Consider the following 56,765-nt stretch of genomic DNA (forward strand, 5'->3'; position numbering starts at 1 on the left):
TCACCTCCAAGTCACCAGTGCAGCCACCACAGCCGAACTGGTTGCGCTAACGCGCAACGCGCCATGCCTGGCGCACCGAAAAAAAGCCCCGAACCGGTCGGGGCTTGTTGTAACCACTCGGATTACTGGCGCACGCCTTCGAAGGTGAAGTACAGGCTCACCTCGTTGGATTGCGGGCCCAGGTCCATCTGCTTGCCGAAGTCCTGGCGGTTGATGCTGGTGGTGCCTTCGAAACCGGCACGGTAGCCGCCCCATGGGTCCTTGCCTTCGCCGAGGAAGGTGGCCTTGATCACGATCGGCTTGGTAACGCCGAGCAGGGTCAGGTTGCCGGTCACGTCGGCGGTTTCCTTGCCTGCGGCGTTCTTGCCGGTAGCCTTCACGCCAGTGGAAACGAAGGTCGCCTCGGGGAATTTGGAGACGTTGAGGAAATCCGAACCACTGACGTGCTTGTCACGCTCGGCATGGTTGGAGAACACACTGGCGGTCTTCAGCTTGACGTTGATCTTGGTCTCTTCCGGCTTGGCGGCATCGAAGCTGAAGGTGCCGTCGAAGTCCTTGAAGGTGCCGGTGATGTAGCTGTAGCCCAGGTGGCTGATCTTGAAGTCGACGAAAGCGTGCTGGCCTTCCTTGTCGATCACGTAGTCGGCGGCCATGGCCTGGCCAGCGAACAGGGCGGCGCCCAGGGACAGGGCAGCGAGGGATTTCTTGAGCATTTACAGTCTCCTTGTGGTTACTTGCCAGTGCGACCGAACATCCGTACGAGGGTCGGATCGCGATCGATGAAGTGATGCTTGAGCGCCGCCAGGCCGTGCAGCAAGGCGAAGATCACCAGAGCCCAGGCGGCATAGAGATGGAAGGCGCCGGCGCTTTCCGCCTGTTCGGGAATGCTGGTCACCGAGGCCGGAACCTGGAACAGGCCGAATACTTCGATACCACGCTCGTCGGCGGTGGAAATCAGGTAGCCGGAAATCATGATCGCGAACAGCCCCAGATACAGGGCCAGGTGACCGAGCTTGGCGGCCACGCGGGTGAAGGTGCCATGGTTGGCCGGAGCCGGTGGCGGCGGACTGATGAAGCGCCACAGCACGCGCAGCAGCATGACGGCGAACAGGGTCAGGCCGATGCTCTTGTGCAGTTCGGGCCCGGTATGCCGCCAACTGCTGTAGTAGTCGAGACCGACCATCCACAGGCCAAGGCCGAACAGACTGAAAACGGTGAGCGCCACCAGCCAGTGCAACAGGATGCTGGTCAGGCCATAACGGGAATTGGAGTTGCGCCACTGCATGCGAAATGCCCCTCAAGACGATGGCACAAGCCTAGCGGCAAACTCATCGAATTAAAGCGGAAAATTTCGCTTCGAAATATCAAGTAAACAGATGATTCGCGTTGAGCGGGACTGCCGTGCCTGCTTGCTGGCCTGGTTCGCGGCAATCGAACCAGGCTGTCTGACTATTCAGAACGAGCAACCGCTGGCGCGATTTACCACCAATGGAACAAACGGTAGAAAAAGCCTGTTTTCTTCTCGCCGTCTTTTTTCTCATCCTGGCTCTGCTGTGCCTTGGGCGTGGCATTCGCAGGCGCGGGCGGCTCGATGGACTTGCCGGCCTGCAGATCCTGAACCTGGCTGGCCGCACGCTGGCCGCTGCGCAGCGCGCCTTCCAGGGTGCCCGGGTACAACGCATCGGTGTGCTCGCCGGCGAAGATCACCCGGCCCAACGGCTGCTCCCACATGCGCCAGTACTGGCTGATCTCGCCCGGGCCATAGGCCAGGTAGGCGCCGCCCGCCAGCGGGTCCTTACCGTAGCGACGCACCTCGAAGCCCTGGAATTGCTCACGTGCGCCCGGATAAATCTGGTTGAAGCGAATCAGCACCTGGTCGACCATCTGCCGGTCGCCGAAGGCATTGAGCAGGCGCGCATTGTCGCCCGAGAGGTTGATCAGCAGGTTGGCGCCGCCCTTGAGTGCCGGCTCGACCCACAGAGTGCCGAGGCCCTTGTCGCTGAACACCTCGCCACTCATGCGCGCCTTGCCCCATACCGGCTTCTTGAACTTGAGCAGCATCTGGTCGCGCCAACCGTAGTTGATGTCCTTGATCGCGCGCAGTTGCAACGGCGTCAGCGCCGGAGTCTGGCTGATCTTTTCCAGGGCCGGCAGCGGCACCGCGAGCACCACATAGTCGGCGCTATAACCAGCGGCCCCCACTTTGACCGTGACCTTGTCCTTCTCCTGGACGATGGCCGAAACCCAGGCGTTGGTCTTGATCACCTTGATCTGCTTGGCGAAGGCCTGGGCCAGTGCCTGGCTACCGCCCGGCAGGCGTGCGGCACGGGTTTCCTCCTCAGGCAGGCCGCGATAGACGCGGGCCTGCTGGGCCAGGTACAGCAGCGACAGACGCGATGCTTCGTCATAACGCGAGCGAATGCGCTGATCGACCAAGGCACGGGCAGTCGGCTGCAGTTGCAGGGTATCCAGCCAGCGAGCGACCGTACTCGCGTCGTAGCCCTTGAGCGTGCCAGTCGCCAGGGGCTTGAGCGGATCGTCGATGGCGGCCGCCAGCTCATCGAGCGCCTTGTCGAAGCGGGCGATGTCTTCGGCGACCTTCGGTGCGGCCTTGGCCAGATCGGCCGCCGAGGAATAGTGCCCATCGATCAGGTAGCCCGGCGTACGCACATACTCGGGAGCCGGCTGCGCCTTGAGCTTGAACTGGTCGAGATAGGCATGGAGCACAGGCTGCTGCCTGGCGCTGCCAATCCACTCGATGGTCGACAGCCCCGAGCGCCCGCCAACGGTCGGCCTGGCTTCGAGCAGGGTGACCTGCCAGCCCTTGTTCTGCAGTTCATAGGCAGCCGTCAGACCCGACAGGCCTGCGCCAACCACGATGGCGCTGGGCGGCGCGCCCTTGTCCTGAGCCCATGCCGACGTGCTGCCGACCACCACCATTGCCACCAGCGCGGATACGCGCAACCAGACTGCAGACATGCGGAAAACCCCAGGACGAAAATGCCGCGCAGGATACGTCAGCCACGAAGCGGCAGCCAGACGAATCCGTCGGATGCCGCTGCGCATCGCTTGCGACGAAGCGTCAACAGCCCCTAGGCTTGCCCTCCCGCAACGAGGAGACTTCCCATGAGCCTGAATGCCGAGTGGATGCAACGCGACCTGGCCGTGCTCTGGCACCCCTGCACGCAGATGAAGGACCACGAGCGCCTGCCGGTGATCCCGATCAAGCGTGGCGACGGCGTGTGGCTGGAGGATTTCGACGGCAAGCGTTACCTCGACGCGGTCAGTTCCTGGTGGGTCAATGTGTTCGGCCACGGCAACCCACGCATCAACGCCCGTGTCAGGGATCAATTGGACAATCTCGAACACGTGATGCTCGCCGGCTTCACCCACGCGCCGGTGGTCGAGCTGTCCGAGCGCCTGGTGCGCATCACCCCGCCAGGCCTGGACCGGGTGTTCTACGCCGACAATGGCTCGTCGGGCATCGAGGTGGCGCTGAAGATGAGCCACCACTACTGGATCAACAGCGGCCATGCGCAGAAGAAGCGCTTCGTCACCCTGACCAACAGCTACCACGGCGAGACCGTTGCAGCGATGTCGGTGGGCGACGTGGCGCTGTTCACCGACACCTACAAGGCGCTGCTGCTGGACACCCTCAAGGTACCGTCGCCGGACTGCTACCTGCGCCCCCAAGGCGTGAGCTGGGAGGAACACTCGCGGACGATGTTCGCCCATATGGAGCAGACCCTGGCCGAGCATCATCACGAGGTCGCCGCGGTGATCGTCGAGCCGCTGATCCAGGGTGCCGGCGGCATGCGCATGTACCACCCGGTCTACCTCACCCTGCTGCGCGAGGCCTGTAACCGCTATGGCGTGCACCTGATCCATGACGAGATCGCCGTCGGTTTCGGTCGCACCGGGACGATGTTCGCCTGCGAGCAGGCCAGTATCACCCCGGATTTCCTGATCCTGTCCAAGGCCCTTACCGGCGGTTACCTGCCGATGGCCGCAGTGCTGACCACCGATACGGTCTACCAGGCGTTCTACGACGACTACGCGACCCTGCGCGCCTTCCTCCACTCGCACACCTACACCGGCAACCCGCTGGCCTGCGCCGCCGCCCTGGCGACCCTGGACATCTTCGAGCAGGACAACGTCATCCAGGCCAACAAGGCCCTGGCCGCGCGCATGGCCAGCGCCAGTGCTCACCTGGTGGAGCACCCGCACGTATCCGAGGTACGCCAGACCGGCATGGCCCTGGCCATCGAAATGGTCCAGGACAAAGCCAGCAAGACCGCCTACCCCTGGCAAGAACGGCGGGGCATGCGCGTCTATCAGCACGCCCTGCAACGCGGTGCGCTGCTGCGGCCGCTGGGCAGCGTGGTGTATTTCCTGCCGCCCTACGTGATCACGCCGGAGCAGATCGACTTCCTCGCCGAGGTGGCCAGCGAAGGCATCGACATCGCCACCCGCGAGTCGGTCAGCGTGGCGGTCAGTGGCCTGTATCCCGGTCATCGCGATCCGGGTTGAGCCCGCCAGGCGTGGGAAGCAGCGGCAAAACGTTTTAAGCTTGCCGCCCACCCTTGACTGCCCGTAGCTGCTCTATGCGCCTATCCCGCTTCTTCATCGACGCCCCGCTCACCCTCGGCCAACACGAGTTGCCCGAGGCCCAGGCCCACTACATCGGCCGCGTACTGCGCCATAGCGCTGGCGACGCCGTGCAACTGTTCGACGGCAGCGGCCAGGAATACCTCGGCGAGCTGATCGAGGTGGGCAAGAAGAGCGTACGGGTCGAGTTGCACGAATGGATCGCCGGCCAGCCGGAATCGTCGCTGCATGTGCACCTGGGCCAGGGCCTGTCGCGTGGAGAACGCATGGACTGGGCCATCCAGAAGGCCACGGAGCTCGGTGTCGCGGCGATCACGCCCATCGTCAGCGAACGCTGTGAAGTACGCCTGAAAGGCGAGCAGGCCGAGAAACGCCTCGGTCATTGGCGCCAGGTAGCGATCAGCGCCTGCGAACAGTGCGGCCGCTCGGTGCTGCCAACGATTGCGGCCCCGGTTCTACTGGCCGACTGGCTGGCCAGCGTGGAAGCGGACCTGAAGCTGGTCCTGCACCCGGAGGCCGAACCGCTGACCAGCCATGCCACGCCCCAACGCCTGGCCTTTCTGATCGGCCCTGAAGGTGGCCTGTCCGATGTCGAGGTTGAGCAGGCCAAGGCCAAGGGTTTTCACGCGGCACGCCTCGGGCCACGCGTGCTGCGCACGGAAACGGCGCCAGTCGTGGCATTGGCGGTGGCGCAGCAGCTTTGGGGGGATTTCTGAGAGCCTGCACGGCCATCGCCGGTGCCGTTGCTCTGCGAACAGTCTCGCAGGCCGCCTAGAACAGCCCGCGCAAGGCCAGGCCAGCCAGGATGAACAGCATCACCCCGCAGATCGCGTGGCTGACGCGATGCCAAGTGGGCGAGGCGGCACGGCGCAGGACATCGACCAAGCCCGCGCTGACGAAGCAACTGAGCAACGAGGCGACCATGAAACCGGCAAAGAACATCAGGGCCTGGGCCTGGCTCGGCACGCCATCGACGATACCCGCCAGGGCACTGCCCAGCGCGCCCCAATAGACCAGGTTCTTCGGGTTCGACAATGACAGCGCGGCGCCAGCGGCGAAGGCCCCGCTCGACGACGGCCGCTCGTGCAGATCGACAGCCGTGGCCTCGCTGGAAGCGTCACGCAGGCTCTGCCAGCCCAGCCAGGCGAGATAGGCGGCACAGAGCAGCGTCAGCGGAATACGCACACTCTCGTGGGCCAGCAGCGCCGCCAGCCCGGTCAGGCCAATCAGCGCCCACAGCGCATCGCCGATCAACGAACCGAACTGCACCAGCAAAGCCGGACGGAACCCGCCCTTGAGGCCACGCCGCAGGGTTTCGGCCAGTACCGCGCCGGGAGAGAGACAGAAGGCAAAACCGAACAACAGTGCAGCGATGAAGACAGCGGACATCAAGGCTCCCCGAAACAAGCGCCGAAAGCATGAAGTTGAACGACACGCGGCTCGTGCCGGCGCTTTCGCAAAGCATCCAGCCGTTGTCAGATCAACCCGGCATCCGCCAGCTTCTGCTCGAGGCCGGCAAGGTCGGGAATCTTGACCACGGCTTCGCCAATCTGCACCGCATCGAGCTCCAGCGGCGAAAGCGAAACGCTGACACGCGCCAGGGTCGCATCGACCTTCAGCGAACGCGGAATGTTCTGCACCAGCAAGGCGATGAACTTGACCTGGTCGCGACCGCCGAGGGCGTTGATAACCGCGACGCGGGCATTGCTGCCAATTTGCGCCTGGCCATCGGATGCCGCCTCGAACGACAGCAACGGCAGTTGCAGGTCGCGCCAGGCAACCTGGCCAAGAAACCAGGCCGGCATGCCGGCACTCACCTGCGGCGCGCGATACGGGATGAGTTCGGCGAGAGCCACGTTGGGCAGCAGCAATGTGCGGTCGGAGAGCGGCACCAGCAGCGCGGTCAGGGCACTCGGCGCATTGGGGGCGGTAACGGCTTGACTCATGAATCCTTCCTCATACGCACTGTTCGGCCAGATGGTTGACCAGGGCCGCGGCCAGCTCGCGCGGATCGCCGTTGAACTCGCTGTAGCCCGCCTCACGCAGGCTGTCCGGCATGCTCGGGCAGGCACAGCTATCGGCCCGCTGGGTCCATATCTGCCCACCCTGGCGCCTCACGTAGGCAGCAGCGGCACTGCCATCGCTGCCCATGCCACTGAAGGCGATGACGCCACAGCGATCGCCGAATTGCTGGGCCAGGTTGAGCATCATCTGGTCGATCGATGGGCTGTAGGGCTCCGGCCAGCCAAGCTCGGACACCCGCATGGCGCCGTCTTCGGTGAATTGCAGCTCGTTGCCGATCGGCACGACGATCACCTCGCCACAACGAACCGAGTCGCCATGGCGGACCTGATTGACGTGCCACTGGCTGTGACGGCCAACCGCCTGCGGCAACGCGCTCTCGAAGTTGGCAGCGATGTGCTGGGCGTAGACGAAACCGACCGGCAAGCCGCCGGGCAGCGCATCGAGGAACGCCTTCACCGCCTCGGGACCGCCAAGCGAGGCAGCCAACAGCCACACCCGCGTCGCGGACTCACCCGCCACCAGCGGCGTGCTGGCCAGGACACTGGGCAGTTCGAGTCGTGTCGGGCGCTGGGCCTCTGCCAGCAGTGCATCGAGACCGGGGCCGACCGCCTGCGCCGGATCGCCGACCAGACGCTTGAGCTTGCCGAACAGGCTGCGCTCCCAGCGTGGGTAGTTTTCCGAGTGACGCTCCGGTGCATGGCCCTCGCCGAACAGGATCGGCGCCTCGGTCTTTTCCAGCAGGTTGTCGACCAGGGGCGAGTCCTCGGACTGGGCCAGGTCGACCAGCCACAGATCAGGCTCGCAGTTGGCCAAGGCCTCTTCGTCGATGCGTGCCGGATCGCTGTTGAGCACCACCTGGTAGCCATTGCCGACCAGCGCCTGCTGCAGCACATGGCGCTGCAGCGAGGTGTCGGCGATCACCGCGATACGTGCCGGGGCTCTGTCACTCATGGCGATTCACCAGGGACTGGATGCTGGCGAGCAAATCGGATTCCTGGTAGGGCTTGCCCAGGTATTCGTTGACGCCGATGGCCATCGCCCGCTCGCGGTGTTTCTCCCCGGTACGCGAAGTGATCATGATGATCGGCAGCCCCTTGAGGCGCTCATCGTGGCGCACCAGGGTGGCGACTTCGAAACCGTCCATGCGCGGCATCTCGATGTCGAGCAGCATGATGTCGGGTCTGTGCTCCTGCAGTTGGGCGATGGCATCGACCCCGTCCTTGGCCGTCAGCACGTTCATGCCGTTGCGTTCGAGCAGGCGGCTGGTGACCTTGCGCACGGTGACCGAATCGTCGACCACCATGACCAGGGTCGGCCGCTCCACCTCGACCTCGATGGCCTGCGCCGCCTGCTCCAGGCGCGGTAGCACCTGATGCGCCAGAGCCAGGGCATGGCGCGCACGAATGGTCGCCAGCAGGTCGAGAATGACCACCACGCGACCGTCGCCGAGGATGGTGGCGCCGGAGATGCCATGCACGGCACTGAACTGCGGGCCGAGGCTCTTCACCACGATCTCGCGGGAACCGGCGAGGCTGTCCACCTGCACGGCCACGGCGTGTTCGCTGGAGCGCACCAGGATCACCGGCAACGGCAGGCTCTGGCCGATCAGCTTGGGCTGCTGGCCGTTATTCAGCAGGTCGCCCAGGTACTTGAGTTCGTAGGCCTGGCCGGCATATTCGAAACGCGGCGCATCCGGCGCGTAGTAGGCCTCCAGCTCGAACGGCGAGACCCGCACGATACCTTCGATGGTGTTCAACGGGATCGCGTACAGGTCCTCGCCAGACAGCACCATCAGCGCGCGGTTGACCGATACGGTGAACGGCAGGCGAATGAGGAAGCGCGTGCCTTCGCCCTCGCTCGACTCGATGCTCATCGAACCGCCGAGTTGCTTGACCTCGGAGTGGACCACGTCCATGCCGACCCCACGCCCGGAGATCTGCGTGACCTTCTCGGCCGTGGAGAACCCGGCCTCGAGAATGAACTGCAGGACTTCGTGGTCGCTGAGCTCCGATTGCCCGTCGATCAGGCCACGCTCGATGGCCTTGCGGCGCACGGCGTCGAGCTTGATGCCGCCGCCGTCGTCGCTCAGGGTCAGGAGGATGTCGCCCCCCTCGCGCCCCAGCGTCAGGCGAATCGCCCCGGTTTCCGGTTTGCCCAGGGTCCGGCGCACCTCGGCCGGTTCGATGCCGTGGTCGACAGCGTTGCGCAGCATGTGCTCCAGCGGGGCGACGATGCGCTCCAGCACGGTCCGGTCCATTTCGCCGTCGGCGTTGCCGACATGGAATTCGACCTGCTTGCCCAGTTCGCTCGCCACCTGGCGCACGATGCGCCGCAGGCGCGGCACCAGGCGGTCGAACGGCACCATGCGGGTGCGCATCAGGCCTTCCTGCAACTCGGTATTGACCCGGGCCTGTTGCAGCAACAGGGTTTCCGCATCGCGGTTACGCGCAGCGAGGGTTTCTTTCAGGTCGAGCAGGTCGGAAGCCGATTCGAACAGCGCACGCGAGAGCTGCTGCAGTTGCGAATGGCGGTCCATTTCCAGCGGGTCGAAATCTTCATAGCCGGAGCGCTCGGCCTCGGCCTGGTAATTACTGAGGATCTGCGCCTGGGTCTCGGTGTCGAGACGACGCAGTTGATCGCGCACCCGCTCGATGGTCGCCTCCATCTCGCCGAGCGTGAAGCTGAAGTCACTGACCTGCTGTTCGACCCGACCACGGAAGATCGAGGTTTCGCCGGCCAGGTTGACCAGGCCTTCCAGGAGGTCGGCGGGCACCTTGACCAGCTCCTGCGGCGCACGACGCGATGCCGCCTCGGCCGCGGCTTCGGCGGCACGCTGGACGAACGGCAAGACTTGCAGTTGTTGTTCCACCTGCTGAGCGGCGGCCGCGGCCACGATCGGCGAGCCCAGGCTGAGCGGCCTGGCCGGTGCGGTTTCGGCTGGCGGTGCCGCTTCTTCGACCTGGCTAGCCTCCAGGCGCTGGCGCAGCAGTTCGACTTCTTTCTGCAAGCCTTCATAACCGGACTGCACGTCGAGGAACAGGCTTTCCGGCCATGGCGCGCCCTGCTGCTGGGCGTCGCTCAGGTGCTGTTCGAGATCGTGGCTGAGGTTACCCAGGCGCTTCTGCCCGGACAGTCGCGCACCGCCCTTGAGGGTGTGCAGGATGCGCAACAGATCGTCGATGGCGGCGCCGTTCTCGCGATCAGCCTCCCAGCGCCCGATGCTGGTCTCCATGCTCTCCAGCAGTTCGTCCGCCTCTTCCAGGAAGATATCCAGGATATCGGCCTCAGGCACGCCGTCCTCGTCCTCGACCACCGGCTGCAACTGCACACTGCCGGGAATGCTCAGTTGCTCGTCCGGATTGGCACGGAAACGGCGGATGGCCTCGATCAGCGCCTCGCCGTCAGGCAGCCCGCGGCGGTCACGCACCGCCTCGAGCATTTCCGCGAGGCGGTCATGGCATGCCTGCAGCAAGCCGAACAGGCCTTCGCTAGCACGCAGACGCCCGTCACCGACGCCTTCGTAAAGGAATTCGAGCTCATGGGCCAGGTCGCCGATTTCACGGATCTCGGCCATCCGCGCACCACCCTTGAGGGTGTGCAAATCACGCTGCAGGGCTTCGACTTCCAGCGTGTTGTTGATGTCCTGCATCCAGCGCTGCAAGGCCGCGCCAGCACTTTCGATGATGTCGAAACCTTCTTCCAGGAAGATCTCTACCAGTTCCTGGTCACGCCCATCCTCGACCGGAGGGAGCGCTTGCGGCGGCACGGGCGCAGGCGGGGCAGCCAATGCGAGCGCTTCAGCGCCGGCCTCGCTGGCGACATCAAGCGGCGCGCTACCGGCTTGCGGTAACGCCCCCTGCAACGACCACTCCTCATCGCTCAGGGCGGGCAAATCATCGAGCCGTGGTTCTTCGAGGATCAGGCTCTCGTCAACACTCAACGCCCCGATCTCGCCGACGTCGGGCGCAACGAAGTCCACTGTGGACAATTCGGCCAGGTCCATTTCCGTGGACTCGCCCTCGAAAACGCCTTGCTGTTCGACCGGCTCGCTCTGCTCAAGGTCGGGCGACGCGTCAGAACCGGTCAGAACCGGCGCGCCGCCCTGGCGAAAACGGTGGATGGCGTCGATCAGGTCGGCGACCTCACTCAGTTGCTGACGCCCTTGCAGTTGTTCCAGCAGCACCGCCAGGCGGTCATGGCTCTGTTGCAACAGCCTGGCCAGTGCTGGCGAATGGCTGATGCGCCGATCGACCAGCCCTTCGTAAAGCGACTCCAGCTCATGGGCGAGGTCACCGATGCCTCGTAGCTCGGCCATCCGCGCACCGCCCTTGAGGGTGTGCAAATCACGTTGCAGGGCACTCAGGGCACGGTTGTTGTCTGGGTCGCCAAGCCAACGCTCCAGCGCCTGGCCGGCGCTGTCGAGAATGTCCACGGCTTCCTCGAGGAAGATGGCGACCATTTCGCCATCGAGCTCGTCGCCGTTCCAGGCAGCACTCGCCTGGGGCACGGGCTCATCCTGGGGCAGCTCGAATATGTCCAGCGACTGCAACCCCTCAGGGGTCAGCAGTGCGAGCTTGGCCGGATCGATGGCTTCATCGAGCAAGTCGTGCAAGGCCGCGACCCGCTCGGGGCGGGGCGTGACATCCAGTGCCGCAGCCACCTGATCCATCATGCCGATCAGCACTTCATGGGCGGCCTCGGCCTCGGCGAAGAATCGCTCGCTCACCGGCAGGCGCCCGTCCTGTACGCCCTGGTATACCTCCAGCAGCGCCTGGCACAGCTGGTCGATCTGCGGCAGCTCGGCCATCTGCGCACCACGCCCCAGCGTGGTGAGTTCTTCGAGCAGCGCACTGAGTTCCTGTTGCTCGCTCGGATGCTCGCGCCATTTGTGCAACAGCGCTTCGGCATCCAGCAGGATGTCCATGCCTTCGGCGAGGAAGATTGAAATCAACTGCGGGTCGCGCGCCTTGCGGCCCGGCTCGTCACGCCGTGCTTCGTCGATGGCGTCGAGGCGCTCGCGATGCAGGCGCAGTACATCGGCAATCAGTTCGGCGCTGCCATCGATAGTCGCGAAGGGCGTTGTCTCCAACTGCTCGACACCCTTGCGCAACAGTTTCTCGGTACGATGCAGCAGCTCGGCCTCGGGCAGGTCGACGGCAAGCAGATTGGTCTTGTATTCCTTGACCAGCTTCTCCAACGGCGTGGCGATCTCGGCGATCGGCAGGATGCCGGCCATGTGCGCACTGCCCTTGAGGGTATGCAGGGCTCGCTGCAGATTGTCGGTCACCGGCTGCGGCAGCTCGCGGGCGCAGTCAGCGAGGAACTCCCCCAGCATATCCAGGTGGGATTCCGACTCGTGGCGGAAGATTTCCAGCAGTACCGGATCGAGCGCTTCGTCCTGGCCGTCAACGACCAGCGGGGAGGTCTCGGCCAGTGCGGGGGCGCTCGCGGCAAGCGGTGGCGGCAGGCCACGGGCCAGGGCATGAGCAGTGGCAGCCAGCAGGTCGACATCATCGCGCTGGCGCTGGGCCTTGGCGGCGAACTCCTCGACCAGTGCCGGCATCAGCTCGACCACATCCTGTACCACCTGCTGCACGGCGGCATCAGGCTGGATGCTGCGATCCAGCACGCGATTGAGCAGATTCTCGATCGACCAGCCCAATTCGCCGATGACCAGTGCGCGCACCATGCGCCCGCTGCCCTTGAGGGTATGGAAGGCGCGGCGGACTTCGCCCAGGGCTTCCTTGTCGTCGGTATCGGCACGCCAGCGCGGCAGGTACTCGCCGATGGTTTCGAGAACTTCGGCAGCCTCCTCGACGAATACTTCGAGCAACTCTTCGTCGATCGGCTCTTCATCGGCAGGCGGCGGCAACAGGCTCGGCGGGACATCCCGGGCCGGCGGGTTGATCGCCAGGGTCGGCGCGGCCATCACATCGGCCATCGACAACGCCTTGGGCGCCTCTGCCTGAGGTTCCTCGGCAGGTGCGAGCGGCGCTTCGGGCAATTCGATTTCCGGCAGGCCCAGGCCAGCGATGTCCACCTCGGCGGCCTGCCAGTCGACCTGGCCATCCTCGAGGGTTTCGAAGACGAACGCTTCGGCGGGCTCGTCGGCAGGAACGCCGGCTTCGGCCTGCGGAGCGTCGAACTCGACCAACTCGCCCCCCAGCGGTTCGAGCGGCAGATCGAGGTCGAGCGTCTCGACAACGGGCTCACTCGCCAGCTCAGGCTCTTCCAGGTTCCATTCAGACAATTCATCGAGCTTGATGGCAGGCTCGCCTTCCGGCAACGGATCGAGCGCCTCGAAGGTGAACTCGGTCACCTGCTCTTCGGCAGGCGCCGGAGTTTCCGGCTCCAGCTCGAACGCCTCCAGATCCCAGGTCAGCTCTTCGGCCTCAGGCGAGGCAGTAGCGCGTGAGCTGCTATCAGGCGACGACACGTCAACGGCACTGTCTTCGACCTTCTCTTCCAGCGGCGTGCTGTCGAAGCTCCAGCTGGAGAGCACGTCATTTAGGTCGTCGGCTGCGGCGCTCGGCGTCTCGGCAACGTGTACGGCGGGCGCCTCATCGACCAGCACCTCGATCTCATCGAGCGGATTGGCCAGAGGCTCCGGGCTTTCTTCGACGCGGTCGAGAATCGATGGTTTTTCCTGCAGCGGATAACCAAGGCTGCCGAGGCTTTCTTCGGCGACATCGAGAATCACGTCGCCCTGGCTGGCGTGGTCTTCGCTGAGACGCTCCAGGTAATACTCGACGCTGGTGATCGCATCGGCCAGGGTGTCCAGGCTCTGCCAGTTCGGCACGGCCTTGCGTGCCAGCAGTTGCTCCTGGATATAGCGGTTGCAGGCTTGCAGCAGAGCCGCCGCGCGCGCCAGCGGGATCATCGCCAGGCCGCCACGGACCTGGGTCAACAGTTCCGGCACCTTGGCCAGGTGATCATGGTTCCACTGCGAGGCGATGAACTCGATGATCGCGTCCTTGGCCTGTTCCAGACCGGTGCGCGCTTCCTTGATCACCAGTTGATGGATCTGCGCGACATCGGTAGTCGGCAGGTGGCTCTGTTCGTTCTGCGGCTCGTCGCCCGGCCCGGCCATGCCGGCCAGCGTCGCTTCTACGTAGAGCAATGCGCCCGCCACATCCATCAGGGCCGCATCATTCGCTTCGCGCTGGCCTACGGATAGCGCATGGACCACATCGAGCTGGTCGACGATGACCTTGCGCGGCTGGCCGAAGCCAAGCACGCCGAGGGTGTCGCCAATCTGCTTGAGCGGCACCAACAGGCCATCGAGTTCGGCGAGCTGGCTGCGATCGCTGCGCACGAACAGGTCAAGGCTGTCCTTGACCCGCACCAATTCCTCGCACAGGGCGGTGACTACCGAGCGAATCGCATCGCGGTCCGGCCCCGCCAGGCGCGCGCGCTCTTCGTCGACCACGCCGGTATTGGGCAGCGCCTCTTCGAGGCGGTATTGCTCGTGCAGGCTGCGGATGCGCGGCGACTGGGATGATGCCTTGGCCACGTAGAACAGCAGGTTCTTGGTCAGTTCGTCCGGGGCCGGCTGGTTGATGCCGTCGGCGCCCTGCTCGACCAGGCGCTTGAGCTCGCGGTCGACCTGGCGCAGCAGGGTCCGCACCGAGGCGCCGTTGGCCACGCTGCCATTGGCCAGCCCCTCGACCATGCCCGAGGCGATCTGCCACAGCGCCGCCAGGGGCGCATCCTTGCACAGGTTTTCCAGGCGCGCGAAGACCCGCGCCATGTAGCCGAGGTTGGTCGTCAGGTCCTGGTTGCGGATGACCCCGACCAGGGCCATCTGCAGCATCTGCCGCAGCTTGCGCAGCAGCACCGGCAACTCGGCGGTACGCAGTTGCTCCAGGCTTTCGCGAGGCAACGCCGGGCGGCGCTCGGACAGGTCGGGAGAAAACAGGCTGGTTTCCGACAGCAGCTTCTCGCCACGGGCGGCGCGCAGGTCGTTGAGCAGCGGCAGGACCACCATTGGCAGGTCGCGCCGCGCACTCTGTACCCGGTCCAGATAGACCGGCAGTTGCAGGATCGCCTGCATCAGCACTTCCAGCGCTTCGTTCTGGTTGCTGACCCGCGTCTCCATCAGCGCCTGGGCGAGCTGCTCCATTTCCTCGGCGAGCAGTGCCGCACCGTAGAACTCGACCATCTGCAGCGTGCCGTGGACCTGGTGCACATAGGTCATGCAGAAGCGCATGCGCGTCGGATCCTGCGGATTCTCGACGAACGCCTCCAATGCCTGACGCGCCTGCTTCAGGGTTTCCGCGATCTCGCCCTTGACCCACTCCAGGGCGACATAGTCGTGCCGATCACCCATACCGACTCCACTCATATTCGACTTCGCTCAACCCTTGCGGGTAAATGCCAGGACCTGTTCGTCGGCCACCGGCTCCAGGTCCGGATGCTGCCAACCGACCACTTCGCCCACTCCCACCACCAGCAAGCCTCCCGGCGCAAGGCGCTCGGCCAGGCGGTTGAGAATCTCGCGGCGGCGCCAGCGCCGAAAATAGATCAGCAGGTTCTGGCAGAAAATGACGTCCATGCCGTCCAGGGGCGCCTTGCCCAGGTCCAGCACGTTCAATTTGGCAAAACAGATACGCGCCACAAGTTCCGGCACGACCTTGAAACGACCATCCTGCTCGATGCGGAAGTAGCGCTCACTCAGTTCGCCATCCATCTGTGCCAGGCGACGAGCGCTGTAGAGCGCATCACGGGCCTTGCCCAGGGCGCTGAGGCTGATGTCGGTGGCGGTGACGCCGAAAGGCCGTTCGCCCCCTTCCATCCTCACCACCTCCGCCGCGCAGATGGCCATCGAATAAGGCTCCTCGCCCGACGAACAGCCCACGCTCCACAATGCCCAGGGCCGTTCGCCATCAGGCTCGCGCCTGCGCAGGTAACGCTGCAGCAAATCGAAGGAAGGGCGATGGCGGAAGAAACGGGTCTCCTGCACCGTCAGCCGGTCCAGCAAGGTCGACCATTCCACCGCGCCACGCGGGCCATCGGTAACCTGGCGAAAGTAGCTGGCGTAGTCGGCGACATCCAGCTCGCGCATACGCGCGCTCAGGTTGGTCTGCAAAAAGGACCGCCGCTGTTCGTTGAGCACCACCCCGGTGCGTTCTTCAAGCAACGCTTGCCAGTCGCGGAATTCCGTCGACGACATATCGGCCAGGGGTTTCAACGCCCAGATGCCGCTTGGCTGCATGCCCTGCCCCTCGCTCATGGCCGCTCCCGGGAGGCAGCATCACGCTGCCTCCACGCTCCTTAGGCGTGGCCTTCCGGCAGGTTGAAGCCCGATACCGAGTGGCGCATCTCACTGGCCATCTTGGCCAGGTTACCAATGCTCTTGGCGGTAGCGGTGGTACCTGCGGAGGTCTGCGAGGTGATCTCCTGGATCACGTTCATGGTGTTGGAAATATGGCCGGCAGACGAAGCCTGCTGCCGGGCGGCGTTGGAAATGTTCTGGATGAGCGCCGCGAGGGTCTTGGATACCTTCTCGATCTCTTCCAGGGCCACACCGGCGTCCTGCGCCAGTCGCGCACCGCGTACCACTTCGGAAGTGGTCTGCTCCATGGAGATGACGGCTTCGTTGGTATCGGTCTGAATGGTCTTTACCAGGGCCTCGATCTGCTTGGTCGCAGCGGAGGAACGTTCCGCGAGGCGCTGTACCTCGTCCGCTACCACAGCGAAGCCTCGACCCGCGTCGCCGGCCATGGAGGCCTGGATCGCGGCGTTCAGGGCGAGGATGTTGGTCTGGTCGGCGATGTCGTTGATCAGGCTGACGATGTCACCGATCTCCTGGGACGATTCACCGAGGCGTTTGATCCGCTTCGAGGTGTCCTGGATCTGCTCACGGATGTTATCCATGCCGGTGATGGTGTTGTGTACGACTTCGTTACCCTTGTTGGCGATGGCCACGGAACGTTCCGCTACCGCCGAGGATTCCGAGGCGTTCGCCGATACCTGGTCGATCGACACCGCCATTTCGTTGATCGCCGCCGAAGCCCCGGCGATTTCCTGCGCCTGGTGCTCGGAAGCCTCGGCCAGGTGCATCGCCGTGGCCTGGGTTTCCTGGGCAGCGGCGGCCACCTGGACGGCAGTGGAGTTGATCGTCAGTACCAGATCACGCAGTTGGTCGATCGAGTAGTTGATCGAGTCGGCGATCGCACCGGTGAAGTCCTCGGTTACGGTCGCCGCCACGGTCAAGTCGCCATCCGCGAGGTCGGCAATCTCGTCGAGCAGTCGCAGAATCGCCGCCTGGTTGCGCTGGTTCTTTTCGTCAGTCTCAGCCAGCCGGCGGTTACTTTCACGCACGATGACCAGGCCGATCAGGATGATCGAGGCGAGAGCGAACAAACCGAGGATGTAGCCGGCCACGGTGTTGAAGGAACGCCCGCCAGCCAGTTGATCGAAACCGGTGGTCAGGGCCGATGCCTGGTCCAGCAGGGTCTGCGAGTCACTGAAGATGGTGCTGGCGGACTCACGGACCTGGAACAGTTCAGGCGAGGTTTCCAGAATCTCGTCCACCGAGCCGGATACGAACTGGAACAGCTCGGAAATCTCGGCCAGGCGCTCCAGCGCCTCGGGGTCGGTCACCTTGGTGATTTCCATGGCGGCGTTGCCTTCGGTCATCGCCTTGAGCACGCGACCGAACAGGCTGGCGTCGCGACCGAACATATCCGCGGCCTGTACCGAGTCGGAGTCACCAGCCAGCACCTTGTTGACCGAACCGAGGATACGTTCGGCGAGCAGCGACTGGCGCTGGGCGACCGCGACCTGGGAAGCCGGTGCGTTGCTCTGCAGGAGAATGTCGACGACTTCCTCGTACTCGACCTGCAGTTGCGGAATGGTCTCGGCCAGGGTAGCGGCAACCTGGTGCAGCGACAGAACGGTCTGTTCGCTGGCCAGGATGGCGTCGGCGTTCTTGCGCAGGCTGTCCCAGTCCTTCTGCACCGCATCCATCTGCGGCTTCACCGACTCGGGCGCCCGCGGCAGGCCGCTCTCGGCGTTGCCCTTGACCAGGAAATCCCAGCGCTTGGCGAAGTCTTCACGCGACTCCTTGAGCAGCGGGAAGGCCTCGGCCTTGCCGGTCGCCGCTTCCGTGGCGTTCTTCGCGATACGCTGCGACAGAACCCGCAGCTCACCCGCGTGGCTGATGTACTCCTGATCGTAGGAGGACTGCTTGTTGACGTAGGCGAAGTTGGCGAACAGCAACATCATGGAAATGATCAGGACCACGAACAGTCCGGCGATCAGCCTGTTGCTGCGCGCTCCCGCAAACAGATTGCCTGTATCTAGTTTTTTCATATCTGGCCCCCGCCTGGACCGACCGCAATACGGTGCTTCCCATCTAACGCCAAAGAGCCGGCATGAACCGGCCCAACCAAAACCCTTCTAGCAGACTGCCGAGAAAACAATTGCATCGCCGCGCTGGCAGCGCCCGTTCTCAACGCTCTGCGTTATATAGCCACATCCAGAAACCCCTGATCCTGCGCCAGCGCATGCGGGCTGAATACCAACCAGGGCCTTTCGCGCTGGAACACACCTCGCACGAATGGCGCGATGGCGGTTTCCACTTCAGGCAAGAGCTCGGAAAATGAGCTCACCGGAAAATGCTGCATGCCGAACACTTCATCGACCGTCAACCCGGCGAACACCTCGTGATGATCGACCACCAGCACCCGCCGCTGCTTGCGCAGGGGCGACAGTTCCGAGCCGAAGAAGCCGCACAGGTCCATCACCGGCAACAGGCGGCCACGCACGTTGGCCACGCCCTTGACCCAGGGCTTGACCCCGGGTAGCAGGGTGTGGCGCGGCTCATGCAGCACCTCACCGACCTCTCCCATCGGTGCGACGAAGTAACGAGTCCCCATGCGAAAGCCAATGCCGCCCCAGGTCTGGACCGTCTGCTGTTGGGATGGCAATCCCGCGGCAGACACCCGGCATCGCCGGTCGATGTCAGCCAGGAGTTCGAAAGGTGAAAGTGCGTCCGACATGCCTGCCTTCTTCTACTAATCCTTGTGCACGGTTACGGACAAAAGGTCGCTTTAGCCAGCCAATACCGCGTTCAGTGTTTTCAGCAGTGTTTCTTCGTCCACCGGCTTGGTCAGGTAGTCGCGCGCGCCCTGGCGCTTGCCCCAGACCTTGTCGGTTTCCTGATCCTTGGTGGTGACAATAATCACCGGAATGTGACTGGTGTCGGCATCCTTGGTCAGTTGCCGGGTCGCCTGGAAACCATTCAGGCCAGGCATGACGATATCCATCAGCACGGCATCGGGTTTTTCCTGGCGGGCCAGGGCCACGCCATCCGCACCGTTCTCCGCCTTCAGCACCTGATGCCCGTGCTTTTCCAGCATGGCGGTCAGTTTGTACATTTCGGTTGGCGAGTCATCAACAATAAGAATACGAGCCATGGAGTTCCCCATACGCAAAGACTGTGCCGGCCGAAGCCAGACTTAAGAGGCTTGCTCCACCGGAGTGAATGCCGGGACATGCGCCTTGATCGCACCCAGAAGCTCTTCCTTGCTGAAAGGCTTCGTCAGGTACTGGTCGGAGCCGACGATGCGGCCCTTGGCCTTGTCGAACAGACCATCCTTGGATGACAACATGATCACCGGGGTGGATTTGAAAGCACTGTTGTTCTTGATCAGGGCGCAAGTCTGATAACCATCGAGACGCGGCATCATGATGTCGACGAAGATGATGCTCGGATGCGTATCGGCGATCTTGGCCAGGGCATCGAAACCGTCCACGGCTGTAATGACCTCACAGCCCACTTTCTTCAGCAGAGTTTCGGCGGTGCGGCGAATCGTCTTCGAATCGTCGATTACCATCACCTTCAAACCCTCGGAATGCTGTTCCATGTTCGCCCTACCATCGCCTTAGGTGAGTCGTTCTATTCATTACCACAGAGAGCCAGAGGCCCTGCCAGCGAAGGGCTGCGACCCGATCTCGGGTCTTTTTAGCACACTCTCCACATGCAAGCTACAAGGCTCTAAGCCTTGCGCTGAACCCTTGACCGGCAGGCCCGCCGACGCCACCCTTGCGCATCCTTCTGGCCGCAAAGGCCCCCATTTCGCCGAAAACGGCTGCGGAGGTTTACCCGATGAGCGTTCGCCTGGGGATCGTCATGGATCCCATCGCCCACATCAACTTCAAGAAGGACAGCTCACTGGCCATGCTGCTGGCAGCCCAGGCTCGTGGCTGGTCCCTCTTTTGTATGGAGCAGTGCGATCTCTACCAGAACGCAGGCAAGGCCCGCGCCCGAATGCGCCCACTCAAGGTATTCGAAAATCCCCAGCAGTGGTTCGAACTGGACGCCGAGCAGGACAGCCCACTGAGCGACCTCGATGTGATCCTGATGCGCAAGGACCCGCCGTTCGATAACGAGTTCGTCTACTCCACCTACCTGCTGGAACAGGCCGAGCGCGAGGGCGTACTGATCGTCAACCGTCCGCAGAGCCTGCGCGACTGCAACGAAAAGATGTTCGCCACCCAGTTCCCGCACCTCATGTCGCCGACCCTGGTGAGTCGCCGGCCGGATATTCTGCGCGAGTTTGCCGAACAGCAGCGTGACATCATTCTCAAACCCCTGGATGGAATGGGTGGTTCTTCGATTTTCCGCCATCGCCAGGGCGACCCGAACCTCTCGGTGATCCTCGAGACCCTGACCCTGCACGGCACCCAGCAATGCATGGCGCAAGGCTACCTGCCCGCCATCGTCGACGGCGACAAGCGCATCCTGATGATCGACGGCGAACCGGTGCCCTATTGCCTGGCACGCATCCCCGCCAGCGGCGAGACACGTGGCAACCTGGCGGCCGGCGGCCGTGGCGAAGCGCGCCCGCTGACCGAACGCGACCGTGAGATTGCCGCCGAGATCGGCCCGGTGCTGCGCGAGAAGGGCCTGCTGTTCGTCGGCCTGGACGTAATCGGCGATTACCTGACCGAGATCAACGTGACCAGCCCGACCTGCATCCGCGAAATCGACAAGGCTTTCGACACACGCATCGGCGAGCGACTGATGGATGTCATCGCCGGCAAGCTGCAGGCGAGCGGTCGCGCGACCCAACCTTGATCCAGCTAACAGCTTTGACAGCCGAACTTGCAGCGCGCGGTGCGAACTCGCAGACTGCGCGGCACTCCGGACTCGTCGATACGCAATGAACGCAGCCAGCAACGCCCCTCGCCTACCCAGCCCCCAGGTCCGCCCCGCGGACCGACTGGGTTTCACCCTGCTGATCGCCGCCGTGATCCACCTGGCACTGATCCTCGGGGTGACCTTCACCGTGGCCACACCCAGCGACCTGAGCAAGACCCTGGAAATCACACTGTCGACGTTCAAGAGCGATGAAAAACCCAAGAACGCCGACTTTCTCGCGCAGAACAACCAGCAGGGCAGCGGCACCCTGGATCACAAGGCCGCGCCCAAGACCACCGAGCAGGCGCCGTTCCAGGACACCGAGGTGAAAAAGGTGACGCCACCCGCGGCACCGCCGCCAGCGCAGAAGAAGGAAGCGCCCAAGGCGGCCGTCGCCACGCGCTCGCCGCAGAAGGAAAAAGCCCCGACGCGCACGGAAAAAACCAAGACGCAAGAGTCGGCCCCACCGGCGCCCACCATTGACCGCGAGCAACTGTCTTCCGAGATCGCCAGCCTGGAAGCCGAACTGGCCCAGGAGCAGCAGGCCTATGCCAAGCGGCCGAAGATCCATCGCCTCAACGCCGCCTCGACCATGCGTGACAAAGGCGCCTGGTACAAGGACGAATGGCGCAAGAAGGTCGAGCGCATCGGCAACCTCAACTACCCCGAGGAGGCGCGGCGCAAGCGCATCTACGGCAGCCTGCGCCTGCTGGTATCGATCAACCGCGACGGCAGCCTCTATGAAGTGACCGTACTGGAGTCATCCGGGCAACCGGCGCTGGACCAGGCCGCGCAGAAAATCGTCCGCCTGGCCGCGCCTTTCGCGCCATTCAGCGGCGACCTGGCCGAATTCGATCGCCTGGAAATCATCCGCACCTGGCGCTTCGAGCGCGGCGACCACCTGTCCAGCCAATAACAGGCCGCCGCCCGCCCAACCGAATAGCGTTTGCGCTTGCAGCTTGCCGCCCGCTCCCCGAAACTAGCCGGCATGAAAACCCCCTCGCCGACCAACCTGAAGAATCACTTTCTGATCGCCATGCCGCACATGGCCGATCCGAATTTCGCGCACACCGTCACCTACCTGATCGAACACAGCAGCAACGGCGCCATGGGCCTGGTCATCAACCGGCCGAGCGAGCTGTCCCTGGCCGATGTCATGGAGCAGTTGCGTCCCGACGAGTTGCCAGCGGTTCGCTGCCAGGACGTTCCGATCTATACGGGCGGGCCGGTGCAGACCGATCGCGGCTTCGTCCTGCACCCGACCGGGCTGCATTTCCAGTCGACCCTGGAGCTCGGCGAGCTGTCGCTGTCGACCTCTCAGGACGTGCTGTTCGCCATCGCCGAAGGGGTCGGCCCCAAACGCCATCTGATCACCCTCGGCTACGCCGGCTGGGAAGCTGGGCAACTGGAGGCCGAACTGGCGGACAACACCTGGCTGACCTGCCCGGCCAGCGCCAGCGTGCTGTTCGACATCCCCCAGGAACAGCGCCTCGGCGCCGCAGCGGCGATACTGGGTATCGACCTGAACCTGCTCACCGCCCAGGCCGGTCACGCATGATCCGCCTGTTGCTGGGCTTCGACTACGGGACCAAGCAGATCGGCGTCGCGGTCGGCCAGACCATCACGGGCCAGGCCCGCGAGCTGTGCGTGCTCAAGGCGCAGAACGGCGTGCCCGACTGGCAGAAAGTCGAAGCCTTGATCAAGGAATGGCAGCCCGACGCCATCGTCGTCGGCCTGCCGCTGAACATGGACGGCAGCCGCAGCGAGATGAGCGAGCGCGCGGAGAAATTCGCCCGGCGCCTCAACGGCCGCTACAACCTGCCGGTCCATACCCACGACGAACGCCTGACCACCTTCGAAGCCAAGGGCCATCGCCTGGCCCAGGGCCAGCGAGACGGCTACAACCAGCGCCCCGTGGACGCCCTGGCTGCCGCCCTGCTGCTCGAAGGCTGGCTGGCGGAACATCCCCAGGAGCCCGCATGACCCTGCCCAACCCCGCCGAACTGCTGCCACGCATGGCCCGCGAACTGCGCCAGTCGCTGGACCAGCGCGGTATCGAACAGCCCCATTTCATCGGCATTCGCAGCGGCGGCGTCTGGGTGGCCCAGGCCCTGCTCGAACAACTTGGCCTGGACGTGCCGCTGGGCACCCTCGACGTGTCCTTCTACCGCGACGACTTCACCCAGAACGGCCTGCACCCACAGGTTCGCCCGTCCGAACTGCCGTTCGAGATCGAAGGCCAGCATCTGGTGCTGATCGACGACGTGCTGATGAGCGGCCGCACCATCCGCGCCGCGCTGAACGAATTGTTCGACTACGGTCGCCCCGCCAGCGTGACCCTGGTCAGCCTGCTCGACCTGAACGCCCGCGAGTTGCCAATCCATGCCGACGTGCTCGGCGCGACACTCGCACTGGCCGCCAATGAACGAGTAAAATTGTCCGGCCCCACGCCACTGAATCTCGAACTGCAGACGCTTTCCGCGTCCTGACGGACGCTTCTGCCGCTCTACCCGCTCGACCTCTACAAGGGCCCGCCCCAATGCCTATCGATGCCAAGCGCTCGCTGCAACTCAACGACCAGGGTCAGCTGCGCCACTTCATTTCGCTCGACGGCCTGCCCCGTGAGCTGCTGACCGAAATCCTCGATACCGCCGACTCCTTTCTGGAGGTCGGCGCACGCGCGGTGAAAAAGGTCCCGCTGCTGCGTGGCCGTACCGTGTGCAACGTGTTCTTCGAGAACTCGACGCGCACGCGCACGACCTTCGAACTGGCCGCCCAGCGCCTCTCGGCCGACGTGATCAGCCTCAACGTGTCGACGTCCTCGACCAGCAAGGGCGAGACGCTGTTCGATACCCTGCGCAACCTCGAAGCGATGGCCGCCGACATCTTCGTCGTGCGCCACTCCGACTCCGGCGCCGCGCACTTCATTGCCGAGCACGTGTGCCCGAACCTGGCGATCATCAACGGTGGCGACGGCCGCCACGCGCACCCGACCCAGGGCATGCTCGACATGCTCACCATCCGCCGCCACAAGGGTGGCTTCGAGAACCTGTCGGTGGCCATCGTCGGCGATATCCTGCACTCGCGGGTAGCGCGCTCCGACATGCTGGCGCTGAAGACCCTGGGTTGCCCGGACATCCGCGTGATCGGGCCGAAGACGCTACTGCCGGTGGGCATCGAGCAATACGGCGTGAAGGTCTACAGCGACCTCGCCGAAGGCCTCAAGGACGTCGACGTGGTGATCATGCTGCGCCTGCAGCGCGAGCGCATGACCGGCGGTCTGCTGCCCAGCGAGGGCGAGTTCTACCGCCTGTTCGGCCTCACCGAGCAGCGCCTCAAGGCCGCCAGGCCGGATGCCATCGTCATGCACCCCGGGCCGATCAACCGTGGCGTGGAAATCGAATCGGGAGTCGCTGACGGCGCCCACTCGGTGATTCTCAACCAGGTCACCTACGGCATCGCCGTACGCATGGCCGTACTCTCGATGGCCATGAGCGGCCAGGCGACCCAGCGCCAACTCGATGCCGAGGAGCAGAACTGATGCACACGAAAATCCTCGGCGCCCGCGTCATCGACCCGGCCAGTGGCATTGACCAGGTACACGATATCTACCTGGCCGGCGGCAAGATCGTCGCCTTCGACCAGGCACCTGCCGACTTCCAGGTCGAGAAGCAAATCGACGCCCACGGCCTGATCGCCAGCCCCGGCCTGGTCGATCTTTCCGTCGCTCTGCGGGAACCGGGCTACAGCCGCAAGGGCAGTATCGCCAGCGAAACCCTGGCTGCCGCAGCCGGTGGCGTGACCAGCCTGTGCTGCCCGCCGCTGACCCGTCCGGTGCTGGACACCACCGCCGTGGCCGAACTGATCCTCGACCGCGCCCAGGAGGCCGGACGCGCCAAGGTCTTCCCCATCGCCGCGCTGACCAAGAGCCTGGCCGGCGAGCAACTGGCCGAGCTGGTGGCGCTGCGCGATGCCGGCTGCGTCGCCTTCAGCAACGGCCTGGCGCCGATGGCCAACAACCGCACCCTGCGTCGCGCGCTGGACTATGCCGCGACCTTCGACCTGACGGTGATCTTCCACTCCCAGGACGCCGACCTCGCCGATGGCGGCCTGGCCCACGAAGGCCCGACTGCCAGCATTCTCGGTCTGGCAGGCATTCCAGAGAGCGCCGAAACCGTGGCCCTGGCCCGCGATCTGTTGCTGGTCGAGCAGAGCGGCGTGCGCGCGCACTTCTCGCAACTGACCAGTGCCCGTGGCGCGCAGATGATCGCCGACGCCCAGGCCCGTGGCCTGCCGGTGACCGCCGACGTGGCGATGTACCAGTTGATCCTCACCGACGAGGCGCTGCTGGGCTTCTCCAGCCAGTACCACGTGCAGCCGCCACTGCGTACCGCGGCCGACCGCGAAGGCCTGCGCCAGGCGGTCAAGAGCGGTGTGATCGGCGCCATCGCCAGCCACCACCAGCCCCACGAGCCGGACGCCAAGCTGGCACCGTTCGGCGCCACCGAACCGGGCATGAGCAGCGTCGAGCTACTGCTGCCGCTGGCCATGACCCTGGTCCAGGACGGCCTGCTCGACTTGCCGAGCCTGCTTGCCCGCCTCACCAGCGGCCCGGCCAAGGCCCTGCGGCTACCGGCTGGACGCCTGGCCGTCGGCGCGCCGGCCGACCTGCTGCTGTTCGATGCGCAGAGCCAGACCCTGGCGGGAGAAACCTGGTTCTCGAAAGGCAACAACAGCCCCTTCATCGGCCATTGCCTGCCTGGCAAGGTGCGCTACACGCTGGTCGACGGTCGGGTGAGCTTCGAGGGCTGACGGTTCGACGGCAGCAGCCGCAAGTTGCGAACCAAGGAGCGCTCTAGCTCCTCTCTTGCGGCTGCTGTCCGGTCTAGACCCTCTGCGGCACGTTGCGCTCGGAGATCTGCCCGTTCAGCGTCCAGAAGTCATAGATCACGCCGACGAAGAACAACCCGCCAGTGACCAGGTAGATAAGACCGGTGACCCACTTGCCCAGGTACATGCGGTGCACGCCGAACACCCCGAGGAAGGTCAGCAGAATCCAGGCGAGGTTGTAGTCCAGGGGGCCGTCGTTGAAGCGCAGGTCCGCCTCGCGATCCATCGACGGGATCAGGAACAGGTCGATGATCCAGCCGATGAACAGCAGGCCCAGGGTGAAGAGCCAGATCGTGCCCGTGACTGGCTTGCCGTAATAGAAGCGATGGGCACCGAGGAAACCGAATATCCACAGCAAGTAGCCAATGGCCTTGCTGTGCGTGTCTTTCTGCTGCATGAAACACTCCTGGCCGACGATAGGTAGGCGGCTCGCTTGCATCATGGAACGGCGATCCAGATACTGTATATAAATACAGTAAAGATCATCCCCATGGAGCTCATCGACAAGCTAACCGTACTGGCCGATGCCGCCAAGTACGATGTGTCCTGCGCCAGCAGCGCCGCGCCCAGGCGCTCGTCGGCGGGCAAGGATGGCATCGGCGCCACCAACGGCATGGGCATCTGCCACAGCTTCACCCCGGACGGCCGCTGCGTGGCCTTGCTGAAGATCCTGCTGACCAACTTCTGCCTGTACGACTGCCAGTACTGCGTCAACCGTCGCTCCAGCGACGTACCGCGTGCGCGTTTCACCCCGGAAGAAGTGGTCGCCCTGACCCTGGATTTCTATCGGCGCAACTGCATCAGCGGCCTGTTCCTCAGCTCAGGGATCATCCGTTCTTCTGACTACACCATGGAACAATTGATCCGCGTGGCGAAGCTGCTGCGCGAGGAACACCAGTTCCGTGGCTACATCCACCTCAAGACGATTCCCGATGCCTCGCCGGAGCTGATCGCCGAAGCCGGACTTTATGCGGATCGCCTCAGCGTCAATATCGAGCTGCCCACCGAGAGCAGCCTGATCCGCCTGGCGCCGGAGAAGAGCGTCGCCCCGATCAAGAAAGCCATGGGCACCATCCGCCTCGGTGTCGAAGAAGCCACGGCGGAAAAGCGCGCACCGGCCTTCGCACCGGCCGGGCAGAGCACGCAAATGATCGTCGGCGCCGATGCCACCGACGACCGCACCATCCTCGACACCGCCCAGACGCTGTATGGCGCCTACAAGCTCAAACGGGTCTACTACTCGGCCTTCAGCCCGATCCCGCAGAGCCCGAAGACAGTCCCCTTTGAAGCCCCGCCACTGTTGCGCGAACACCGCCTGTACCAGGCTGACTTTCTCCTGCGCGGCTATGGTTTCAGCGTGCAGGAACTGATCGCCACACCCGGCAACCTGGCACTGGATATCGATCCCAAACTGGCCTGGGCACTGGCCAACCGGGCGCAATTCCCCCTCGACCTGAACACCGCAGAAGCGGCGATGATCGCCCGCGTGCCAGGCATCGGCGTGCTCAGTGCCAAGCGCCTGGTCGAGCTGCGTCGTGAACGACGCATCCGCTATGCCGACGTGGTACGCCTGCGCTGCGCCATGGAAAAAGCCAAGCCATTCATCGTCACCCACGATTACCGGCCGCGCCAGGCCACTCTGGAATCCAGCGCGCTGCGTCGCCAGCTCAGCGACCAGCCGGCACAGATGGCCCTGTGGTGATCACCTCGTTCGCGGACTGGCGCAACGAGGCACGCCGGCTGCTGCTGGCTGGCGTCGAACCCCATGCCGCCCACTGGCAGGGCAATGCCGACCTGTTCGGCGACCAGGCATCGGCCGGTGAGACGTCTGGGCCGGTTCGCACGTTCAACATTCCCAAGGAACTTCCCGAACTACTGGCCAGTGCCGCGCGCTTTCGCGCGGACGATCGCTGGGCGCTGCTGTACCGCGTGCTCTGGCGTGTGGTCGAGGGCGACCGCAGCGCCATGCTCGCCGGTGATATCGATGGCAGCGAACTGCATCGCCGGATCAAGGCCGTGCGTCGCGAAGCCCATCACATGCATGCATTCCTGCGTTTTCGTCCCTGCCAGCACGAAGGGCTGGATTTCATCGCCTGGCACGAACCGGACCACGAGGTCCTGGACCTGGGCGCCGAACACTTCATCACACGCATGGGCCGGCATCGCTGGCTGATCGCCACGCCGGCCGGCGCGGCTCATTGCGATGGTGAGCAGGTGCATTATCACCAGCCATGTCCGCCCGAACTGCGCGAACTGGCACGCACCGACAACGACGATGCCGCTGGCGACCTGTGGAAAGCCTACTACCACAGCACCTTCAACCCCGCGCGCCTGAACGAGAAGGTCATGCGCAGCCATATGCCGACGCGCTTCTGGCGACATCTGCCGGAAGGTCCGCTCATTTCGCGGATGATGAGCGAGGCACGGGCCGGCCAGCAGCGCCTTGGCCAAACGGCCAGCGTTGGCGCACGCAACGGCAAGGAAGTGCTGATCGCCAGTGACCGGGCCCAGCCGAAGCGCGGCCTGTCGACCGCCTTGCAGGGTTGTCAGGCGTGCGGGATATGGCGTAACGCAACATGCGCGGTGGCAGGCGAAGGCCCGCAGCAGGCCCGCATCATGCTGGTCGGAGGACAGCCGGGCGATCTCGAGGACCTGGCCGGACGACCCTTCGTGGGGCCGGCGGGCCAGGTGCTGGACCATGCGTTTGCCAAGACCGGGCTGGAACGCGGGTCGATCTACCTGACCAACGCGGTGAAGCACTTCAAATGGACGGCCCAAGGCGTTGGCAAGCGAACCGGGACACGCCTGCATGCGCCCGCCGAGCCGGCAGAGATCGAGGCCTGCCGCTTCTGGCTGGAGCGGGAACTGGCCGAGGTGCGACCACGCATCATCGTCGCCCTGGGCCGCACGGCCCTGGCGTCGCTATTGAACGTCAACGACCCGCAGCGCATTGATCTGGCCGATTACGGCCAACAACCGTTGCGCCACGGTGATCGATGGCTTCTGGCGGCGCCACACCCGGCGGCAGTGCTGCGCAGTAGCGAAGACGGCGAAAAATACCGGGCGGACCTGATTGGCGCGCTGAAACAGGCAAAGCAGTTGGCCAGCGCAACCTAGAGAACCGAAGACTGGAGCGAGGCAAAGCGGACATCGAGATTATTTACCGTCACTCCCGCGAAGGCGGGAGCCCAGACAAAAGCCGCTTCTGGGTTATTCCCCTTCGAGCCAGCGCGAGCGCTGTTCAGCGATGGAGCCGCTGTCCCGCCTTCGCGGGAGTGACGGAATAACGATCGTCCGTCCGCTTTAGCTTATAACCGCCAGCCGCTATCAGCGAAAACGCCGCCCCGGATCGTCCTCACTGATTTCCAGGCTCAGGCCCTGGCTCATGGAGGTCAGGTGGTCGCCATCGGTTTCCGAGCCCAGCTTGATCATCAGGCGCAGGTCGTTCGCCGAGTCAGCGTAGAGCAGCGCGTCCTCGTAGGTGATCTCGCCCTGGGTATAGAGGTTGTACAGCGCCTGGTCGAAGGTCTGCATGCCTTGCTCGGTGGAGCGTTTCATCAGCGCCTTGAGTTCGTGCACCTCGCCCTTGCGGATCAGGTCGGCGGCCAGCGGCGTGTTGATCAACACTTCGATCACCGCGCGTCGGCCCTTGCCGTCCGGGGTCGGCACCAGTTGCTGGGCGACGATGGCCTTGAGGTTCAAGGACAGATCCATCCACACCTGGTTCTGCCGGTCCGCCGGGAAGAAGTTGATGATCCGGTCCAGCGCCTGGTTGGCGTTGTTGGCATGCAGGGTGGCCAGGCACAGGTGACCGGTCTCGGCGAAGGCCACGGCGTGGTCCATGGTCTCGCGGGTACGCACCTCGCCGATCAGGATGACGTCCGGCGCCTGGCGCAGGGTGTTCTTCAGCGCGACCTCGAAGGATTCGGTGTCGATACCCACTTCGCGCTGGGTAACGATGCAGTTCTGGTGCTGGTGGATGTATTCGATCGGGTCCTCGATGGAAATGATGTGGCCGCTGCTGTTCTTGTTGCGAAAGCCGATCATCGCCGCCAGGGACGTCGATTTACCGGTGCCGGTGGCACCGACGAACAGCACCAGGCCACGCTTGGTCATGGCCAGTTTCTTCAGTATTTCCGGCAACTTGAGATCATCGAGGGTCGGGATGTTGGTCTCGATGCGCCGCAGCACCATGCCCACCAGGTTGCGCTGGTAGAAGGCGCTGACGCGGAAACGGCCAATGCCTCGCGCACTGATGGCGAAGTTGCACTCGTGGTTCTCGGCGAAGTCGCGACGCTGCTGCTCGTTCATCACGCCGAGCACGGTCTCGCGGGTCTGCTCCGGCGACATGGCCGCCTTGGTCACCGGCATGATCTTGCCATTGACCTTCATCGAGGGCGGCACACCGGCGGTGATGAACAGGTCGGAACCGCCCTTTTCCACCATCAGACGCAACAGCTTTTCGAATTCCATCTTTCCCGCCCCATTCAACGGCAGTGGCCGATGATCTTTATATGTATGCCGATACAAGAAAAACGGCTTGGAAGGCGAGTCTACGAGTGCTCGTCGATCTTCCGCAGCCGTTTTTGATCACGCCCGAGCGGCGTTGTCGAAGAGCGTGACCCGTGTCTCAGAACCTGTTGTCAGAAGTTCTCCGGCGTCTTGGCTTTTTCCCGCGCCAGTTCGCGGCTGACCAGGCCCTTGGCCACCAGCCCTTTCAGGCACATGTCCAGGGTCTGCATGCCAATCGAGCCGCCGGTCTGGATCGCCGAATACATCTGCGCGACCTTGTCTTCGCGGATCAGGTTCCGGATCGCCGGCGTGCCGATCATGATCTCGTGCGCCGCAACCCGGCCACCGCCGATCTTCTTCAGCAGGGTCTGCGAGATGACCGCCTGCAACGACTCGGACAACATCGAGCGGACCATGGATTTCTCTTCCGCCGGGAACACATCGACCACGCGGTCGATGGTCTTGGCCGCCGAGGTGGTGTGCAGGGTGCCGAACACCAGGTGCCCGGTTTCCGCCGCGGTCAGGGCCAGGCGGATGGTTTCCAGGTCACGCATCTCGCCGACCAGGATGATGTCCGGGTCTTCGCGCAGGGCCGAGCGCAGGGCCTCGGAGAAGCCGTGGGTATCACGATGCACCTCGCGCTGGTTGACCAGGCACTTCTTCGACTCGTGCACGAATTCGATCGGGTCCTCGATGGTGAGGATGTGGTGGTATTTGTTGCTGTTCAGGTGGTCGATCATCGCCGCCAGGGTGGTCGACTTGCCCGAGCCGGTCGGCCCGGTCACCAGCACCAGGCCACGCGGCACGTCGGTGATCTTCTTGAACACATCGCCCATGCCCAGGTCTTCCATGCTCAGGACCTTGGAGGGAATGGTCCGGAACACCGCGCCAGCGCCGCGATTCTGGTTGAAGGCGTTGACCCGGAAACGCGCGACGCCGGGTACCTCGAAGGAGAAGTCGGTCTCGAGGAACTCTTCGTAATCCTTGCGTTGCTTGTCGTTCATGATGTCGTAGATCAGCGCGTGGATCTGTTTATGATCCATGGCTGGCAGGTTGATGCGACGAACATCGCCATCGACCCGGATCATCGGCGGCAAGCCAGCCGAGAGGTGCAGGTCCGACGCGCCTTGCTTGGCACTGAAGGCCAGCAGCTCGGTAATATCCATGGGACTCCCCAATCGAATGCAAGCGGGTAGAATGCCGCGAACCCCTGACGGGCGGGCTATAGAGCGCAGGTAATGTCCACGATAGCAGAGAATATTGCAAAGGTCGGAGCACGTATCCGTGAGGCGGCGCAAGCCTCGGGGCGTGACAGTTCAACGATTGGCCTGCTCGCCGTGAGCAAGACCAAGCCCGCCGCGGCCATTCGCGAGGCCCATGCCACGGGACTTGTGGACTTCGGCGAGAACTATTTGCAGGAGGCGCTGGGCAAGCAGCTCGAATTGACGGACCTGGCGCTGACCTGGCACTTCATCGGCCCCATCCAGTCGAACAAGGCCAAGCCGATCGCCGAGCATTTCGACTGGGTGCACTCGGTCGACCGGCTGAAGATCGCCGAACGCCTGGCCGCCCAGCGCCCCGCCGAGTTGCCGCCGCTGAACATCTGCCTGCAGGTCAACGTCAGTGGCGAGGCCAGCAAGTCCGGTTGCGCCCCCGAGGAACTCGCGGCTCTGGCACAGGCGGTAACACAACTGCCACGCCTGAAGCTGCGTGGATTGATGACAATCCCCGAGCCGACCGACGACCCGGCCAGGCAACGCGCCGCCTTCGCTCGCCTGCGTGAGCTGCGCGACAGCCTGGGCCTGGAGCTCGACACGCTGTCGATGGGCATGAGCCATGACCTGGAAGCGGCCATCGGCGAAGGCGCGACCTGGGTCCGCATCGGCACCGCGCTGTTCGGTGCCCGCGACTATTCATGAACCTGAGCGAGTGCGGCGTATCCGCCTCGACCGAAACCAAGGAAGCAGAAATGAGCCACCCACGTATCGCCTTCATCGGTGCCGGCAACATGGCTGCGAGCCTGATCGGCGGCCTGCTCGCCCAAGGGTTTGCGGCCAGCCACATCCGCGCCAGCGATCCCGGCGCCGAGCAGCGGGCGAAGGTCGCCGCCGAGCATGGCATCGAGCTGTTCGAGAGCAACGCCCAGGCGGTCGAAGGTGCCGACGTCATTGTCCTGGCGACCAAGCCCCAGGTGCTCAAGCAGGTCTGCCTGGCCCTCGCGCCCAGCCTCGTCCCCGGTCAGCTGGTCGTCTCCATCGCCGCCGGCATCACCTGTGCCAGCCTGGCCGACTGGCTCGGCGCCGGGCGCGCCATCGTGCGCTGCATGCCCAATACGCCGGCGCTGCTGCGCCAGGGTGCCAGCGGCCTGTACGCCAACGCCGAGGTCAGCGCCGAACAGCGCGCCATCGCCGAGCAATTGCTCGGTGCCGTCGGGCTGGCCCTGTGGCTGGACGAAGAACACCTGATCGACGCGGTCACCGCCGTATCCGGCAGCGGCCCGGCATACTTCTTCCTGCTCATCGAAGCGATGACCGCCGCCGGAGAGAAACTCGGGCTGCCTCGTGAAATCGCAGCGCAACTGACGGCCCAGACCGCCCTTGGCGCCGCACGCATGGCCAGCGAAAGCGAGGTCGATGCCGCCGAACTGCGCCGCCGCGTGACCTCGCCGAACGGCACCACCGAAGCGGCGATCAACGCCTTCCAGGCCGGCGGCTTCGCAGCCCTGGTCCAGCAAGCCCTCGATGCCGCAGCCAATCGCTCGGCCGAACTCGCCGCACAACTGGGTCAATAAGGAGACTCCATGTCCGGACTCATCGAAGCCCTCGTCTACATCATCCAGACCCTGGGCAGCCTGTATCTGCTGGTGGTACTGCTGCGCTTCATCCTGCAACTGGTACGTGCCGACTTCTACAATCCACTCAGCCAGTTCACGGTCAAGGCCACCCAGCCACTGCTCAAGCCCTTGCGCAAGATCATTCCCGGCTTCGCCGGCCTCGACCTGGCCTCGCTGGTGTTGGCGCTGATCGTGCAACTGCTGTTGATGGCGGTGGTGCTGCTGATCGCCGGCGTCAACCCGCTCAGCGTTGGCGGCATCCTGCTGGTCTGGGCGGTCATCGCGCTGACTTCGCTATTCCTGAAGATTTTCTTCTTCGCCATGATCATCAGCGTGATCCTGTCCTGGGTCGCGCCGGGCAGCTACAACCCTGGCGCGCAACTGGTCAATCAGATCTGCGAGCCGGTGCTGGCACCGTTCCGTCGCCTGATCCCCAACCTGGGCGGCCTGGATATCTCGCCGATCTTCGCCTTCATGGCCCTGCACCTGATCGACCGTTTCATAATTGGCAACCTGGCGCAGATGAGCCAGATGCCGCAACTCCTCGCTCCGTTCGTCTGAACCACCGGCCTGGCTGCACGCGGCCAGGCTCACTCGACCGTTCGGGCACGTCGATCGACCACACGCCAGCATTTGCCTGCGGCCGATTGACGCCTTCCCGGCGCTACGCATAATGCTTTGACCCCACGTTCAGCGTGGCGCCGTTCGCGCAGGCAGTCGGCCACGTCAGGCAGGATGCACAAGCCCCCGGAGGAACCCACGAATGAGCATGGAACGTCTCAGTCAGCAGGTCGATGCCTACGTCGCGTGGAAGCGCGAGCTGGTGCGTGACATCACCCGCTACCGCACCTGGCTGGCGACCAACCGGCTGGGCTCCGATGCCATGGAGAAACGCCTGGACCGTGCCCTGCACCTGTTGCGCACCGACCACATCACCCTGGCCTTCGTCGGCGAGTTCTCCCGCGGCAAGACCGAACTGATCAACAGCCTGTTCTTCTCCGAATACGGCCAGCGCATGCTGCCGTCCCAGGCCGGACGCACCACCATGTGCCCCACCGAGCTGTTCTTCGACCCGCGCTCGGAGCGCTCCTACATCCGCCTGCTGCCCATCGAGACCCGCACGGCTTCGGCCAGCGTCGCGCAGTTCAAGCGCATCCCCAAGCACTGGGTGAACATCCCGCTGGACGTCAGCGACCCGGACAACATGGTCCAGGCCTTCGCCCAGGTCGCCAAGACCAAGGCGATGCCAGTCGAGCACGCGATCCAGCTCGGCTTCCACCCGGATCAACTGGAAAGCGCCGGCAAACCCGGCCTGGTGCTGGTGCCGGCCTGGCGTCACGCCATGGTCAACATCGACCACCCGCTGCTGCGCCAGGGCCTGCGCATTCTCGATACGCCCGGGCTCAACGCTCTGGGCAGCGAACCGGAACTGACCCTGTCGATGCTGCCCAGCGCCCAGGCGGTCATCCTGCTGCTGGCCGCGGACACCGGCGTGACCGCCAGCGACATGGCCATCTGGCAACAGCACATCCGCCAGCTCGACGAAGACACCCAATCCAGCCTGTTCGCCGTCCTGAACAAGATCGACGTGCTGTGGGACGACCTCGCGGGCGAGGCGTTCGTGAGCCAGGCGATCCAGCAGGTGCGCCAGGACACCGCGCGCCAGCTCGGCCTGGACGTCGAGGACGTGCTGCCGCTGTCGGCCAAGCAGGCGATGCTGGCCAAGGTGCGCCAGGACGACGGGCTGCTGCGCCGCAGTCAGTTGGCCGACCTGGAGGCCCTGCTCTGCGAGCGTATCGTCGCGCAAAAGGAACGCCTGATCGAAGACCGCGTGGTCAACCAGGTCCTGGCCCTGCTCAACAACAGCCAGCAGGTACTCAAGCTGCGTCTGGAAAAAGTGCTGGAGCAGCAGATCCTGCTCACCAGCCAGCAGATGGACAATGGCCAGCTACTGTTCGAGCTGACCGCCAAGACCAAGGAAGACCACACGCTGCACCACAAGCGCCTGCTCAACCTGAAGACCAACCAGCGCCTGCTCAAGCGCCAGGGCGACCTGCTGCGCGCCGCCGTGCGCCCGGAAAGCCTCGAACGGCACCTGGCCCACCTGCGCAAAGGACTCACCGGCAGTTGGACCACCCTGGGCATCAACCAGACCATCCAGCAGTTCTTCGAGTCGGTGGAAAACGACCTGCACAGCCTGGTGCAGGAAGCGGAGACGGCCAATCGCATGGTTGCCGCCATCTACCAGCGGCACAATCAGGAAAACCCGCTGCAGGGCGTCGATGCGCCACAGTTCAACAGCCAGCGCTACCAGCGCGAAGTGAAGAACCTGCGGGACAAGGCCGACCAGTTCCGCCTGCACCTGAAGACCCTGCTCACCGAACAGAAGATCCTCAGCCGGCGTTTCTTCTCGACCCTGGTCCAGGAAGTCATCGGCCTGCACCAGCGCCTGCGCCGTGACGCCGAGCAATGGGCCAGCGATGCGCTGCTGCCGCTGATGCAGAACACCCTGGAACACAAGCAACTGCTGGAAACCCACATGCTGCGCCTGAAGTCCCTGGCCCAGGACACCCAGCAGACGCGCCAGCGCGGCCAACAACTGACGCGCTATATAGAGGAACTCGAGAAACAGCTGGCCGTCGCCAGCGACCTGCTCCGGTCACTGCGCCTCCCCGCACCGATTCAACGCCAGGGCAAGGTGGTCGCCCTGCCGGGGGCCAGCGCAAGTCGAAAACTTGAGGCCTGAGGCGTTTATCGCCACGACGGCAGGCTTTTTCTTCCGGTCAGCGTGCAGCCCCGCCCTGCTACTGCTTGCCGCTACCTGCCACGCTCTTTAGACTGGCGCACTTTCTCGTTTCCTGAGCAGGCTCGATGTCGACTGCCTTCCCCGAAGACTCCGTCGGTCTGGTCGCGCCACAGACCGCCCATTTCTCCGAACCTCTGTTGCTGGCCTGCGGCCGCACGCTGGACCAGTACGACCTGGTCTACGAGACCTACGGCGAACTGAACGCCACGCGCAGCAATGCCGTGCTGATCTGCCATGCCCTGTCCGGCCATCATCATGCCGCCGGTTATCACAGCGCCGATGAGCGCAAGCCCGGCTGGTGGGACAGTTGCATCGGCCCCGGCAAACCGATCGACACCCGCAGGTTCTTCGTCGTCGCCCTGAACAACCTGGGCGGCTGCAACGGCAGTACCGGCCCGGCGAGCAGCAACCCGGCCACGGGCAAAGTGTTCGGCGCCGACTTCCCGATGATGACCGTGGAAGACTGGGTGCACAGCCAGGCGCGCCTGGCCGACCTGCTCGGCATCCAGCAATGGGCCGCGGTAGTCGGCGGCAGCCTCGGCGGCATGCAAGCGCTGCAGTGGTCGATCAGTTACCCCGAGCGCATCCGTCATTGCGTGGCCATCGCCAGTGCCCCGGTGCTGTCGGCGGAGAACATCGCCTTCAACGAAGTCGCCCGGCAGGCGATCCTCACCGATCCGGACTTCCACGGCGGCCACTTCCAGGAACATGGCGTGGTGCCCAAGCGCGGCCTGATGCTGGCGCGCATGGTCGGTCATATCACCTACCTGTCCGACGAGGCCATGGGCGAGAAATTCGGCCGTGACCTCAAGGCCGACAAGCTGGCCTACGACTTCAACAGCGTCGAATTCCAGGTCGAGAGCTACCTGCGCTACCAGGGCGAGGAGTTTTCCGGCCGCTTCGACGCCAACACCTACCTGCTGATGACCAAGGCCCTCGACTACTTCGACCCGGCCAAGGCCCACGGCGGCGACCTGGCCAAGACCCTGGCGGTGGCCAAGGCGGACTTCTGCCTGATGTCCTTCACCACCGACTGGCGCTTCTCGCCGGCACGCTCGAAGGAAATCGTCACCGCCCTGATCGCGGCGAAGAAAAACGTCTCCTACCTGGAGATCGACGCGCCCCAGGGCCACGACGCCTTCCTCATCCCGGTGCCGCGCTACCTGCACGCCTTCAGCGCCTACATGAACAGGATTGCGGTGTAACCATGCGAGCCGATCTGGACATCATCCAAGAGTGGATTCCCACCGGCGCCCGCGTCCTCGACCTCGGCTGCGGCGACGGCGAACTGCTGGCCTGGCTGGGCGAGCACAAGCGGGTCAGCGGCTACGGCCTGGAAATCGACCCGGACAAGATCGCCCGCTGCATCGAGCGTGGGGTCAACGTCATCGAGCAGGACCTCGACCTCGGACTCGGCAACTTCGCCAGCAACAGCTTCGACGTGGTGGTCATGACCCAGTCGCTGCAGGCCCTGCACTTCCCGGACAAGGTCCTGGCGGAAATGCTCCGGGTCGGGCGCACCTGCATCATCACCTTCCCCAACTTCGGCCACTGGCGCTGCCGCTGGTACCTGGCACGCAACGGCCGCATGCCGGTGTCGGACTTCCTGCCCTACACCTGGTTCAACACGCCGAACATCCACTTCTGCACCTTCGAAGACTTCGAGCGCCTGTGCCATGAGCAGGGCGCCAGGATCGAAGAGCGGCTGGCCGTCGACCATGAGCACCGACACAATCTCGGCAGCCGGCTATGGCCTAACCTGATGGGTGAAATCGGTATCTACCGGATCAGTGGTCCGGGCCTGGCCGATCACCGCGTCGCCGTCTGAGGAGAACGTCATGTTGCGCACCGCCCTGCTCTGCCTGTCGCTGCTATTCGCCTTGCCGGCGCTGGCCGAGCGCAAACAGACCTTCGGCGACCTCGACGTGCATTACAACGTGTTCAACGCCAGCTTCCTGCAAGCCGATGTGGCCGCTGACGCGGGGCTGACCCGCGGCAAGAATGTCGGCGTGGTCAACCTCACCCCGCTCAAGGCCGGCAAGTCGACGCCCGTGCAGGTCAGCGGCGAAACCCGCGACCTGCTCGGCAAGCGCACGCCCTTGCAGTTCCGCCAGGTGCTGGACAATGGCACCGTGTCGTACATCGCCGAATTCCCCATCACCCAGCGTGACACGCTGACCTTCGACCTGGACGTGCAGAGCGGCGGCGCAGTGCCCAACCGCGTCAGCTTCACCCAGGAAGTGTTTCCGGACGAATGATGCCCTTCCAAGAACTCGTACTCGCCAGCCACAACGCCGGCAAACTCAAGGAACTCCAGGCCATGCTCGGCGACGCCGTACGTGTGCGCTCGATCGGCGAGTTCTCGGCCGTGGAGCCGGAGGAAACCGGCCTGTCGTTCGTCGAGAACGCCCTTCTCAAGGCGCGTAATGCCGCACGCATTTCCGGACTGCCGGCACTGGCCGACGACTCGGGCCTGGCGGTCGATTTCCTCGGCGGCGCGCCGGGCATCTATTCGGCCCGCTATGCGGATGGCCAGGGCGATGCGGCGAACAATGCCAAGCTGCTCGACGCCCTCAAGGACGTCACCGATGAGCAGCGCGGCGCCCAGTTCGTCTGTGCCCTGGTGTTGGTACGGCATGCCGACGATCCGCTGCCGATCATCTGTGAGGGCCTCTGGCCGGGCAGCATCCTGCACGAAGCCCGTGGCGTGGAAGGGTTCGGCTACGACCCACTGTTCTGGGTGTCGGAGCGCGGTTGCTCCAGCGCCGAGCTGCCAGCCGCCGAGAAGAACCAGCTCAGCCACCGCGCCCGCGCCATGGCCCTGCTCAAGCAAAGATTGGGGATTGCATGATCATTCCCACGTCGAGGCGCCGAACCGTCCGCGTGGGAATGATCGACAAACGCGCTGGAGGCTGGACGAAATAGCTATGCGTATTCGTAGGGTGGACAACGCTCTTTTTGTCCACCATCCGTAGCGCGGTGGACAAGCTTCGCGTTGTCCGCCCTACCAACTGCAGGAGCGGGCCATGCCCGCGATCGCGCGCACGGACCAGGCGTCCCCGCACGTTCCTACGGATTTCGTACACTCGGCGAAGATCGACCTACTTGGCCTCAAAGCAGTCCGCTCGCCACGTTGGCTATCTGACTCACTAAAAGCGCAGCACTGACAACATAGACCTATGAAAACCAAGAGCCCCAAGCAGGAAGCGGATGGTTTCGAGCTTCAAGCTTCCCGCTTCGAGCTCCCACCTCTCGCGGCCTACATCCACATTCCATGGTGCGTGCGCAAATGCCCGTACTGCGATTTCAATTCCCACGCCGCCGGGCCGATTCTGCCGGAAGAAGCTTATGTCGATGCGCTGCTGGCTGACCTTGACGCCGACCTGCGTCATGTCCACGGCCGCCCGCTGAGCTCGATTTTCTTCGGCGGCGGCACGCCCAGCCTGTTCTCGGCCAAGGCACTGGGGCGATTGCTCGAAGGCGTGGAGCAGCGCGTACCGTTCGCCAACGATATCGAAATAACCCTGGAAGCCAACCCCGGCACCTTCGAGCAGGCCAAGTTCCGTGACTATCGCTCGCTGGGTATCAATCGCCTGTCCATCGGCGTACAGAGCTTCCAGCCTGAAAAGCTCAAGGCACTCGGCCGTATCCACGACGGCGCCGAGGCGATCCGCGCCGCCGACATGGCGCGGGCGGCGGGCTTCGACAATTTCAACCTGGACCTGATGCACGGCTTGCCGGATCAGACCATCGAAGATGCGCTGTTCGACCTGCGCACGGCCATCGCCCAGCAACCCACGCACCTGTCCTGGTACCAACTGACGATGGAGCCGAACACGGTGTTCTGGAGCCAACCGCCGGTGCTACCCGAAGACGACCTGCTGTGGGACATCCAGGAAGCCGGCCAGGCCCTGCTTGCCGCCGAAGGCTACGCCCAGTATGAAGTCTCGGCTTACGCCCAGGCGAACCGCCGTGCCCGGCACAACCTCAACTACTGGACCTTCGGCGACTTCCTCGGCATTGGTGCCGGCGCCCACGCCAAGCTCAGCGATCCATCGGGCCGCATCGTGCGCACCTGGAAGACCCGCCTGCCCAAGGACTACCTCGACCCAGGCAAGCCCTTCGAGGCCGGCGAACGCCTGCTCGAAGCCGGAGAGCTGCCGTTCGAGTACCTGATCAACGTCCTACGCCTGACCGATGGCGTTGCCGCCGAGCAGTTCAGCCGGCGCACCGGCCTGCCCCTGCAAGCCCTGGGCGAGGGCCGCAAGCTGGCCGAATCACGCAAGCTGCTGCACACCGATCCGCAGCGCCTGGCGGCAACCCGTGAAGGCCAACTGTTTCTCAACGATCTGCTGCAACTGTTTCTGGACTGACACTGCATCGGTCGATTCCGGTAGGCTATGCCGCTTCGTTTCTCGGGCCACTGAACTCACGCCCGAGCCGGGTCTCCAATCGGAGCCCAACAGCAAGGAGCCTGCATGGACCTCATACTCGACCTGATCGCCACCGCCTCGCGCTGGTGCCGCGGCCATCTCTACGATATTTCCCTGGCCGTGATGGTCACCCTGCTGGTGCTGCTTGGACCAGGCATCAACGCCTGGGTACAGAGCAAGATCGGCCACCTCAACTTCATCCTGCGCACCCTGATCTTCGTCGCGGCCTGCGTGATCGGTTACGGCCTCGCCGTGACCTTTCTCACCCCCTGGCTGGCCAAGGGCCTCGGCTACTTCAACAACTACACCCTGGCGCCGATGCTGCTGGTGGGTTTCTTCCTGATCGGGGTGCTGGCGGAGCGCAATAGCTGATTTCTCGTCATTCCCGCGAAGGCGGGAATCTAGAAAACTAGGGGCTTCTGGATTCCCGCCTGCGCGGGAATGACGATAACTGAAGCAACTGGACCGCTGATCCAGCACTTATCACTGCCGTATTCCACCCACAAAAAAACCGCCCGAAGGCGGTTTTTTGTTGGACCGAACAGCGCTTACAGCTGTGGGCCGGCGTTGCGGATGGCGTCGGAAACGTCGAACTTCTTGAAGTTCTCCACGAACAGCTTGGCCAGGCCTTTGGCAGCCTCGTCGTAGGCAGCCTGGTCAGCCCAGGTATTACGCGGGTTGAGCAGGTTGGTTTCGACGCCCGGTACCGACTTCGGCACGCTCAGGTTGATGATCGGCAGTTGCTCGGTTTCGGCACCGGCCAGGGCGCCGCTCTGGATGGCAGCGATCACGCCACGGGTGGTCGGGATGTTGAAACGCTTGCCAACACCGTAGCCACCACCGGTCCAGCCGGTGTTGACCAGGTAGACCTTGGAACCGAAGCCACGAATGCGCTTGATCAGCAGCTCGGCGTATTCGCCAGCCGGGCGCGGGAAGAACGGTGCACCGAAGCAGGTGGAGAAGGTCGACTTGATACCGCTGCCGGAGCCCATCTCGGTGGAACCGACCAGCGCGGTGTAACCGGAGAGGAAGTGGTAGGCGGCCTGTTCTTCATTGAGGATCGACACCGGCGGCAGTACGCCGGTCAGGTCGCAGGTCAGGAAGATCACGGCATTCGGCTCGCCGCCGAGGTTATTCTCGCTGCGCTTCTCGACCAGTTCCAGAGGGTAGGCCGCGCGGCTGTTCTGGGTCAGGCTGTCGTCGGCGTAGTTCGGCACGCGGTTCTCGTCGAGCACGACGTTTTCCAGCACGGCACCGAACTGGATGGCGTTCCAGATCACCGGCTCGTTCTTCTCGGACAGGTCGATGCACTTGGCATAGCAACCGCCTTCGATGTTGAACACCACGCCCACGCCCCAGCCGTGCTCGTCGTCACCGATCAGGTAACGGCTCGGGTCGGCGGACAGGGTGGTCTTGCCGGTACCGGACAGGCCGAAGAACAGGGTCACGTCGCCCTCTTCGCCGATGTTGGCGGCACAGTGCATCGGCAGCACGTCGGCGTCCGGCAGCAGGAAGTTCTGCACGGAGAACATGGCTTTCTTCATTTCGCCGGCGTAGCGCATGCCGGCGATCAGGACTTTGCGGGCCGCGAAGTTGATGATCACGCAGCCATCGGAATGGGTGCCGTCACGCTCGGGCACGCACTCGAAGTTGGCGACGTTGAGCACCTGCCACTCACCCTTGCCGGCCGGGTTGTAGGTTGGCGGGTTGATGAACAGCTGGCGACCGAACAGGTTCTGCCAGGCAGTGCCGGTGGTCATCTTGACCGGCAGGTAGTGGGCCTCGGCCGAGCCTACATGCACGTGGGAAACGAAGTGGCTCTGGGCGTTGTTGAACGCTTCTACGCGGTCCCACAGGGCATCGAACTTGTCGGCCGGGAACGGGCGGTTGATCGCGCCCCAGGAAATCTTCGAGTCGGTGCTCGGTTCCTGGACGATGAAGCGGTCAACCGGGGAACGACCAGTCCGATGACCAGTGCGAACGACCAGAGAGCCGTTGGCGGCCAGCTCGCCTTCGCCGCGGCGGAGGGCTTCTTCGACCAACTGGGCAGCGCTGACATCGGTATAAACGGCGGTATTGGCTTGCGTCATGAGGTTCCCCATCGGCTCCTTGGCCGAGTCTTCAAACTGCGTAGTGAAAGCGACTTACAACTACAGCGATAAAAAAGTCGCGGGAGTATGCCAGAAAAGTACAGGTTTTGGGCAGTCTCCCGATTACCGCAGCGATCAATAGAAAAAAACTATGATCAATGCCGGGTTTCTGACGGGTTCTGGCTACCGCCTCCTGCGAAAAGCTGGTCCACGTCGGCCGCATCGAACAAGTAGCGCTCGTTGCAGAACTGGCAGTCGATCTCCAGGCTGCCGCCCTGCTCTTCGAGCAGTTGGCGCGCATCCGCGTGCCCTAGACTGACCAGCGCCCGCGCCGATCGTTCACGCGAGCAACTGCAATGGAAGCGCAGCGGCAGCGGCTCGAACAGGCGCACGGGATCTTCGTGGTAGAGCCTGTGCAGCACAGTGGCGTTGTCCAGCGCCAGCAATTCCTCGGCGGTCAGGGTGTTGGCCAGGGTCAGCACATGCTCCCAGGCGATCTGCCGGTCCTCGGCCTCGCGCTGGCGGTCGACCGGCAGTTGCTGGAGCAGGAAACCACGGGCGCGCTGGCCGTCGGCGTGCAGCCAGAAACGGGTAGCCAATTGTTCGGAAGTGGCGAAGTAGGCGGACAGGCACTCGGCGAAGGTCTCGCCCTCCAGGTCGACGATGCCCTGGTAGCGCTGACCGCGCTTCGGATCGACGGTCAGCGCCAGCACACCATCGGGGATCAGGTCGCGCATGCTCGCGTCCGCCGCGATGCGCTCGCCATCGTAGCGGGCGATGCCACGCACTTCGCGCTCGCTGGAGCATTCGATCATCAGCAACGACACCGGGCCGGAGGAACGAACCTGCAGCACCAGCAGTCCATCGAACTTCAGCGTGCCGACCAGCAGCGCGGCGGCGGCGAGCACCTCGCCGAGCAACTGGGCCACGGGTTGCGGGTAGGGATGCTTGGCCAGCACGTGCTGGTAGCTTTCGTGAAGGCTGACCAGTTCGCCGCGAACATCGGTGTCGTCGAACAGGAAGCGCTGGGTGTTATCGATTTCGTACATGAGGCAGCCAGGTATCAGGAAGGTGACAAAATGACGACATATCTTTATAAGGCCGTCGCCATACATTGATTCACGATCTCGCGAGCTAGAGATCGTGGGCAGGTTCTAAGAAGGAATGAGGAGAGATTCTATGCGCATCCAAGCCACCTGGCGATGGCCGGCCCTGATCGGCATGAACCTGCTCGCCATCGCCCTGCTCGTCAGTTGGCAGTTGCCGGCTACCCACGCGCTATGGAACCAGGCCAACCTGTGGCTGTTCCACACCTTCAACGGCTCGCTGAACCATAACGCAGCCTGGGACTGGCTGTGGGCGCTGACCAGCATCCGCGTATGCGACGCGCTGGTCGGCATCCTGATGCTGACCCTGTTGATTCATTCGGATTGGGTATTCGACGAACGCGAGGTGCGGCCGGCCTTGTTCCACTTCGTCGCCCTGCTGGCGATCCTGCTGGTGCTGCGGGTGATCTTCACCAAGCTCGCCCACCACTTCGGCTGGCAACATGCCAGCCCGTCGGTCCAGGTGCCGGGCGCGGTCCATCTGAGCGATTACTTCCCAGGGCTGGAACGGGTGTTCGAACTGAAGGACCGTTCCAGTCGCAGCTTCCCCGGCGACCACGCGTCGGTGCTGATGATCTGGGGCCTGTTCGTCGCCCCGTTCTGCCGTGGCTGGAAGCGCTACGCGAGCGTCGCCTTGGTGGGTTTCTTCATCCTGCCGCGCCTGTTCACCGGCGCTCACTGGCTGGTCGACGTGATGGTCGGCGGCCTGCCGATCGCCCTGCTCAGCTACGCCTGGGGCTACAACACACCACTGGCGGGAAGGATCGCCGCCGGCTTCGAACTCATCGCCCGGCCACTCTTAGGCCCACTCCAGCGCCTGCCATTGATCGGTCGGATGCAGGTGATCAAGCAGCGATAAGCCCCAAGGGCAGACCCGCCTCATGCGCTTTTGCCTGAGGCTCGTCTATCCACCCCGATCCCCCCGAAAGCGTACGAGTTCGCGACGCTGCTTCTTGCTCGGCCGTCCATCGGTCTGCACGCCGAGCGTTCCAGCCTTGCGCTCGCTGGCAGCCTGCTCACGACGTTCGATACTTTCCTCCGTCTCGCGATAGAGCAACTGCGCCTCAGGCGCTCCGCGACGGACCACGGAAATCGCCTCGACGATCACCGTGCGCTCATCAAAACCCGCGCGGATCACCAGTTCGTCGCCAACCTTCGGTTCCTTGCTCGGCTTGCAACGCTCACCCCGGCAATGCACCTTGCCACCTTCTATGGCCTCCTTGGCCAGATTGCGTGTCTTGTAGAACCGCGCCGCCCACAGCCATTTGTCCAGGCGCGGCTTGCTGTCGTCTTTGTCGCTCATTTCACCTCCGTTGCAGATGGGTGAATCTTGCCTGATGCAGTTGTCATAGAGCACAACTAGAATGCCCAACCAATAGACCAGCGCCCAACGGGAAGCTTGCCTTTGAAGACTTTCGACCACCTTTCCGTGATCGGCCTGCGCGAGTGGATCAACCTGCCGGAGCTGGGCATGGTCGGCCTGCGCGCCAAGATCGACACCGGCGCCAGTACCTCGGCCCTGCATGCCAGCAACATCAGCGAGTTCGAACGCGACGGCGAGCGCTGGGTGCGCTTCGACGCATTCATCGGCACCCAGGTGCAGCGCCGCCATCGCTGCGAAGCGCCGGTGGTGGCGGTCAAGCTGATCAAGAGTTCCAACGGCCATGCCCAGAGCCGCTACGTGATCCAGACCCCGGTCGCCCTGGGTGATCGAACCTGGCCAGTGGAGTTCACCCTGGCCAGCCGCAAGACCATGCGCTACCGGGTTCTGCTCGGCTCGCGCGCGCTGATCGACGCCCAACTGGTGGTCAATCCGGCGCAGACCTATGTGCAAGACCGCCCCTTGCTTCCTTCCATTCCGGTGCCCAATGAAGATCGCCATCCTGTCGCGTAACCCTCGCCTGTATTCGACCCGCCGCCTGGTCGAAGCCGGAGAGCAACGCGGCCATCAGATGCAGGTAATCGATACCCTGCGCGCGTACATGAACATCGCCAGCCACAAACCGCAGATTCACTACCGGGGCCAGCCGCTGGAGGGCTTCGACGCGGTGATCCCGCGGATCGGCGCCTCGGTGACCTTCTATGGCTGCGCCGTGCTGCGCCAGTTCGAAATGATGGGCGTGTTCCCGCTCAACGAATCGGTGGCCATCAGCCGCTCACGCGACAAGCTGCGCTCCCTGCAACTGCTGTCGCGCAAGGGCATCGGCTTGCCGGTCACCGGCTTCGCCCACTCGCCTGACGACGTACCGGACCTGATCCGCATGGTCGGCGGCGCGCCGCTGGTGATCAAGGTGCTGGAAGGCACCCAGGGCATCGGCGTGGTGCTGTGTGAAACGGAGAAAGCCGCCGAGTCGGTGGTCGAAGCCTTCATGGGCCTGAAGCAGGACATCATGGTCCAGGAGTACATCGCCGAAGCCGGCGGCGCCGACATCCGCTGCTTCGTGGTCGGCGACAAGGTCATCGCGGCGATGAAGCGCCAGGCCAAGCCCGGCGAATTCCGCTCCAACCTGCATCGCGGCGGCACCGCCAGCCTGATCAAGATCACCCCGGAAGAGCGCATGACCGCGATCCGAGCCGCCAAGGTCATGGGCCTGTCGGTGGCCGGTGTGGATATCCTGCGCTCCAACCATGGGCCGCTGGTGATGGAGGTCAACTCCTCGCCCGGCCTGGAAGGCATCGAAATCACCACCGGCAAGAACGTCGCCGGACTGATCATCGAATACCTGGAAAAAAACGCCGAACACGGCCTGACCCGCACCAAAGGCAAAGGATGAACACCACGTTTCCCGGCCGCCTGGCCCTGATCGCCCCCGCCTCGTCGATCGCCGACGATGTGTTCGAAGCCACCCTCGCCCAGCTCGACATACAGGGCGTGGATTATCACCTCGGGCGCCACACGGCGTCGCGCCACCGCTACCTGGCCGGCACCGTCGGGCAGCGCCTGGAGGATCTGCATGAAGCCTTCGGCCTGCCGGACATCAGCGCGGTCTGGTGCCTGCGTGGCGGCTACGGCAGCGCGCAACTGCTGCCGTATATCGACTGGAACCTGCTGGCCTCGGCCAGCCCACGCCCCCTGATCGGTTTCTCGGATATCTCGGTGCTGCTCAGCGCCTTCCACCAGCGCGGCCTGCCCGCCATCCATGGTTCGCTGGCCAGCGAGCTGGGCCTGAACGTGCTCGCCGAACCTCGCGAGCAGAAGCAGCGCCTGGCCTCGATGGCGTCCTTGCGCGACTTGCTCAATGGCCGCCACGGCAGCCTGCCGGCTCGTCATCTGAGCGGCCACGCCAAACCGGTCGAAGGCGAGCTGATCGGCGGCAACCTCACCGCCCTCGCCAGTGCCAGCGGCACCCTCGGCCAACTCTACGCGCCCCCTGGCTCGATCCTGATCCTCGAAGACGTCGGCGAGCCCTATTACCGAATCGAGCGCAGCCTGTGGCAACTGCTGCACAGCATCGATGCCGCCAGCCTTGGCGCGGTCTGCCTGGGCACCTTCAGCAACTGCCCCCGGCGCAACGTCGCCCACAGCCTGGAAGAAATCGTCAGCGAGTACCTGGAGCCGTTGGGCGTACCTCTGTACGTCGATCTGCCCTGCGGCCACGGCGCCGACAACCATGCCTGGCCGTATGGCAAACGCGGGCAGTTGACGGATGGGCAGTTGAGCTGGGCGTGAACGAGGCCGCCAGGCCATTGCGCGCCGCGTGGGCTAACAGGCCGTTGAAAAACGTAGGCGAGGCAGCCAGCGCAAGGCAAAAACAGGCGAAAAAGCGGAGTTTACGAGCTGTAAATGAGCATTTTGAGCCTGTTTTTAACGCGGCGATGGCAACGAAGGTAGTTTTTCAACGGCCTGCTAAACCGCATCCCTCGGCAACATCAGCCCCAGCGGCAGGCAGATGCGTGCCTCCAGGCCACCGCCGGAACGGTTGTGCAGGTCGACGCTGCCACCGTGCATGAAAGCGATGCGCTTGACGATGGCCAGGCCCAGGCCGGTGCCCTTGCCGCCACGGGCCTTGTCGCCACGGATGAACGGATTGAACAGCTCGCCCTGCTCGGCAGGGTCGATGCCCGGGCCACGGTCGAGCACACTGAGCACCACGTAGGGCGCCGTGTTGTCGCCAGCCACATAGGCGGCGACTTCGACCCCCTGGCCGGCGTAACGCAGGGCGTTTTCCAGCAGGTTGGTCAGCAGGCGCTTGATCGACACCCGGCGTAGCGGGAACGGTGGCACCGGTTCGAGGCACAGGCGAACCTTTTCCCCGTGCTGGTTGTAGGGCGCGACCACGTCGCGAATCAGATTGCCCAGGTCGAGGGTTTCGACCTTCTCGTCACGCCCATCGCGAATGAACGCCATGAACTGATCGAGGATGGCGTCCATGTCCTCGATGTCGCGGACCATGTCCTCGGTCAGTTCCGAATCGCTGTCGAGCAGTTCCAGGGACAGGCGCAAGCGCGTCAGCGGCGTGCGCAGATCGTGCGACACGCCGGCAAGCATCAGCTCCCGCTCGCGCGCGCCCTGCTCGACGTCCTCGGCCATCTGGTTGAAGGCCTTGTACACCTCGGTCATCTCGCTCGGCGTGTCGCTGACCGGCAGGCGCACACTGCGTCCCTTGCCGAGTTGGCGGGCAGCGAACACCAGGCGCTTGAGCGGCGCGTTGAGCTGGCGCACGAAGATCCAGGCCGCCGCCGTGGACAGCAGGCCAATGCCGAGGAACCAGCCGAGTACGCTCCAGATGCGCTGGCCACGCAACGGATAGGGATAGAGCGGCACTTTCAGCCAATCGTTACCCAGGCTCGGCGCGCGCACCCACAACGCGGGCGGCGTGGCGACGCGCAGGCGCACCTCGGTGTCCTCGCCCAGCTCGGACTGCATCTGGCGCTGGAAGATGTCGGAATAAGGCCAGTGCTGCTCGCTGGCCGGCACCTGGTTGCCTGGCACCCGTTCCAGGGTCGCGGCGGCCGCGATGGTCGCACGGTCCTCGGGGTCGGCCGCCCAGTAGGCTCGCAGGGTCAGCGCCGCGCCATGGCTGTATTGGCGGTCGACCATGACGTCCTCGTTCATCATCAGATAGACGAGTGTCAGCGCCTTGGAGAACAGCACCACCACCAGCACCAGCCAGAGCGTGCGGGCGAAGAAGCTTTGCGGGAACCAGACAGGTGTTTTCATAAGAAAGGAGCCGGGTAAGAGCGCTGAAGGCTGGAGGCTGAACGAAAAAGCACCATCGTTCGGCCTTTAGCCTCTAGAAGCTGTTGGCGTTTCAGATTGGCCGGCTGCATTGAGGCAGGGGCAGACATCCTGCAAGCGCCCGGTCTACCGTCAATCGTCATTCCCGCGAAGGCGGGAATCCAGAAAAACCGGGGTATTTGGATTCCCGCCTTCGCGGGAATGACGGTGAACCGAAACGTCCGCTCCTGCCTCACAGCTGCCGCTCAAAAATCGTAAAACCAATTGTTTCGCCATAAGCGGAAACAGCCTTCAGCGTTCCTGGATCGGCTGTTATTTGTTCCCGTCCGGCACGAACACATAGCCCACGCCCCAGACGGTCTGGATATAGCGCGGCTTGGATGGGTCCGGCTCGATCAGGCGGCGCAGGCGGGAAATCTGCACGTCGATGGAGCGCTCCAGGGCGTCCCATTCGCGGCCACGGGCCAGGTTCATCAGCTTGTCGCGGGTCAGCGGCTCGCGGGCGTGCTTGACCAGCGCCTTGAGCACCGCGAACTCGCCGGTGGTGAGCATGTGCACTTCGTCGCCACGCTTGAGCTCACGGGTGGCCAGGGACAGTGCGTAATCGCCGAAGGTGACTGTCTCCTCCTCGCTGGCCGGCGCCCCGGGCACCAGCGGCGCCTGGCGGCGCAACACCGCCTTGATCCGCGCCAGCAGCTCGCGCGGGTTGAACGGCTTGGCCAGGTAATCGTCGGCGCCGCCCTCCAAGCCGGAGATACGGCTGGCTTCGTCGCCCTTGGCGGTGAGCATGATGATCGGCATCTGGTTGCCGGCGGCACGCAGGCGACCGCAGGCGGACAGGCCGTCCTCGCCCGGCAGCATCAGGTCGAGCACCAGCAACTGGAACAGCTCGCGGGCCAGCAGGCGATCCATCTGCTCGACGTTTTCCACCGCACGCGCACGGTAGCCCTGCTCGCTGAGGAAGCGCTCCAGCAGGCGGCGCAGGCCAGGGTCATCGTCGACGATCAGGATCTTTTCGCCTTCCGGCGCGGCGGCAGTAGTCATGGCGACTCCTAGAGAAAGAACGGGCGGCATTATGGCGCAACGCTGTGACCGGCCGCTGCGGCCATTGTTAACAGATTTTTCGCCGCGTATCTGGAACGCCTCGTCAATCGATGCGCGAAGCGCAGCGCACACGTGGCTATAATGCGCCGCTTTGCGGCCGGACCCGTCGGCCTTGTACCCCAGGCAGAAGATTCAGGTAGGTGTATGGACAGCATTAACAAGCGTATCGCCGAAGAGCTCGGTGTTCTCCCGCAACAGGTCGCCGCCGCCGTGGCCCTGCTCGACGAAGGCTCCACCGTGCCCTTCATCGCCCGCTACCGCAAGGAAGTCACCGGCAGCCTCGACGATACCCAGTTGCGTCACCTGGAAGAGCGCCTGCGCTACCTGCGCGAACTGGACGAGCGCCGCGCGGCGATCCTCGCCAGCATCGAGGAGCAGGGCAAGCTGACCCCGGAACTGACCCGCGAGATCAACCTGGCCGACACCAAGACCCGCCTCGAAGACCTTTACCTGCCGTATAAGCAGAAGCGCCGCACCAAGGGCCAGATCGCCCTGGAAGCCGGCCTCGGCGAACTGGCCGACGGCCTGTTCAACGACCCGGGCCTGGAACCGGAAGCCGAAGCCGCGCGTTTCATCGACGCCGAGAAAGGCTTCGCCGACGTCAAGGCCGTGCTCGAAGGCGCCAAGTACATCCTCATGGAGCGCTTCGCCGAAGACGCCACCCTGCTCGAACGCCTGCGCACCTTCCTCAAGGACCACGCCACCTTGAGTGCTCGCGTGGTCGCCGGCAAAGAGGCCGAAGGCGCCAAGTTCAGCGACTACTTCGAACACGACGAAGCACTCAAGGGCGTACCGTCGCACCGCGCCCTGGCGATCTTCCGCGGGCGTAACGAAGGTATCCTTGGCAGCACCCTCAAGGTCGGCGACGAAGCGCCCGGCACCCTGCACCCGTGCGAGGTGATGATCGGCGAGCGCTTCGGCATCGAACAACGCGGCCGCGCCGCCGACAAGTGGCTGGGCGAAGTGGTGCGCTGGACCTGGAAGGTCAAGCTCTACACCCACCTGGAAACCGACCTGCTCGGCGAACTGCGCGAGAAGGCCGAGGACGAGGCGATCAGCGTCTTCGCCCGCAACCTGCACGACCTGCTGCTCGCCGCCCCGGCCGGCCCACGCGCCACCCTGGCCCTCGACCCGGGTCTGCGCACCGGCTGCAAGGTCGCCGTGGTCGATGCCACCGGCAAGGTGCTCGACACCACCACCGTCTACCCGCACGCGCCGCGTAACGACTGGAACGGCACCTTGGCGATCCTGGCCAAGTTGTGCGCCAAGCATGGCGTCGACCTGATTTCCATCGGCAACGGCACCGCCAGCCGCGAGACCGACAAGCTGGCCGCCGACCTGATCAAGGCCGTACCGGGCCTGAAACTGACCAAGGTGATGGTCAGCGAAGCCGGCGCCTCGGTGTACTCGGCGTCGGAACTGGCGGCCAAGGAATTCCCCGAGATGGACGTGTCGCTGCGTGGTGCGGTGTCCATCGCCCGCCGCCTGCAAGACCCGTTGGCCGAGCTGGTGAAGATCGAACCGAAGGCCATTGGCGTCGGCCAATACCAGCATGACGTGTCCCAGCTCAAGCTGGCGCGCAGCCTGGACGCCGTGGTCGAGGACTGCGTGAACGCCGTCGGCGTTGACCTCAACACCGCCTCGTCCGCCCTGTTGGCGCGGATTTCCGGCCTCAACGGCACCCTGGCGCAGAATATCGTCGCCTACCGTGACGCCAACGGCGCCTTCGCCTCCCGCGCCGACCTGAAGAAAGTGCCGCGCCTGGGCGAGAAGACCTACGTCCTGGCCGCCGGCTTCCTGCGCGTGATGAACGGCGACAACCCGCTCGACGCCTCCGCCGTGCACCCGGAAGCCTACCCGCTGGTGCAGCGCATCGCCGAAGGCACCGGCCGCGACATCCGCTCACTGCTCGGCGATTCGAGCTTCCTCAAGCGCCTCGATCCCAAGCAGTTCACCGACGAGCATTTCGGCCTGCCGACCGTCACCGACATCCTCAAGGAACTGGACAAACCCGGCCGCGACCCGCGCCCCGAGTTCAAGACCGCCGAGTTCCAGGAAGGCGTCGAGACCCTGAAAGACCTGCAACCGGGCATGGTGCTGGAAGGCGTGGTGACCAACGTGACCAACTTCGGCGCCTTCGTCGACATCGGCGTGCACCAGGACGGCCTCGTACACATCTCCGCACTTTCCGAGAAGTTCGTGAAAGATCCCTACGAAGTGGTCAAGGCTGGCGACATCGTCAAGGTCAAGGTCATGGAAGTGGACATCCCGCGCAACCGCGTCGGCCTGTCCATGCGCATGAGCGACACCCCCGGCGAAAAAACCGAAGGCCCACGTGGCGGCCAGCGCAGCGGCGGGCAGAACCGTGGCAACCAGCCGCGCACCGAACGCCACTCCAGCCAGGACAAGCCGGCGCCCGCCAACGCGGCCATGGCCTCGCTGTTCGCCAACGCCAAACAACTGAGGAAATGACCATGAGCAGTGCATCCAGAGCCGGCAAGGACAGCAACTTCAGCAAACTGCTGGGCATGTCCATCCACAAGGCCGAGGGCGGCGAATCCGAGATCCACATGAGCATGCAGGAGCACCTGCTCAACCTGCACGGCAAGATGCACGGCGGCGCGGTGTTCTCGCTGATAGACACGGCCCTCGGCCAGGCCAGCCACAGCCTGTTCGGCGGCGAGCCGGGCAGCGTCACCCTGGAATGCAAGATCAACTACATCCGTGGTGTCAGCGACGGCGATATCGTCTGCCGGGCCAAGGTGGTCAACGCCGGACGCAAGGTCCACGTGCTCGAAGCCCAGGTCCACCAGGGCGACAAACTCGTCGCCATGGCCCAGGCGACCTTCGCCGTTCTCTGAACGTCGCCTCACCCCGGGAGGGCATTGCGTCGATAGTGGCTATCGGCGCATCCTCCTTCGGCCCGCGGCCATTTCGCCCAGCGTGAAATGGCCGGCGGTCCAAGTCCGGCAAGGCGACAGCGCCAGCCCATGCATTCCGACTTGCAGAATGACCGATCCACCCCCATGTAGGGGCGACTGTCGAGTATAGGAACAAGAATCTTGAGCGAGCTTCTCTCCCGCCGCCTGGCCCTGCTCGGCGAAAGCGCCGTCCTGCCGTTACTGACCCAATGCCTGCATGGCATCGAACGCGAATGCCTGCGCGTGACCGAAGACGGCGCCCTGGCCGGTACCGATCACCCACGCGAACTGGGTTCGGCACTGACCAACCCGCAGATCACCACGGACTATTCCGAAGCGCTGCTGGAGTTCATCACACCGACCGCCGAAGACCCGGCCAAGACCCTCGACGAACTCGACCGCATCCACCGCTTCGCCTACAGCAAACTGCGCGGCGAATACCTGTGGAGCCCGTCGATGCCGGGGCCGCTGCCAGACGAGGCGGACATCCCGATCGCCCACTACGGCACCTCCAACATCGGCCGCCTCAAGCACGTCTACCGCCAGGGCCTGGCCCTGCGCTACGGCAAGACCATGCAATGCATCGCCGGCATCCACTACAACTTCTCCCTGCCCGAGGCCGTCTGGCCATTGCTGCAAGAGCATGAAGGCGATCGTGGCAGCGTGCGCGCCTATCAGTCCGAGCACTACATCGGCCTGCTGCGCAATTTCCGCCGCTACAGCTGGCTGCTGATGTACCTGTTCGGCGCCTCGCCGGCGCTGGATATCAACTTCCTGCGTGGCCGCCCGCACCAGCTCGAACAACTCGACGAACACACGCTGTACCTGCCCTACGCCACCAGCCTGCGCATGAGCGACCTGGGCTACCAGAACAATGCCCAGGCCGGCCTGACGCCCTGCTACAACGACCTCGACAGCTACACCGAGAGCCTGCGCAAGGCCGTGTCCACGCCCTACGCCCCCTACGAGGCGGTCGGCACCAAGCGTGACGGCGAGTGGGTGCAGCTCAACACCAACGTGCTGCAGATCGAGAACGAGTACTACTCCAATATCCGCCCCAAGCGCGTGACCTACTCCGGCGAGCGGCCGATCCAGGCCCTGATCGCCCGTGGCGTGCAGTACGTCGAGGTGCGCTGCCTGGATATCAACCCGTTCCTGCCACTGGGCATCGACATCGACGAGGCGCGTTTCCTCGACGCGTTCGTCCTCTACTGCGCCCTGCAGGACAGCCCGCTGCTGAAGGACTCGATCTGCAGCGCCAGCACCGACAACTTCCTGACCACGGTCAAGAAAGGTCGCCGTCCAGGCCTGCAACTGCAACGCAATGGCCAGCCGATTGCGCTGACCGAGTGGGCCAGCGAGCTGATCGCGCAGTTCACGCCTATCGCCGAACTGCTGGACCAGGCCCATGGCGGTGACGCCTACCGCCGCGCCCTGCGGGTGCAGCAGGCGAAGATCGACGACCCCAGCCTGACCCCGTCGGCCCAGGTCCTGAAAGCCTTGCAGCAAGGCGAAAGCTTCCGCGATTTCGCCCTGCGCCAGAGCGTCGCCCATGCCGAGGACTTCCGCAGCCGACCGCTCGCCGCCGAGCAGCAGGAAAGCTTCGAACAACTGGCGCGCACCTCGCTGGCCGAGCAAGTCGAGCTGGAGAGCGCAGAGCCGGGCGACTTCGACACCTTCGTCGCCGCCTACCAGGCCTCGATCATCGGCATCAGCGTTTGATATCAATGAGATGGCCCATGGATTGCCCAATTCGGGCAATCCATCACAAAACCGACTTGATGACCGTTCAGCGCTGACAAATGGCGTGCCAAGCCCATCATGGAGGGCTAGCCTTTGGGAAACCCCGCATGGCGAAGCCCATGGCGATGCACGACGACACTCAGGATCACGACTGGAGCCTGGATAGCCTGGCCAAGGCTTATCAGCAAGGCTACATGGCCGGCCTCACTGGCCAGCCCCTGCGCCAGCAGCCCTACAGCGCCGACGTGCTCTCTGCTGCATGGGAAGCCGGCTGGGACGACGGCAACGGGCAATTCGACCAGCACAAGCGTCATACGGCCTGATCCTCTCTGCCTTATCCAACGGCACCCGGCAAGCGATTGCCAGACAGCGGCCTCGCTGGCCATGGCGATCACCATCCCGGCCTTGCATGCCGCAGGGGCTTAGCGTCTCTTGCGGGCCGCAGCGACCTGCGCACAGATGCAGTAATGGCAGTCCGTACTCAACGCCTCGCGCAACAGCTCGCTGCTCAGGCGACTCAGCGCAGTCGCCTGGCCAGCAGATGCCGCCGGCTTGATCGCGCCCGCCTCGCGGCTCGCCTGGATGTCATCGAACAGCGCGCGCACGCGGGGATTGGCCATTACATAGTGCCCTGAGCGCTTAGCCGACATACCTGTCCTCCAATCCGGTAGTGACCCGAGCGGCCCTGTGCCTCTCTCCTCGCATCGGAGATGGGTCGCAGGCAATACGGCTGCTCATATCGCCTTCTCGAAAATCTTCGAATTGCGCTGGAAGTTGTACAGCGAGGCCCGCGCCGCCGGCAGGCGCTCGACGCCACTGGGTTCGAAGCCACGCTCGCGGAACCAGTGGGCGGTGCGCGTGGTAAGCACGAACAGGGTCTTCAGCCCCTGCGCCCGCGCCCGCTCCTCGATGCGCTCCAGCAACTCGTCGCCGCGCCCGCCATGGCGGTATGCGGGATTGACCGCCAGGCAGGCCAGCTCGCCGGCATCCGAATCGGCGATACGATACAACGCCGCGCAGGCGATGATCAGGCCATCGCGCTCGACGACGCTGAATTGCTGGATTTCACGCTCCAGCACCTCGCGGGAGCGGCGCACCAGGATGCCCTGGTCCTCCAGCGGGGTGATCAGGTCGATCAGGCCGCCAACGTCTTCGATGGTCGCCTCGCGCAGCGACTCGAACTGTTCCTGGTCGACCATGGTGCCGCCACCGTCGCGGGTGAACAGCTCATTGAGCAGCGCGCCATCCTCGGCATAGCTGACGATGTGGCTGCGCTTGACCCCGCCCCGACAAGCCTGGGCCGCCGCGTCGAGCAGTTCGGCCTGGTAGCTGCCACCGAGGCGCTCCAGGTAGGGCGGCACCTGCTGCGGGCGCAGCTCGCGCACCAGCTTGCCGGCGTCGTCCAGCAGGCCGCGTTCAGGGCTGAACAGCAGCAGCTTGTCGGCCTGCAGGTCGATGGCCGCGCGCATCGCCACGTCCTCGCAGGCCAGGTTGAAAATCTCCCCGGTGGGCGAATAGCCCAGCGACGACAGCAGCACGATGCTGCGCTCGTCGAGCTGGCGGCCAATGCCCTTGCGGTCGACCCGGCGCACTTCGCCGGTGTGGTGGTAGTCGACGCCATCGAGTACGCCGATGGGCCGTGCGGTGACGAAGTTGCCGCCGGTCACGCGCAGGCGCGAGCCCTGCATCGGCGAGGCCGCCATGTCCATCGACAGGCGCGCCTCGATGGCGATGCGCAATTGCCCCACGGCGTCGATCACACACTCCAGGGTCGGCCCATCGGTGATGCGCAGGTCGCGGTGATAACGCGGGGTGATGCCGCGCGCGGCCAGGCGCGTCTCGATCTGCGGGCGCGAACCGTGGACCAGGATCAGGCGCACGCCCAGGCTGTGCAGCAGCACCAGGTCGTGGACGATATTGCCGAAGTTGGCGTGCATGACGCCCTCGCCGGGCAGCATGACCACGAAGGTGCAGTCCCGGTGGGCGTTGATGTAGGGCGAGGCGTGGCGAAGCCAGTTGACGTAGTCGTGCATGAAGGGGCCTTGTCGGGCAGAGGACGTGAAATTCGTTATGGGTATGAACGATTCATCTGTCGTCGTCGCAACAACATTCAAGCCCCCTGGGATTTCAGGCAATAGTGCTGGATGAGCTGGCGCAGGATTCCGAGCATCGGTTCGATCCGCGCCAGTTCGAGAAATTCGCCGGGCTGGTGCGCGCAATCGATGTCGCCCGGCCCCAGCACGATGGTTTCGCAACCAAGGCGCTGAAAATACGGCGCTTCGGTGCCGAATGCCACCGATTGCGCCACATGGCCGGTCAATTTTTCCGCCAGGCGCACCAGTTCGCTGTCGGCGCCCTGCTCGAAC

Annotated in this window: 51 protein-coding genes and 1 pseudogene (1 of these 52 running past the window's edge); 29 read left to right on the forward strand and 23 right to left on the reverse strand. The window is 64.3% G+C overall.

Annotated features, from left to right (window positions below):
- Positions 1-122: 122 nt before the first annotated feature.
- From ACSZPK_RS00005 to ACSZPK_RS00015, 3 genes and pseudogenes are all read right to left on the reverse strand, one after another.
- Entirely contained in the window at positions 123-713 is a 591-nt protein-coding gene (locus ACSZPK_RS00005) for a YceI family protein (RefSeq protein WP_437879352.1), read from the reverse strand.
- Between the two features lie 17 nt (positions 714-730).
- On the reverse strand, positions 731-1,285 hold the full coding sequence (locus ACSZPK_RS00010) for a cytochrome b (protein ID WP_437879353.1): 555 nt from the start codon (positions 1,283-1,285) through the stop codon (positions 731-733).
- Positions 1,286-1,491: 206 nt separating this feature from the next.
- Positions 1,492-2,979: pseudogene (locus ACSZPK_RS00015) on the reverse strand (flavin monoamine oxidase family protein); the annotation flags it as partial.
- Positions 2,980-3,126: 147 nt separating this feature from the next.
- Here ACSZPK_RS00015 and ACSZPK_RS00020 point away from each other — a divergent pair.
- Positions 3,127-4,530 carry an adenosylmethionine--8-amino-7-oxononanoate transaminase gene (locus tag ACSZPK_RS00020; RefSeq protein WP_437879354.1) on the forward strand — a complete coding sequence of 468 codons (1,404 nt, stop codon included), beginning with the start codon at positions 3,127-3,129 and terminating at the stop codon, positions 4,528-4,530.
- A gap of 74 nt (positions 4,531-4,604) precedes the next feature.
- Positions 4,605-5,324 carry a 16S rRNA (uracil(1498)-N(3))-methyltransferase gene (locus ACSZPK_RS00025; RefSeq protein ID WP_437879355.1) on the forward strand — a complete coding sequence of 240 codons (720 nt, stop codon included), beginning with the start codon at positions 4,605-4,607 and terminating at the stop codon, positions 5,322-5,324.
- A gap of 55 nt (positions 5,325-5,379) precedes the next feature.
- Here ACSZPK_RS00025 and ACSZPK_RS00030 read toward each other — a convergent pair whose 3' ends face one another.
- The 9 genes from ACSZPK_RS00030 to pilG form a co-directional block, all read right to left on the reverse strand.
- Positions 5,380-5,997, reverse strand: a complete 618-nt coding sequence (locus ACSZPK_RS00030; protein ID WP_437879356.1) for a LysE family transporter — start codon at positions 5,995-5,997, stop codon at positions 5,380-5,382.
- A gap of 86 nt (positions 5,998-6,083) precedes the next feature.
- Positions 6,084-6,554: a chemotaxis protein CheW gene (locus tag ACSZPK_RS00035; RefSeq protein ID WP_437879357.1), complete on the reverse strand. Its 471-nt coding sequence runs from the start codon at positions 6,552-6,554 to the stop codon at positions 6,084-6,086.
- Between the two features lie 10 nt (positions 6,555-6,564).
- Positions 6,565-7,584, reverse strand: a complete 1,020-nt coding sequence (locus ACSZPK_RS00040) for a chemotaxis protein CheB (protein WP_437879358.1) — start codon at positions 7,582-7,584, stop codon at positions 6,565-6,567.
- A complete protein-coding gene (locus tag ACSZPK_RS00045; protein ID WP_437879359.1) occupies positions 7,577-14,962 on the reverse strand; it encodes an Hpt domain-containing protein in 7,386 nt (2,461 codons plus the stop codon). Before ACSZPK_RS00045 ends, ACSZPK_RS00040 begins: the two co-directional genes overlap by 8 nt.
- A gap of 27 nt (positions 14,963-14,989) precedes the next feature.
- Complete coding sequence (locus tag ACSZPK_RS00050; RefSeq protein WP_437880246.1) at positions 14,990-15,847, reverse strand: CheR family methyltransferase; 858 nt, start codon at positions 15,845-15,847, stop codon at positions 14,990-14,992.
- Positions 15,848-15,906: 59 nt separating this feature from the next.
- The gene (locus ACSZPK_RS00055; RefSeq protein WP_437879360.1) at positions 15,907-17,949 is read right to left on the reverse strand and encodes a methyl-accepting chemotaxis protein; all 2,043 of its coding nucleotides are present in this window, start codon (positions 17,947-17,949) and stop codon (positions 15,907-15,909) included.
- Between the two features lie 152 nt (positions 17,950-18,101).
- On the reverse strand, positions 18,102-18,638 hold the full coding sequence (locus ACSZPK_RS00060) for a chemotaxis protein CheW (RefSeq protein ID WP_437879361.1): 537 nt from the start codon (positions 18,636-18,638) through the stop codon (positions 18,102-18,104).
- Between the two features lie 51 nt (positions 18,639-18,689).
- Positions 18,690-19,055 (reverse strand): twitching motility response regulator PilH, encoded by a 366-nt coding sequence (gene pilH / locus ACSZPK_RS00065; protein WP_437879362.1) that lies wholly within the window; start codon positions 19,053-19,055, stop codon positions 18,690-18,692.
- Positions 19,056-19,097: 42 nt separating this feature from the next.
- The gene (pilG, locus tag ACSZPK_RS00070) at positions 19,098-19,505 is read right to left on the reverse strand and encodes a twitching motility response regulator PilG (RefSeq protein WP_437879363.1); all 408 of its coding nucleotides are present in this window, start codon (positions 19,503-19,505) and stop codon (positions 19,098-19,100) included.
- A 242-nt stretch (positions 19,506-19,747) separates the two neighbouring features.
- Between pilG and gshB the strand changes: the two genes are divergently transcribed.
- The 7 genes from gshB to ACSZPK_RS00105 all read left to right on the forward strand — a co-directional run bounded on the left by gshB (position 19,748) and on the right by ACSZPK_RS00105 (position 25,594).
- A complete protein-coding gene (gene gshB, locus ACSZPK_RS00075; protein WP_437879364.1) occupies positions 19,748-20,719 on the forward strand; it encodes a glutathione synthase in 972 nt (323 codons plus the stop codon).
- Between the two features lie 85 nt (positions 20,720-20,804).
- On the forward strand, positions 20,805-21,698 hold the full coding sequence (locus tag ACSZPK_RS00080) for an energy transducer TonB (protein ID WP_437879365.1): 894 nt from the start codon (positions 20,805-20,807) through the stop codon (positions 21,696-21,698).
- A gap of 72 nt (positions 21,699-21,770) precedes the next feature.
- Positions 21,771-22,340, forward strand: a complete 570-nt coding sequence (locus tag ACSZPK_RS00085) for a YqgE/AlgH family protein (protein WP_437879366.1) — start codon at positions 21,771-21,773, stop codon at positions 22,338-22,340.
- A complete protein-coding gene (ruvX, locus tag ACSZPK_RS00090) occupies positions 22,337-22,765 on the forward strand; it encodes a Holliday junction resolvase RuvX (protein WP_437879367.1) in 429 nt (142 codons plus the stop codon). Before ACSZPK_RS00085 ends, ruvX begins: the two co-directional genes overlap by 4 nt.
- Positions 22,762-23,271: a bifunctional pyr operon transcriptional regulator/uracil phosphoribosyltransferase PyrR gene (gene pyrR / locus ACSZPK_RS00095; RefSeq protein ID WP_437879368.1), complete on the forward strand. Its 510-nt coding sequence runs from the start codon at positions 22,762-22,764 to the stop codon at positions 23,269-23,271. Before ruvX ends, pyrR begins: the two co-directional genes overlap by 4 nt.
- Before the next feature lie 50 nt (positions 23,272-23,321).
- Positions 23,322-24,323, forward strand: a complete 1,002-nt coding sequence (locus ACSZPK_RS00100; protein WP_437879369.1) for an aspartate carbamoyltransferase catalytic subunit — start codon at positions 23,322-23,324, stop codon at positions 24,321-24,323.
- Entirely contained in the window at positions 24,323-25,594 is a 1,272-nt protein-coding gene (locus ACSZPK_RS00105) for a dihydroorotase (protein ID WP_437879370.1), read from the forward strand. The genes ACSZPK_RS00100 and ACSZPK_RS00105 overlap by 1 nt, the downstream gene beginning before the upstream one ends.
- A 73-nt stretch (positions 25,595-25,667) precedes the next feature.
- Here ACSZPK_RS00105 and ACSZPK_RS00110 read toward each other — a convergent pair whose 3' ends face one another.
- Positions 25,668-26,069 (reverse strand): NINE protein, encoded by a 402-nt coding sequence (locus tag ACSZPK_RS00110; RefSeq protein WP_437879371.1) that lies wholly within the window; start codon positions 26,067-26,069, stop codon positions 25,668-25,670.
- Between the two features lie 93 nt (positions 26,070-26,162).
- Here ACSZPK_RS00110 and ACSZPK_RS00115 point away from each other — a divergent pair, with 93 nt between their 5' ends.
- Positions 26,163-27,374 carry a putative DNA modification/repair radical SAM protein gene (locus tag ACSZPK_RS00115; protein ID WP_437879372.1) on the forward strand — a complete coding sequence of 404 codons (1,212 nt, stop codon included), beginning with the start codon at positions 26,163-26,165 and terminating at the stop codon, positions 27,372-27,374.
- Positions 27,371-28,789, forward strand: coding sequence for a UdgX family uracil-DNA binding protein (locus ACSZPK_RS00120; protein ID WP_437879373.1), 1,419 nt, complete (start codon positions 27,371-27,373; stop codon positions 28,787-28,789). The genes ACSZPK_RS00115 and ACSZPK_RS00120 overlap by 4 nt, the downstream gene beginning before the upstream one ends.
- Before the next feature lie 210 nt (positions 28,790-28,999).
- Here the strand turns inward: ACSZPK_RS00120 and ACSZPK_RS00125 are convergent, their stop codons facing one another.
- Positions 29,000-30,145, reverse strand: coding sequence for a PilT/PilU family type 4a pilus ATPase (locus ACSZPK_RS00125; RefSeq protein ID WP_437879374.1), 1,146 nt, complete (start codon positions 30,143-30,145; stop codon positions 29,000-29,002).
- Between the two features lie 170 nt (positions 30,146-30,315).
- Complete coding sequence (locus ACSZPK_RS00130) at positions 30,316-31,350, reverse strand: type IV pilus twitching motility protein PilT (protein WP_437879375.1); 1,035 nt, start codon at positions 31,348-31,350, stop codon at positions 30,316-30,318.
- Between the two features lie 72 nt (positions 31,351-31,422).
- Between ACSZPK_RS00130 and ACSZPK_RS00135 the strand changes: the two genes are divergently transcribed.
- The 10 genes from ACSZPK_RS00135 (at position 31,423) to ACSZPK_RS00180 (ending at position 40,628) form a co-directional block, all read left to right on the forward strand.
- Positions 31,423-32,103 (forward strand): YggS family pyridoxal phosphate-dependent enzyme, encoded by a 681-nt coding sequence (locus ACSZPK_RS00135; protein WP_437879376.1) that lies wholly within the window; start codon positions 31,423-31,425, stop codon positions 32,101-32,103.
- Between the two features lie 50 nt (positions 32,104-32,153).
- Complete coding sequence (gene proC / locus ACSZPK_RS00140; protein ID WP_437879377.1) at positions 32,154-32,975, forward strand: pyrroline-5-carboxylate reductase; 822 nt, start codon at positions 32,154-32,156, stop codon at positions 32,973-32,975.
- 9 nt (positions 32,976-32,984) lie between these two features.
- Positions 32,985-33,578 carry a YggT family protein gene (locus ACSZPK_RS00145; RefSeq protein WP_437879378.1) on the forward strand — a complete coding sequence of 198 codons (594 nt, stop codon included), beginning with the start codon at positions 32,985-32,987 and terminating at the stop codon, positions 33,576-33,578.
- 202 nt (positions 33,579-33,780) lie between these two features.
- Complete coding sequence (locus ACSZPK_RS00150) at positions 33,781-35,763, forward strand: dynamin family protein (protein ID WP_437879379.1); 1,983 nt, start codon at positions 33,781-33,783, stop codon at positions 35,761-35,763.
- Between the two features lie 125 nt (positions 35,764-35,888).
- A complete protein-coding gene (gene metX, locus ACSZPK_RS00155; RefSeq protein ID WP_437879380.1) occupies positions 35,889-37,028 on the forward strand; it encodes a homoserine O-succinyltransferase MetX in 1,140 nt (379 codons plus the stop codon).
- Positions 37,029-37,030: 2 nt separating this feature from the next.
- Complete coding sequence (metW, locus tag ACSZPK_RS00160) at positions 37,031-37,651, forward strand: methionine biosynthesis protein MetW (protein WP_437879381.1); 621 nt, start codon at positions 37,031-37,033, stop codon at positions 37,649-37,651.
- 10 nt (positions 37,652-37,661) lie between these two features.
- Positions 37,662-38,081 (forward strand): DUF4426 domain-containing protein, encoded by a 420-nt coding sequence (locus ACSZPK_RS00165; RefSeq protein WP_437879382.1) that lies wholly within the window; start codon positions 37,662-37,664, stop codon positions 38,079-38,081.
- The gene (gene rdgB, locus ACSZPK_RS00170; protein WP_437879383.1) at positions 38,078-38,674 is read left to right on the forward strand and encodes an RdgB/HAM1 family non-canonical purine NTP pyrophosphatase; all 597 of its coding nucleotides are present in this window, start codon (positions 38,078-38,080) and stop codon (positions 38,672-38,674) included. Before ACSZPK_RS00165 ends, rdgB begins: the two co-directional genes overlap by 4 nt.
- Before the next feature lie 328 nt (positions 38,675-39,002).
- Positions 39,003-40,196: a radical SAM family heme chaperone HemW gene (gene hemW, locus ACSZPK_RS00175; RefSeq protein ID WP_437879384.1), complete on the forward strand. Its 1,194-nt coding sequence runs from the start codon at positions 39,003-39,005 to the stop codon at positions 40,194-40,196.
- Positions 40,197-40,301: 105 nt separating this feature from the next.
- The gene (locus ACSZPK_RS00180) at positions 40,302-40,628 is read left to right on the forward strand and encodes a DUF3392 domain-containing protein (protein WP_437879385.1); all 327 of its coding nucleotides are present in this window, start codon (positions 40,302-40,304) and stop codon (positions 40,626-40,628) included.
- A 176-nt stretch (positions 40,629-40,804) separates the two neighbouring features.
- Here ACSZPK_RS00180 and ACSZPK_RS00185 read toward each other — a convergent pair whose 3' ends face one another.
- Both ACSZPK_RS00185 and hslO read right to left on the reverse strand, forming a co-directional pair.
- Complete coding sequence (locus tag ACSZPK_RS00185; RefSeq protein ID WP_437879386.1) at positions 40,805-42,346, reverse strand: phosphoenolpyruvate carboxykinase; 1,542 nt, start codon at positions 42,344-42,346, stop codon at positions 40,805-40,807.
- A gap of 155 nt (positions 42,347-42,501) precedes the next feature.
- The gene (gene hslO / locus ACSZPK_RS00190) at positions 42,502-43,395 is read right to left on the reverse strand and encodes an Hsp33 family molecular chaperone HslO (RefSeq protein WP_437879387.1); all 894 of its coding nucleotides are present in this window, start codon (positions 43,393-43,395) and stop codon (positions 42,502-42,504) included.
- A gap of 130 nt (positions 43,396-43,525) precedes the next feature.
- Here hslO and ACSZPK_RS00195 point away from each other — a divergent pair, with 130 nt between their 5' ends.
- Entirely contained in the window at positions 43,526-44,311 is a 786-nt protein-coding gene (locus tag ACSZPK_RS00195; protein WP_437879388.1) for a phosphatase PAP2 family protein, read from the forward strand.
- Positions 44,312-44,356: 45 nt separating this feature from the next.
- Here ACSZPK_RS00195 and ACSZPK_RS00200 read toward each other — a convergent pair whose 3' ends face one another.
- Positions 44,357-44,755: an RNA-binding S4 domain-containing protein gene (locus ACSZPK_RS00200; protein WP_437879389.1), complete on the reverse strand. Its 399-nt coding sequence runs from the start codon at positions 44,753-44,755 to the stop codon at positions 44,357-44,359.
- Between the two features lie 135 nt (positions 44,756-44,890).
- Here ACSZPK_RS00200 and ACSZPK_RS00205 point away from each other — a divergent pair, with 135 nt between their 5' ends.
- From ACSZPK_RS00205 to ACSZPK_RS00215, 3 genes are read left to right on the forward strand one after another with little or no spacing between them, the layout of a single operon-like run.
- Positions 44,891-45,346 (forward strand): ATP-dependent zinc protease family protein, encoded by a 456-nt coding sequence (locus ACSZPK_RS00205; RefSeq protein WP_437880247.1) that lies wholly within the window; start codon positions 44,891-44,893, stop codon positions 45,344-45,346.
- The gene (gene rimK, locus ACSZPK_RS00210) at positions 45,321-46,226 is read left to right on the forward strand and encodes a 30S ribosomal protein S6--L-glutamate ligase (protein ID WP_437879390.1); all 906 of its coding nucleotides are present in this window, start codon (positions 45,321-45,323) and stop codon (positions 46,224-46,226) included. The genes ACSZPK_RS00205 and rimK overlap by 26 nt, the downstream gene beginning before the upstream one ends.
- Positions 46,223-47,122, forward strand: a complete 900-nt coding sequence (locus tag ACSZPK_RS00215) for a S66 peptidase family protein (protein ID WP_437879391.1) — start codon at positions 46,223-46,225, stop codon at positions 47,120-47,122. Before rimK ends, ACSZPK_RS00215 begins: the two co-directional genes overlap by 4 nt.
- Before the next feature lie 177 nt (positions 47,123-47,299).
- Here the strand turns inward: ACSZPK_RS00215 and ACSZPK_RS00220 are convergent, their stop codons facing one another.
- Both ACSZPK_RS00220 and ompR read right to left on the reverse strand, forming a co-directional pair.
- Complete coding sequence (locus ACSZPK_RS00220) at positions 47,300-48,613, reverse strand: ATP-binding protein (protein WP_437879392.1); 1,314 nt, start codon at positions 48,611-48,613, stop codon at positions 47,300-47,302.
- 330 nt (positions 48,614-48,943) lie between these two features.
- Positions 48,944-49,675, reverse strand: coding sequence for an osmolarity response regulator transcription factor OmpR (gene ompR, locus ACSZPK_RS00225; protein WP_437879393.1), 732 nt, complete (start codon positions 49,673-49,675; stop codon positions 48,944-48,946).
- Positions 49,676-49,879: 204 nt separating this feature from the next.
- On the opposite strand from ompR, the gene ACSZPK_RS00230 reads away from it, so the two are divergent.
- The 4 genes from ACSZPK_RS00230 to rmf all read left to right on the forward strand — a co-directional run bounded on the left by ACSZPK_RS00230 (position 49,880) and on the right by rmf (position 54,722).
- A complete protein-coding gene (locus ACSZPK_RS00230) occupies positions 49,880-52,207 on the forward strand; it encodes a Tex family protein (protein ID WP_437879394.1) in 2,328 nt (775 codons plus the stop codon).
- Between the two features lie 2 nt (positions 52,208-52,209).
- Complete coding sequence (locus ACSZPK_RS00235) at positions 52,210-52,596, forward strand: PaaI family thioesterase (protein ID WP_437879395.1); 387 nt, start codon at positions 52,210-52,212, stop codon at positions 52,594-52,596.
- Positions 52,597-52,797: 201 nt separating this feature from the next.
- The gene (gene gshA / locus ACSZPK_RS00240) at positions 52,798-54,378 is read left to right on the forward strand and encodes a glutamate--cysteine ligase (RefSeq protein ID WP_437879396.1); all 1,581 of its coding nucleotides are present in this window, start codon (positions 52,798-52,800) and stop codon (positions 54,376-54,378) included.
- A 128-nt stretch (positions 54,379-54,506) separates the two neighbouring features.
- Positions 54,507-54,722, forward strand: a complete 216-nt coding sequence (rmf, locus tag ACSZPK_RS00245) for a ribosome modulation factor (protein ID WP_437879397.1) — start codon at positions 54,507-54,509, stop codon at positions 54,720-54,722.
- Positions 54,723-54,821: 99 nt separating this feature from the next.
- Here the strand turns inward: rmf and ACSZPK_RS00250 are convergent, their stop codons facing one another.
- The 3 genes from ACSZPK_RS00250 to argE form a co-directional block, all read right to left on the reverse strand.
- Positions 54,822-55,019 (reverse strand): hypothetical protein, encoded by a 198-nt coding sequence (locus tag ACSZPK_RS00250; protein ID WP_437879398.1) that lies wholly within the window; start codon positions 55,017-55,019, stop codon positions 54,822-54,824.
- A gap of 114 nt (positions 55,020-55,133) precedes the next feature.
- Complete coding sequence (argA, locus tag ACSZPK_RS00255) at positions 55,134-56,432, reverse strand: amino-acid N-acetyltransferase (protein ID WP_437879399.1); 1,299 nt, start codon at positions 56,430-56,432, stop codon at positions 55,134-55,136.
- Between the two features lie 77 nt (positions 56,433-56,509).
- On the reverse strand, positions 56,510-56,765 hold the final stretch of the coding sequence (gene argE / locus ACSZPK_RS00260) for an acetylornithine deacetylase (RefSeq protein WP_437879400.1). It continues 899 nt past the right edge of the window; 256 of the gene's 1,155 nt are visible here — the last part of the coding sequence; its start codon lies beyond the right edge, outside the window; the stop codon is at positions 56,510-56,512.

The sequence above is a fragment of the Pseudomonas sp. LRF_L74 genome (genome assembly GCF_965644255.1).
Lineage (GTDB): Bacteria > Pseudomonadota > Gammaproteobacteria > Pseudomonadales > Pseudomonadaceae > Aquipseudomonas.

Excerpts from the sequence above, each read along its gene's own strand:
- ACSZPK_RS00085 (WP_437879366.1), top strand. The coding sequence starts at position 21,771 with ATGAAAACCCCCTCGCCGACCAACCTGAAGAATCACTTTCTGATCGCC.
- ACSZPK_RS00010 (WP_437879353.1), bottom strand. The coding sequence starts at position 1,285 with ATGCAGTGGCGCAACTCCAATTCCCGTTATGGCCTGACCAGCATCCTG.
- ACSZPK_RS00145 (WP_437879378.1), top strand. The coding sequence starts at position 32,985 with ATGTCCGGACTCATCGAAGCCCTCGTCTACATCATCCAGACCCTGGGC.
- ACSZPK_RS00060 (WP_437879361.1), bottom strand. The coding sequence starts at position 18,638 with ATGTCGGACGCACTTTCACCTTTCGAACTCCTGGCTGACATCGACCGG.
- ruvX (WP_437879367.1), top strand. The coding sequence starts at position 22,337 with ATGATCCGCCTGTTGCTGGGCTTCGACTACGGGACCAAGCAGATCGGC.
- ACSZPK_RS00100 (WP_437879369.1), top strand. The coding sequence starts at position 23,322 with ATGCCTATCGATGCCAAGCGCTCGCTGCAACTCAACGACCAGGGTCAG.
- ACSZPK_RS00115 (WP_437879372.1), top strand. The coding sequence starts at position 26,163 with ATGGAGCTCATCGACAAGCTAACCGTACTGGCCGATGCCGCCAAGTAC.
- ACSZPK_RS00250 (WP_437879398.1), bottom strand. The coding sequence starts at position 55,019 with ATGGCCAATCCCCGCGTGCGCGCGCTGTTCGATGACATCCAGGCGAGC.
- argA (WP_437879399.1), bottom strand. The coding sequence starts at position 56,432 with ATGCACGACTACGTCAACTGGCTTCGCCACGCCTCGCCCTACATCAAC.
- ACSZPK_RS00165 (WP_437879382.1), top strand. The coding sequence starts at position 37,662 with ATGTTGCGCACCGCCCTGCTCTGCCTGTCGCTGCTATTCGCCTTGCCG.
- ACSZPK_RS00050 (WP_437880246.1), bottom strand. The coding sequence starts at position 15,847 with ATGCAGCCAAGCGGCATCTGGGCGTTGAAACCCCTGGCCGATATGTCG.
- pilH (WP_437879362.1), bottom strand. The coding sequence starts at position 19,055 with ATGGCTCGTATTCTTATTGTTGATGACTCGCCAACCGAAATGTACAAA.
- proC (WP_437879377.1), top strand. The coding sequence starts at position 32,154 with ATGAGCCACCCACGTATCGCCTTCATCGGTGCCGGCAACATGGCTGCG.
- ACSZPK_RS00200 (WP_437879389.1), bottom strand. The coding sequence starts at position 44,755 with ATGAGCGACAAAGACGACAGCAAGCCGCGCCTGGACAAATGGCTGTGG.
- ACSZPK_RS00045 (WP_437879359.1), bottom strand. The coding sequence starts at position 14,962 with ATGGGTGATCGGCACGACTATGTCGCCCTGGAGTGGGTCAAGGGCGAG.
- hemW (WP_437879384.1), top strand. The coding sequence starts at position 39,003 with ATGAAAACCAAGAGCCCCAAGCAGGAAGCGGATGGTTTCGAGCTTCAA.
- ACSZPK_RS00030 (WP_437879356.1), bottom strand. The coding sequence starts at position 5,997 with ATGTCCGCTGTCTTCATCGCTGCACTGTTGTTCGGTTTTGCCTTCTGT.
- ACSZPK_RS00020 (WP_437879354.1), top strand. The coding sequence starts at position 3,127 with ATGAGCCTGAATGCCGAGTGGATGCAACGCGACCTGGCCGTGCTCTGG.
- pilG (WP_437879363.1), bottom strand. The coding sequence starts at position 19,505 with ATGGAACAGCATTCCGAGGGTTTGAAGGTGATGGTAATCGACGATTCG.
- gshB (WP_437879364.1), top strand. The coding sequence starts at position 19,748 with ATGAGCGTTCGCCTGGGGATCGTCATGGATCCCATCGCCCACATCAAC.
- ACSZPK_RS00055 (WP_437879360.1), bottom strand. The coding sequence starts at position 17,949 with ATGAAAAAACTAGATACAGGCAATCTGTTTGCGGGAGCGCGCAGCAAC.
- ACSZPK_RS00125 (WP_437879374.1), bottom strand. The coding sequence starts at position 30,145 with ATGGAATTCGAAAAGCTGTTGCGTCTGATGGTGGAAAAGGGCGGTTCC.
- ACSZPK_RS00235 (WP_437879395.1), top strand. The coding sequence starts at position 52,210 with ATGAGCAGTGCATCCAGAGCCGGCAAGGACAGCAACTTCAGCAAACTG.
- pyrR (WP_437879368.1), top strand. The coding sequence starts at position 22,762 with ATGACCCTGCCCAACCCCGCCGAACTGCTGCCACGCATGGCCCGCGAA.
- ACSZPK_RS00220 (WP_437879392.1), bottom strand. The coding sequence starts at position 48,613 with ATGAAAACACCTGTCTGGTTCCCGCAAAGCTTCTTCGCCCGCACGCTC.
- rimK (WP_437879390.1), top strand. The coding sequence starts at position 45,321 with ATGAAGATCGCCATCCTGTCGCGTAACCCTCGCCTGTATTCGACCCGC.
- metW (WP_437879381.1), top strand. The coding sequence starts at position 37,031 with ATGCGAGCCGATCTGGACATCATCCAAGAGTGGATTCCCACCGGCGCC.
- ACSZPK_RS00135 (WP_437879376.1), top strand. The coding sequence starts at position 31,423 with ATGTCCACGATAGCAGAGAATATTGCAAAGGTCGGAGCACGTATCCGT.
- ACSZPK_RS00110 (WP_437879371.1), bottom strand. The coding sequence starts at position 26,069 with ATGCAGCAGAAAGACACGCACAGCAAGGCCATTGGCTACTTGCTGTGG.
- ACSZPK_RS00040 (WP_437879358.1), bottom strand. The coding sequence starts at position 7,584 with ATGAGTGACAGAGCCCCGGCACGTATCGCGGTGATCGCCGACACCTCG.
- ACSZPK_RS00080 (WP_437879365.1), top strand. The coding sequence starts at position 20,805 with ATGAACGCAGCCAGCAACGCCCCTCGCCTACCCAGCCCCCAGGTCCGC.
- ACSZPK_RS00105 (WP_437879370.1), top strand. The coding sequence starts at position 24,323 with ATGCACACGAAAATCCTCGGCGCCCGCGTCATCGACCCGGCCAGTGGC.
- ACSZPK_RS00130 (WP_437879375.1), bottom strand. The coding sequence starts at position 31,350 with ATGGATATTACCGAGCTGCTGGCCTTCAGTGCCAAGCAAGGCGCGTCG.
- ACSZPK_RS00005 (WP_437879352.1), bottom strand. The coding sequence starts at position 713 with ATGCTCAAGAAATCCCTCGCTGCCCTGTCCCTGGGCGCCGCCCTGTTC.
- ACSZPK_RS00150 (WP_437879379.1), top strand. The coding sequence starts at position 33,781 with ATGAGCATGGAACGTCTCAGTCAGCAGGTCGATGCCTACGTCGCGTGG.
- rmf (WP_437879397.1), top strand. The coding sequence starts at position 54,507 with ATGGCGAAGCCCATGGCGATGCACGACGACACTCAGGATCACGACTGG.
- ACSZPK_RS00215 (WP_437879391.1), top strand. The coding sequence starts at position 46,223 with ATGAACACCACGTTTCCCGGCCGCCTGGCCCTGATCGCCCCCGCCTCG.
- ompR (WP_437879393.1), bottom strand. The coding sequence starts at position 49,675 with ATGACTACTGCCGCCGCGCCGGAAGGCGAAAAGATCCTGATCGTCGAC.
- ACSZPK_RS00230 (WP_437879394.1), top strand. The coding sequence starts at position 49,880 with ATGGACAGCATTAACAAGCGTATCGCCGAAGAGCTCGGTGTTCTCCCG.
- ACSZPK_RS00035 (WP_437879357.1), bottom strand. The coding sequence starts at position 6,554 with ATGAGTCAAGCCGTTACCGCCCCCAATGCGCCGAGTGCCCTGACCGCG.
- hslO (WP_437879387.1), bottom strand. The coding sequence starts at position 43,395 with ATGTACGAAATCGATAACACCCAGCGCTTCCTGTTCGACGACACCGAT.
- ACSZPK_RS00195 (WP_437879388.1), top strand. The coding sequence starts at position 43,526 with ATGCGCATCCAAGCCACCTGGCGATGGCCGGCCCTGATCGGCATGAAC.
- rdgB (WP_437879383.1), top strand. The coding sequence starts at position 38,078 with ATGATGCCCTTCCAAGAACTCGTACTCGCCAGCCACAACGCCGGCAAA.
- ACSZPK_RS00025 (WP_437879355.1), top strand. The coding sequence starts at position 4,605 with ATGCGCCTATCCCGCTTCTTCATCGACGCCCCGCTCACCCTCGGCCAA.
- ACSZPK_RS00180 (WP_437879385.1), top strand. The coding sequence starts at position 40,302 with ATGGACCTCATACTCGACCTGATCGCCACCGCCTCGCGCTGGTGCCGC.
- metX (WP_437879380.1), top strand. The coding sequence starts at position 35,889 with ATGTCGACTGCCTTCCCCGAAGACTCCGTCGGTCTGGTCGCGCCACAG.
- ACSZPK_RS00185 (WP_437879386.1), bottom strand. The coding sequence starts at position 42,346 with ATGACGCAAGCCAATACCGCCGTTTATACCGATGTCAGCGCTGCCCAG.